Here is a 56,538-nt window from a genome sequence, read left to right on the forward strand (position 1 = left end):
GAGATACAATTCTATTTGATATTTAAGAAGAAGATACCAAACCATATTGGTATTTTCTCTTTATTTGTGTCTAAGAGCGTTTCCATACCAATTCATTTTGTTTTGTCTTAAATAGGTGAAACACACCCCGCCGACTGTCACCACTCCGCCTAGCAGAGAAATGAATGCGGGTATTTCACCTATCCACAACCAAGAAATAAGCAAGGCTAAAGCCGGTGTTGCATAAAGCGAAAGGGTTGCTTCTGATGAGCCGACGAGTGAAGTGACATATGCAAGGGCAAAGTAAGGCACGATTGTTGGCAGCAAACCTAAATAAACAATAGACAGTGTTGAGTTCATGGAAGCGTTTATCATCTCTCCGCCTAAGCCTGGCAGAAATATAAGCATAGGTATTGTTCCGCCCCAAATTGAAAATGTAACGAATCGGATAAAGCCATATTTTTTTATATAGCGGGGTTGAAAAACGAAATAAATACTCTCCGAAAAAGCGGCCAGCAGGATGAACAAAATGCCTTTCATTGAATAGGTATAGTCTCCAGACCCAAATGCAATCAATGACACACCCAATAAACTGATCATAGAGCCAATCCATTTCGTAAATCCAAAATGCTCTCTAAAAAACAGGCGGGATAACATGGCAGAAAAGATCGGTGCTGTGGTGACGAGTAAGCTTGCAACTCCAGCACTAACTGTTTTTTCACCAATATTCAGCAAAATGTGATAGAGTGCAAAACCTAAAAACCCTAACAGAAAAATGGCAGGAATGTCTTTCATGTCAGGCAAGCGCATCTGAGTCAAAACAGCAAAAAGCAATAATGCCATAGAGCCGATTAACAAACGAAATAAAGCAAGGTGTTCTGGTGTGTACCCTTCCAGACCTGCGCGAATTCCCGGAAAAGCTGATGCCCACAAACCGATCATCAGGCTGTTAGATATAATCATTTGAACTGTTTTCTTTCGCATATTTCTCACTCCTCTTTACAAAAACCAACCAGTTATTTAATGTGTTTCTATACTAATAAAGATTTGGTGATATGACTTCAACCAGTTAAACGAATTTTGACCCAACCAATTTAGTTGTAAGGAGACTGCTTTCATGAGCTTTCCAGAAGAAAAAAAGACGAAAAAGCTTCCTAAGTACAGACAAATCGTTCATTTTATTAAGGAGAAAATAGGAAATGGAGAGTGGCCAATTGGAAGCCAGATTCCAAGCCAGCGCACGCTTGCAAAAGACTTTCAGGTAAATCGAAGCACAGTGATTACGGCCTTAGAGGAATTAATGGCAGATGGGTTAATAGAAGGCAGAATGGGGAAAGGCACAGTTGTTATCAACAATACATGGACACTATTAGCTAAGAATTCTGCTCCTAATTGGGATCAATATGTAACCTCTGGAATTCAGCAGCCTAGCCAAAAAATCGTACAGGAGATAAACCAATCAGAATCAAATATGGATCTTATACAGCTCAGTAAAGGCGAACTTTCAACTGAGATTTTTCCTTTAACTGCTATGAAAGAGATGATGGGCAAGGTATCTCAAAACATGGAAGCATTCGGATATGAGGAACCAAAAGGATATTTTCCGTTGAGAGAGGCATTAAGCAACTATTTAAGAACCTTTGGCATCAATGCCTCATCTTCTTCCATTCTAATTGTTTCGGGAGCATTGCAAGCCCTGCAGCTGATATCGATGGGGCTTTTGCAAAGAGGATCAACCGTTTATCTTGATCAGCCATCTTACCTTTATTCATTACACGTATTTCAATCAGCTGGCATGAAACTGACTGGGATTCCTATGGATAATGAGGGACTTTTGCCGGGAAATCTTCATATCACAAGAGGGGAACGGGGAAGGGCTATATTATATACAAATCCTTGTTTTCATAATCCGACCGGTATTTTAATGTCGCAAAAGCGGCGGGAAGAAATCATTGCAGCTAGTGAGAATACACAGCTTCCCATTATTGAAGATGACATTTATCGCGAGTTATGGATAGATGAAATTCCGCCCTATCCTATTAAAACAATAGATAAAAATGGGCATGTGCTATACATAGGCAGTTTATCGAAAACATTAAGTCCGGGCTTGAGGATTGGGTGGATAGTCGGACCAGAACCGGTGATTGAACGTTTATCTGACATTAAAATGCAAACAGATTACGGATCCAGTTCATTATCCCAGAGAGTAGCGGCGGAGTGGTTTACATCCGGCCAATACCAGCAGCATTTAGAAAAGGTTAGACAGCAATTAAAGGTGAGAAGAGAATTGGCCTTGAGTGCATTAGAAACCCATTTGAAGGATGTTGCGACATGGAACATGCCAAAGGGAGGGTTCTTTGTCTGGATAAAAATATTGCCTTCAATATCAATGAAATTACTTTATACTAAAGCTTTATCAAAAGGGATTCTTCTCAATCTCGGCAGTATCTATGCTCAGGAAAAAGGGAATTATGTTCGCTTATCATATGCTTATGCATCCCTTGAAGACCTTCAAAAGGGGATTTATGAGTTGGGTTTAATGATAAAAGAATTGGCAAGTAAGTAACTTTTATATCCTTAAATGGATGTTTCACTAAAAAAGAGACCAAGCCTAATGATCGCTTGATCTGATAATAACAAGGGTTACTAGAATAGATCAAATCATGGCTCGGTCTTAAAAGGGTCATGTTTCTGAACGGAAGGTCTTTCCTATTTCTCTGCCTAAACCAAAATAATGTCTAAAATTATAGATCAGCGGACTCCATTTTGAAGGATTGATATGGTTTTCGTTCAATATGATACTCTCCTCGGCGTGAAAATGTAGTGCCTGTGTCTCTACAATCGCAAATGATGGCTCATATTCTGGGAACCGAATATGTTTGACTTCGGCTTCAATGTGAATAGGGCATTCTTTAATGCGTGTTGGTGAAACTGTTTTTGATTGTAAAGGTGTTAAGCCTGCTGACTCGTATTTTTCTTTTTTATATGTAAACCCGAGCTCTTTCTTCAAAGGCGGTATATTCTTTTTTCCGCTATAAGACGAAATTCTTTCAACGTTTTCCCATAATTCCGGGCCAGGCAAGTTTATGACGCATTCTTTGTGTCTTTCCAAATTTTCAATGGCTTTTCCTCCTAGCCCAACTCCAAGGACAATATAATTTCCAAGAGCCCAAGAAGAAGACATAGGACTGATATTAGTGGTTCCATCTTCATTCAATGTGGTAAGAAGAAATGTAGAGGTACCATAATACATGATGTTTGGTTTGATTTCTTTAAAATGAAGAGTATCTTGTTTTTCAATGTCCAACGTTTATTCCTCCTTGTCATCCTTATATTCATATTGTAAAGGTTTAACATTTCAACTATCATCGAAATATGAATGTAAGGAGGAAAATCATGAATCCTAATATCGCAAAAATCTCATCGTTGCTATCTGATCCCTCCCGTTCTTCCATTCTTCTCACCCTAATGGATGGAAGGATACATCCTGCGGGAGAGCTTGCATATCTCGCGAACATTAAACCTCAAACCGCAAGTTTTCACCTGAAAAAATTGCTTGAAGAAAAGCTGATCAGTGTAGAGAAGCATGGAAGACATCGGTATTACAGATTGTCTAACTCTGATACTGCAAACATGATTGAGCAATTGCTTCGTATTGCGCCTAAAGCCAAAGTCACATCTTTAAAAGATTCAAAAGAGAAAAGTGACTTGCATTTCGCCCGCACCTGTTATGATCATCTGGCAGGTTATGTGGGTGTGCAAATGACACATTCACTAGTTGAGCAGGGAATATTAAAAAAAGTCGATTTAAACTTTGAGGTGACTTCAGAGGGTTCTTTGTTCTTTTCGAAGTTAGGCATCAATGAAGAGCACCAACGACATAAGAGGAGAGCATTTGCCCGCTGCTGTTTGGATTGGAGTGAGCGGCAGCATCATATTGCAGGGGCGTTAGGAAACGCCTTATTGGTGCGCATGTTAGAAGAAGAATGGATCGTTCGTATGCCGAAAACGAGAGCGGTTAGGATGACACAAAGCGGGAAAACCGCATTTGAGAAATACTTCAAAGTGAATATTTAGGGAACTTTTTAATAAGAGAATGAGAAAGAAGGAGTAAGATTCGTTAAAATCTTACTCCTTCTCATTATCTCGAAGTTGCTTGATTACCCATTGCAATAGAGATGCGATTCCAACTGTTTATTTGATTGATGATGAGAACAAGGTCAACATATTGTTTTTCATCGTAATGTTCTCGCACTCGATGATACAGCTCATCAGGAACCCTTTTAGAGGGAATGAGCGTGATGTGTTCAGATAGTTCGAGCGCTGCTTTCTCTTCAGGTGAATAAAAATCACATTCATTCCAAGCATGTAAACAGTAAATTCGCTGTTCAGTTTCGCCCATTTTGCGGGCATCAGAAGTATGCATATCTAAGCAGAAAGCACAGCCGTTTATTTGAGAAACTCTGATTTTAATTAGCTCTCTCGTCGTTCGGTTAATTGAAGATTGTTTCGTGTATTTCTCCATATCCATCATCATCTTCATACCTTCAGGTGCAACATCATAGTAGGATACTCTTTGACTCATAAGGCAAGACTCCTTTCCTTAAGATACATAAATTGTATCCCGACATTGATCATTTTACCAATGTACAGTTCGTATGGCGTCTATTTCACTATCTTTTGGCAAGAAGCTGCTTTGAATAAAAGTAAGGATAGCCAACAATGATGAGTGGAGCTGCTAATGCAAGGAGTATCCATGAACCTGAGTGACTGTCTCTAATGACTCCAATGAATATACAAGTACCGATGAGAAAATATAAAAAAGCACCTAAAAACCAATACATATTCATTCCTCTTTTTCTTTACACGTTCTCTTTGATTGAGCATTTTTGTTTCTATGCTTGTCTGTTTTTTCGTTCACATTGCTTAATCGATCAAGGCACTGATTTTTTAACACTTTCTCAGTTCGGATTCCTTTTCTCTTTAATGATAAAATTGTGAGATCAATCGATTTCAATGATGATCATTCCTTCAATGAATAGTGAGTTCCTCATTATTTTAAATGTAAATTTGGAAAGATAAAACGTACATAAAGGCAGAATGCTTATGTACGTTTGGGCAATGCTCGTATGTTGGGAGCATCTAATGGTTCACTGCACCTTGGTATTGTTGTGTTCCTTCTCTTCCTATAAAATGATTGGATAAATGTATGTTGCACGTTCAATGAAATGGGTTCGATTTTCATTAGTCTCTGTTCAGTTAAACTGGTAAAGGAAGTGGATGAGGTTTGCAGATAAGGAATCCTATCAAAGAAAAATACTACCCGCATGATAGGCGGGCATTAAATATGCTTGCACTCAGAGTGCCGGGCCTGGCTTTTATTCTCATGATCTATGTTGCCTCTATCGTGCTGCAATTTCTTAATGGGAGCTGGTCCATTTTATTGCTTCATGTGTTTACGGTATTGACCGCCATCTTTGCTTTGATGCATTGGCATTCATATCGCTGGGTTAAGAAAAGGGTGATTCTGTACTTCGCATTACAAGGTTTGATCACTTTTACACTTGCTAATGTCATGTCAGGCTTCTTAGTGCTGATCATCATTGGCCTTTATGCATTTTTGATCGGACAGATTATAGGCATGGCAGACAGAAGAAAGACGTTCCTCATCCTTTATTTATTGCTTCTGCTGTCAATTAATGTACTATACCATATTCACAAAGGTGAATATTTGCATTTTCTTGTCATAGCCGTACCTATTATGATTGTGATTATCACATATGCCGCTACATTTTTTGCCCAAGTCGATGAAAAGATAAAAGCGCAGCTGACTCTTGAAAGGCTGGAGCTGGCTCATCAGCAGGTAGAACAGCTGACACTGCAAAACGAGAGACAGCGTATGGCCAGGGACTTACATGATACACTTGCTCAAGGGCTGGTTAGTTTAAACATGCAGCTGGATGCGATTCATGTTCATCTCGCCAAAGACAACACAGAGAGAGCAAAAGAAATCGTTCAACAATCTATGAATAGAGTGAAAAGCACATTAGCTGATGCACGTTCAGCGATTGACGATCTGCGCAGCAAATCAGAAGAAATCGGTTTTTTAAAAGAAAGAATTACCTCTTTAATGGATCATTTTCAGGAGTCAACAGGCACGGCTTGTTTTGTAGACTACAGGTTACATCAGGTGTTAGACGTTCGTACAGCTGAAAACTGTTATTACATCATTGGAGAATGCATAACGAATGCAGCAAAGCATGCCGAAGCAGAAACGATCTGGGTATCCATTTGGGATGATGAAAAAGGGAGACTGCATCTAACTGTCAAGGACAATGGCAAAGGATTTAATGTTGAGAAGGGAAAGAAAAAGAGAGGACATTATGGGCTTCTTGGTATACAAGAACGCGTCAGAGCAATGAATGGCCAATTCTATATAAAGAGTACAAAATCTATAGGAACACACATCGAGATTAACGTACCAATTCAGGGAGAGATGCAGGATGAATAAGGTTTTAGTCGTTGATGACCATCTTGTCGTGAGGGAAGGTCTGAAGCTTTTAATTGAAACGAATGATCACTACACCATCATAGGAGAGGCGGAAAATGGCAAAGCAGCAGTCCGCCTTGCAGATGAATTAAAACCAGATATCATTCTCATGGATTTGTATATGCCTGAGATGAGCGGGTTAGAAGCCATTAAACAAATAAAAGAAAAACACGACATCCCCATCATTATTTTGACTACGTATAATGAAGATCACTTAATGATCGAAGGAATTGAATTAGGGGCGAAAGGATATCTATTGAAGGATACGAGTTCAGAAACCCTTTTTCATACAATGGATGCAGCAATAAGAGGAAACGTGCTATTGCAGCCTGATATCTTAAAACGTCTGCAAGAAGTCCAATTGGAGCGGATGAAGAAGCAGAGCAGTGATACGCAGCTGACAGAAAAGGAAGTCATTGTTCTAAAAGCCATTGCTAAAGGTCTTAAAAGCAAAGCGATTGCCTTTGATTTGGGTGTCTCTGAGAGAACTGTAAAGTCTAGATTAACGTCCATTTACAATAAATTAGGCGCGAATTCAAGAACTGAGGCAGTGACGATTGCCATGCAAAGAGGCATTCTGACATTAGACGAATAACATCATATATTTGAAATTTGCCCAAACGTACATGCCCGAATGTACGTTTTTTTTATTTCATTGTCAACTACAATGAGAAAGCAAAGAATGTTATCAAGCAATGAGCTGAAAGGAGATTATCATGTCTAGAATGTTATATAAATTAGGAGGATGGGTTGCTCGCAATCGCATAAAAGTAATATGTGCGTGGATCGTTGTGTTAGTTGCTTCGGTAGGCCTTGCAATCACGTTAAAACCAAGTTTTTCTGAGGATATGTCCATACCTGACACACCTTCGGAAAAAGCGATGGATATCATTCAAAAAGAATTTCCTCACGGTCCTGATAAAGGGAGCATACGGGTGATTTTCGGAGCTGAAGATGGAGAGAAACTTACTGCAGAGTCAGCCAAAAAAGCAATCGAAAATACGTTCAAGGAAATCAATAAAGATGATTCTGTTGACTCGATTGCAAGTCCTTTTGTTACAGGAACAATCGCGAAAGATGGCACCGTTGCCTATGCTGATATCAAGTATAAATCTTCAGCAGATGATATAAAAGATTACTCTATCAAACACTTAAAAGACAGTTTGAAATTGGCTGATGACGAGGGATTACAAACTGAGCTAAGCGGAGATGTACCAGGAGCCGAGATGGAGATAGGCGGAGTGTCTGAAATTGTCGGCATTATTTTGGCCTTTGTCGTTTTAGCCATTACATTCGGCTCCTTATTAATAGCAGGTTTGCCGATTTTAACTGCACTGATTGGATTAGGTGTAAGTATTGGACTTGTTTTGATTGGGACACAAGTATTTGATATTGCTTCCGTTAGTCTTTCATTAGCCGGAATGATTGGCCTTGCTGTTGGGATTGATTATGCTTTATTTATTTTTACGAAGCACCGCCAGTTTTTAGGCGAAGGTATACAAAAAAATGAATCAATCGCGAGAGCTACAGGAACAGCTGGGAGTGCAGTTGTTTTTGCCGGACTTACTGTTATTGTCGCACTTTGCGGATTGACTGTCGTTGACATTCCTTTTATGTCTGCAATGGGACTGACAGCAGGGCTTAGTGTATTGTTAGCTGTCCTCGCTTCAATCACGCTTGTGCCTGCCGTTTTGTCGATAGCGGGGAAACGGATGGTTCCGAAATCAAACAAGAAAAAAGAAAAACAAAGCGCTGAAACAAATGTCTGGGGACGCTTTGTCACAAAAAATCCTATCATGCTAAGTGTATGCAGCATTCTCATTTTGCTTGTTATTAGTATCCCATCTATGCATTTGGAGCTGGGCTTGCCTGATGCAGGGATGAAAGCGAAGGATAATCCAGATCGCCGGGCTTATGATTTGCTTGCCGACGGTTTTGGAGAAGGATTTAATGGTCAGTTAACAATCGTAGCGGATGCCACAAGTGTAACAGAAAATAAGGCGGAAGCCTTCGCAGATGCAGTGAAAGAAATAAAGGAACTAGACCATGTAGCGAGTGTCACGCCTGCAATGCCTAATAAAGAAGGGAACTTTGCCATCATTACGGTAGTTCCTACAACAGGTCCAAATGATGCAGCAACGAAGGATTTGGTAAAGGATGTACGCAGCTTATCAGATAAAAATGGGGTAGATTTGCTCGTTACTGGATCGACTGCAGTGAATATTGATATTTCAGATCGCCTTAATGATGCGATACCGGTGTTTGCTGTACTCATTGTTGGTTTTGCGTTTGTATTGCTGACAATCGTATTCCGTTCGTTGCTTGTGCCTCTTGTTGCTGTTGCGGGTTTCATATTGACGATGACAGCCACTCTTGGAATCTGTGTATTTGTTTTACAAGACGGGAATCTCATCGACTTTTTCAAAATACCTGAAAAAGGGCCGATACTCGCGTTCTTGCCGATTTTATCTATTGGGATACTGTTTGGATTAGCCATGGATTATCAAGTATTCCTTGTAAGCAGAATGCGTGAAGAATATGTGAAAACAAAGAATCCAGTACAAGCGATTCAAGCTGGATTAAAACACAGCGGTCCTGTTGTCACCGCAGCCGGCCTGATCATGATATTCGTTTTTGCTGGATTTATCTTTGCTGGTGAAGCTTCTATTAAAGCCAACGGATTGGCTCTTTCCTTTGGTGTGCTCTTTGATGCATTTATTGTACGAATGACACTGATTCCAAGTGTAATGAAGCTGATGGGGAATGCAGCCTGGTATTTGCCAAAATGGCTAGACAAGATTATTCCGAATGTGGACATAGAAGGGCATCAACTCACGAAGGAAATACAGCCAGAAATAGATCATGAACAAAAGAAACAAATCATGTAATAGAAAAAGCAGATCATTTATGATCTGCTTTTTTTGCTTAACATTTATTCCCTGATCATGTTGTAGGCGATTCTATGGCCACTCAATGTGGTAGTATTTAGAAGGTGAAGCCGCCATTTTGTTTTTGCGCAGGTAGAGGACACCAAGCGGTATAGGGTGTGTTTAATCAAGTTAGCCGAGATAATGTTTCAATCTCTCTAAACCTATTCTCAACTCGTCTAATGATTCTGTTGAAGAAAGCGCAACACGCAAATACTTATGAGGAGTGGCAGAGCCGCTCAGAAAGCGATCGGAATGAAATGCACGGATTCCATGTTCCTTCAAATCTGTTTCCAGCTGTAACGCATCGGTATAATCATTGATGGAAAGCCACCGATAAAAACTGAGAGGATGTCCATTCAGCTCTTGTTCAGGAAAAAACTCTGCAAACATATCATTAGCTGACCGGGCAAGCTGTTTTTTTCGAGAAACAATATTGTGCGCTTTTCCTGATAAGATCAGCTCTGTTATCACCTCTGCATCAAAAGAAGACGTTTTTACATTAATATTGAACATCGCCTGATGGATTTTCTCGCGCAAGGCATCCCCATAGACCATATAGGCCACTCTTAACCCTGAACAGATTGACTTAGAGGTGCCGCAAATATATACGCTTTGTTCGGGAAGCAAGTTGAACATGGGCTCCTGATAATCAGAGATCAAGCCTGCGGTCATAAACGCATGAATATCGTCCTCAATCAATAGTAAACGGTGCTTGCGGATGACTGCCGCGATTTCTATTTTTCTAGCATTCGACATCATGACAGTAGTTGGGTTACAGCAAGAGGGCATCAGAAAAATGCCATGAATGTTGAGTTGAGTACATTGCTTTTCTAGTTCGTCCGGCAGCATTCCATACTCATCTCCGGGAATCGGCACTAGCTGAATGTGGTGCATTTTTGCAAGTTCAATAAAGTTTGAATACGTGTATAAGTCAGTGGCAATTCGATTCCCTGGCTCAAACAGCGCGGCCAATGAAATGGCCAGCGCATTTTGGGCACCGGAAACAATGGCGATATGGTCTTGGTCAGTTTGAATGCCAAACGATTTCATCCAGTTTAGCCCTGCTGTTTTTTGATGCAGAATGCCTGTTGGATCATTGTAATTGAGTAACTGTTCTACGTAATGTTTACTCGCAACCTGTTGAATGACCTCAGTTACAATTTGATTGGTTTCTTCAAAAGAGGCGATTAAACCGAGATCGATACAGTTGGTGATTTTATCTTTAGAAATCGTAATTGAACGAGCGGCACTAGGAGAAACAAAGGTTCCCTTTCCGGTGACCGCATAAATCAGTCCCTTCACCTCACACACTTTATAGGCTCGGGTAATTGTAGTGAAGTTTAAGTCAAGAAAGTCAGCCAATTCTCGCTGCGGAGGAAGCTTTGTACCCGGTGCTAAAAAACCGTTTTTGATATCGTGTTCAAGCAGTACAGCGATTGATTCATAAAAAGGCCGCTTTAATGCTTTTCTTTCAGGCTTCCAAGACATTGGATAATTGTCGAATGAATTGACTGGCATAATCCACCTCTATTGTCTAAATTCCCACAAATGGTTTCTGAGGAGTGCAGCAGGTTCTCTATTATTATACATAGGATAATTGTAATCCATACAATTATCTTGTTTGTTGTATGGATTTTATATGGTACTTTAATATAAAATGTTTCAAGGTGTGAATCTTATGACAAAAAGAAATCAAGTAGGGGCTGCATTTCGTTCGGCCTTCCCGTATACGATTCCGATTTTTGCCGGATTTTTATTTTTGGGAATTGCCTATGGAATCTTTATGCATTCTTTAGGGTTTAGTGCAATTTATCCGATCATCATGAGTTTTATTATATTTGCAGGATCGATGGAGTTTGTTGCCGCCCATTTTTTGCTGGGCGCGTTCAACCCGATGAATGCTCTTTTTTTGACGTTGATGGTAAATGCCCGGCATTTGTTTTATGGAATTTCCATGTTGGATAAGTACAGGGGGACTGGAAAGAAGAAACTTTATCTGATTTTCGGAATGTGCGATGAATCATTTTCTATCAATTATACCGCTAATGTTCCAGCGAATGTTGACAAGGGCTGGTTTATGTTTTTTGTGACGCTGCTTAATCATTTATATTGGGTCGCGGGAGCAGCGATAGGAGGTATTTTTGGATCGTATGTGAAGTTTAATACCGAAGGGCTTGAATTTGTGATGACCGCGCTCTTTATTGTGATCTTCATAGAACAGTGGATGAAAGAGAAAAAACACCACAGTGCTCTCGCAGGACTTGGGCTTTCTGCTGCCAGTCTTATCATTTTTGGAGGAAACCATTTTATTATTCCAGCTATGCTTGCCATTTTAGGGATACTTACTGTTCTAAGAAAACCATTAGAGAAAGCTGAGGTTTCCGTATGACGATGAGTATAACGCAGCAAATCATTACCGTTGCTATGGTCGTGCTTGGCACAATGCTGACACGGTTCCTCCCATTCATGATTTTCCCATCTGGCAAACCGACACCGAAATATGTACAATTTCTAGGGAGAGTGCTGCCATCAGCGGTAATCGGGCTTCTGGTTATTTATTGTTTTAAAGATGTGAGCCTACTTTCTGGAAGTCATGGCATCCCTGAATTGATTGGGGCAGCTGCCGTTGCACTGCTTCACTTTTGGAAGAAAAATATGCTTCTTTCCATAGCGGGGGGAACCGTTGTCTATATGGTTCTGGTACAATTGGTTTTTTGAACGAGTTGGTTTTGAACCGGCATCAAAGTCTGAACCCAGCTATGGGAGCCTATCGAAATGATCATGATTTTATTGAACTTGAACAACATATGTAAGACACAAGCTTATTATTTTGGAATCAACGCCGTGCCAATGCAAATAGCAGCTGCAATGTTTGCTGGTCATTTAAAAAAGTATTTACGGTAATCGGAGGATTTATCATGTCAAAGAAAGTTTCTTCTTCCTATATCATCATTATAGGATTAATGCTATTTGCATTGTTTTTTGGAGCAGGAAATCTCATTTTCCCGCCTATGCTTGGTCAAATGGCTGGAACAAATGTATGGATCGCCAATGCTGGCTTCTTAGTGACAGGAGTTGGCTTGCCATTGCTGGCAATGACAGCATTTGTTTTTTCAGGTAAACATAATCTACAATCGTTAGCCAGCCGTGTGCATCCAGTGTTTGGAATTGTGTTTACGACGATTCTCTATCTGGCAATCGGGCCTTTTTTCGCAATCCCGAGATCCGGGAACGTATCGTTTGAAATTGGAGTAAAACCTTTTTTATCAGATGATGCAGGCCCTGTTGCATTGATCATATTTACGATATTATTTTTCACAGTTGCATGTCTGTTATCACTCAACCCTACAAAAATTATTGATGTAGTCGGAAAATTTTTAACGCCAATTAAATTGACATTTATCGGATTGCTTGTAGTGGTAGCTGTTGTCCATCCAATCGGAACAATTCAAGCACCATCAAAAGGGTATACATCACATGTGTTTTTTAAAGGCTTTCAGGAAGGGTACCTGACTCTGGATGCCCTTGTAGCGTTTGTTTTTGGAATCATCATCGTGAATGCTATTAAAGAACAAGGTGCTGCCACCAAAAAACAGCTGGTGATCATTTGTGCAAAAGCAACTGCGATTGCTGCGACACTCCTAGCCCTTATCTATACGGCCCTTTCATATATGGGGGCCTCCAGCGTTGAAAAGCTGGGGCTTTTAGAAAATGGAGCCGAGGTTTTGGCTAAGGTTTCATCCTATTATTTTGGATCCTATGGTTCCATCATATTGGGCTTAATGATTACAGTAGCATGTCTGACAACAAGTGTCGGACTGATCACAGCGTGCTCTTCCTTTTTTCATGAATTATTTCCGCACATTTCGTATAAAAAAATAGCTGTAATGTTAGCAGTGTTTAGTACGCTTGTCTCAAATATAGGGTTAACACAGCTCATTAAGGTGTCCATGCCTGTCTTAATGACGATGTATCCAATCGCGATTTCCTTAATCTTTTTAACGTTTTTGCATTCTGTATTTAAAGGGAAGGCTGAAGTGTATCAGGGCAGTTTACTGTTCACGTTTATCATTAGCCTATTTGACGGTTTGAATGAAGCTGGGATAAAAATTGAAGTCGTAAATCGCATTTTCACTCAGATTCTTCCTATGTACAGCATAGGGCTGGGATGGCTCATTCCAGCTATTATAGGGGGAATAGGCGGCTATATACTGAGTATGTTCCGAACAAAAAGATCATGATAAGCGCATTTATAAAACGAATAAAGGCTTAATAGCGCCACTCATCTTCATAAATATTTTGGTTTCCCTGGTCAGGGTACTAAAGAGTTGAACAATTACTCAGATCTGCAGGTGGAATAAAGCTCTTGTCCGCCTGCTTAATTGGGGGGAAGAAGATGGCTGATCAAAGAGAAGCTTTGTGTATGAGATTAGCAGAAATAGATAAACATGAAATATCGATACTTCGTGAGTTCCAGTTAGAACGGGAGAAGATCTTTTCAAGCTTAAGAGCATTAGAACGGGCTAGTAAAGAAAAGAAGCTCCCATCTCAAGTCGCGCTCGAACAAACAGCAAATGATGTAAAGACATATCGTGTAACATCAAAACCAATCCAACAAAAAAAAAGAAGACAGGGCAGAGCTGAATCAAAAGCCTCTCGTGAAGCAGCATTACACATATTAAAGCAGCAGGATAAGCCAATGAGCAGTATTGAGCTGAAAAGAAAGATTGAGAAGGAAACTGGTGTGCACATCTCTAATATGACATCATTTATGAATACTTTAATGAAAATGCACCCAGAGGTGAAAAAACCTTATAGAGGACAATATAGAATGATTTGATTCTTGCGTGGTATTCGGTTTCTGATTTCCAAAGACTGAGCTTCATATTGTCTGATGCTGGGCGCATAACAAGGTATCCTTGCTATTACGAATGTAGAACGGTGACTAAGGTAGTGGCAGGGAATGTCATTTTCACATGATACCAAGGGTTGTGAATACCTTGGTATTTTTTTGTACGGTGTTGTGAAGTGAGCTGAGCTGCTGTCCGAAAACTGCCGCCTAGTCATTAGGGTTGGTTCATGTAGAAAAATAGAGCCCGATTAGAGAGACTCTATTATTGGAAAATATCCATACGGATACAATTCACTTCCTTATGAACCACTCACCATCTGTTTCACTGATAAAACATAGCGGTATTAGTGAATTCCGCTTTACTATCTGGAACACCCCCTTCCTTGAAGCCTGTGTTTGAAGCTCGACATTAAAAACGCAATCAAAATACATGAATCACGTAAATGACAATAGGCGGGATCAACAGGGACGGCAGCAGATTCAGCGTTTTAAACTTCTTAATTCCCAGAATGCTTAACCCTGAGCTGAGGATGAGTATGCCTCCTACAATTGTGATTTCGTTGATAAGGTCTGTATTGATTGCGCTCTCCATTACTTTAGCAAATAAATAGATGGAGCCCTGCCAGACAAATAATACAATGGCAGCCGCTGCGATTCCAAAACCAAAAGTCGAAGCAAGCACAATGGAGGTAATGCCATCTAACATCCCGTTTGTCAGGAGATACGTATAATTTTTATTTAGAGCCGCTTCAACAGGGCCCAATATTGACAGAGAACCTATACAAAATAATAAGATCGCAGTTGATAAACCCTCCGCTAAATTGCTTTTAGAGAATTTATTCACCAGCTTGTTGAATCGTAATTCCAGATTGATGCTTTGGCCAAGCAAACCTCCAAGGGCCAAACTCACGATAAAAAGAATGGGGTATTTACTATCAGGCAAATGCTGTGTAATCGCGTTGATCCCCAGCGCGACTGCAGCGAATCCCATTGCCTGCATCAGGATATCCTGGTATTCATCTTTAATGCCTTTTTTGAATAACCCGCCAATTATACTTCCTGCAATGATCATCACTGTGTTAAAAATGGTCCCAAACATAAGCTTTCTCCTCCAATAATGATTCCTGCATAAAAAATAAACCCTCAAGTTAGTAGAGAGTCAAGGGAGATTAAAAACATATTCATGAAATTTATTTGATGGGCAGCAGGATTTCAGTCACATAATTGTCTAGATTATTTGTAATCCCATAATCAATGAGTGTGATTTCGATTGAGTCTCCCGCTATCTCATAATGATGTTCGTTCATATATGCCAGTAACTGTTTGTAATATGGTTCGGCTTCTGGATGTGACCCTTTAAACCTGATTTGCAGATAGTCTCTTGGAGGAAAAATGATTTCGGATGAAGTTTCTTCATTTTCATCTTCAAGAATCATGAATATGCTGGAATATTTGTCGAACTGATTTGCTATTACATTTGCTGCTGAAATAGATAAACCGATCTTGCCTATAAATATATCCTCGTTCACATTCAGATGAGTTCTCAATTTGGCTAATGAATGTTCGATATCATGGCCGAGAATATACTCATGCTGTAAATAAGCCACACGTAATGCGGGAAGTTTGATTTTTGTAATGTGATGTAACGGCGTGTGGACGGCATCTTCTATTTGCATGATGCGGCGGGAGATCTTTTTTTCTATGCGTTCCAATTCTCTTTTTTTGCGATCAATTTCAGTTTGCTGGCTTTTCAGTAAATGAATCAGAGTGTTTGTATTTTGAGAATTATAAAAATCAAGAAGTTTATTGATTGGCAGGCCTAAAGCTCTCAAATACTTGATGGTATCCAACCGCTCGAACTGTTGGGTAGAATAATATCTATAGTTCGTATGCTCGTCTTTATATTCCGGTTTCAAAAGACCAATTTCATCATAGTACCTAAGCGCAGAGACTTTCACATTGAATAGCTTTGAAACTTCTCCAATCGAAAAAAATTCCTTCATTTTAACAACCTTTCTGTTCATATGATTTATACATTCACATTATATAGTAAGGCGCGATAATGTCCGAACAAATTGACATTATCGAGGATAAAAAACATTTTTGAACAAACGGCATAAAGAAAAAGCTCCTTTTAAAAAGGAGCTTTTTCATTCTTCAAAATAAGGATTCACATGGATGAGCACTTCTTCAACATCTGGAAACTGTCTTTTGATTTCATTTCGGATTTCGCGGGCAATATCGTGTCCCTGTTTAATCGTCAAATCATGGTCCAAAGATAGACGGACATCAAGCAATTTATAGTGGCCATGTTCTCTCGCGCGGATTCTATCGATTCGCTTTACTTGATCACATTGAAAAATAACAGCTTTATATTCCTCTATCAGCTCGGGAGCAACACTTTTCTCCATAAGAACATCAACAGACGGCCTGATTAATTCCATTGAAATCTTAAAAATAAGGTAAGCCACGATTGCACTGGCAATTGCATCGGCGTACAACAGATAGGACCATCCGCGGGTGTTTCCGATAATCGCCAATAGGACGCCGATAAAAGCGGCAAGAGAGGCAACGATATCGCCTTTATGATCGTATGCAATCGCTATAATCGCTTTGCTGTTCCATTTTTCCCCCTGCTTTATGGAATAACGATATAGGATCTCCTTAGCCACGTACGAAATCAGAGCTGCAAACAATGCGCTGTATTGTGGAACGCTTGGCCCTTCAACAAAGGACAGAATCGCTTCTATTAGGATATAAACGGATACGACCACTAAGATAATTCCTACAATCGCCTCACTAATGACTTCAGCTTTTCCATGCCCAAAAGGATGGTCTTGATCAGGCGGTTTATTGGAAATGCCGATCACTGCCAGGACAGCAATCGAAGCAACGACATCCGCTGCGGAATGGATTCCGTCTGCAAAAACAGCTTCACTATCGCCTATCAGCCCAAAAAAGACCTTTCCTGCCATTAAGATCAGATTGGCTATCAATGCAATCAAAGCAACCTTTTTGCTTATTTGTTCTCTTTCACTTGCCATTTTTTCCTCCTATAAAACTGCACAAAAAAATAGGAGTGCTTTTTATTCGCTCTCCGTATCCTTTCTTGTGTAATCACTTTGCTTATCATACCAATTCCATTTCGAGTGGGTCTATAGCAACGTTGTTTCCTGTTTACTAATAAATAAGGTGAAAGAAAAAAAGTTGGAGCCGGGCTAAAAGATCACACAGCAAACAAATAGGTTCTTATGTAACAAGCGTTGATGGTCAACTAAAATTCTGCTTCAGTGAAAAATTTCCACTTTATTTTTAAAAACCTGTTGACATTAGAACATCCGTATTTTATTATTATCTCATATTCAAGATATTTTAATTCAAGATAAAATGCTAACGATTCAAGCGTAAACCTGCGTGTTGCTGAATAATGCAAAGAATCTCAATCATTGTAAGTTCTTTTGTATTTTGTGCAATGTGATTTTTTATAAAGTAATATCTCGAATTCGAGATAAAAGGGGTGTGTCGTAAATGACTGAATTTTCACAGCTAGTCAAAGAAAGAAGATCTGCAAGCAACTTCCTTCCAGATCATCCAATCACGAAAGATGAACTTAATGAGATGTTTGAATTGGTTGCATTGGCTCCATCGGCTTTTAATTTGCAGCATACAAAATATGTGACGGTTCTAGACCCGGATGTAAAAGAAAAGCTGAAACAGGCCGCAAACGGACAATATAAAGTGTTTAGTTCATCTGCGGTTCTTTTGGTATTAGGGGATAAGCAGGCATATCAGCAAGCGGCTGACATCTATGAAGGATTAAAGGTGTTAGGGGTATTAAATAAGCAAGAGTATGATCACATGGTTCAAGACACCGTTTCGTTTTATGAAAACAGGGGAGAACAATTTAAGAGAGATGAGGCGATAAGGAATGCTTCACTTTCAGCGATGATGTTTATGCTGAGCGCTAAGGAAAAAGGCTGGGATACCTGCCCTATGATCGGCTTTGATGCGGAAGCCGTGAAACAGATTTTGAATATAGATGATCAATTTGAGGTTGTCATGATGATTACAATTGGGAAAGAAAAAACAGAGAGCAGAAGGCCGCGCGGCTATCGGAAGCCTGTAAATGAGTTTGTCGAGTATATCTAAATGAACGTTTAAAGGAGCGGATAAAAATGGCTAAAAAAACGATGGGAATCCATCATATTACAGCAATTGTCGGTCACCCTCAAGAAAACGCAGATTTCTACGCAGGAGTCCTGGGGCTTCGATTGGTCAAGCAAACGGTCAATTTTGATGATCCAGGCACGTATCATCTTTATTTTGGAAATGAAGGCGGGAAGCCGGGAACAATCATCACCTTCTTTCCGTGGGCGGGAGCCCGCCGAGGCATCATTGGAGATGGGCAAGTTGGCGTGACTTCTTATGTGGTGCCGAAGGGAGCTTTGGCTTTTTGGGAAAAGAGACTTGAAAAGTTCAACGTTCCATACACCAAAATCGAGCGTTTTGGAGAACAATATGTAGAATTTGATGATCCGCACGGCCTGCATGTAGAAATCGTGGAAAGAGAAGAAGGAGAAGCCAATACGTGGACGTTCGGAGATGTAACACCTGATGTTGCCATTAAAGGCTTTGGCGGTGCAACCCTGTTATCAGCGCAGCCTGATAAAACCGCTGAGCTATTAGAAAACATCATGGGGCTGGAACGAGTCGGCATGGAAGGAGACTTCGTTCGTTATCGTTCTGCCGGTGATATCGGAAATGTGATTGACCTTAAATTAACGCCTATTGGCCGCGGGCAAATGGGAGTCGGCACGGTGCATCACATCGCTTGGCGTGCTAGCGATGACGAAGATCAATTAGATTGGCAAAGATATATTGCTTCTCACGGATACGGTGTGACTCCTGTTCGGGATAGAAACTATTTTAATGCGATTTACTTCAGAGAACATGGGGAAATTCTGTTTGAAATCGCAACTGATCCGCCGGGCTTTGCACATGATGAATCACCAGAAACAATGGGTGGGAAATTGATGCTGCCTGTGCAGTATGAACCGCATCGAACACAAATTGAACAAGGGCTGCTGCCGTTTGAAGTGAGAGAGTTGGATTGATTTTAATGAATGCTGACGCATGATGAAAATAAAAGGCATATATTCAACAGATGATTGCTGGACGGTACTGGCGGCAAAGAGTCAGACTGGTGCCTTTCAGCATATCATGTTACATGAAAAATAAGGAGAGATAAAAATGGAAGATGCAGGACTATTGCTTATTCGTATTATGATTGGTGTGGTGTTTCTGTTTTATGGATCACAAAAATTATTCGGCTGGTTTGGCGGATACGGGATTAAAGGAACCGGACAATGGTTCGAGTCAATTGGGGTTAAACCAGGTAACGTCGCGGCCGCTTTATCAGGTCTTGGGGAATTAGTAAGCGGAATTCTATTTATTTTAGGTGTGTTCCTCCCGCTTGGAGCTGCTATCATCACGATCATTATGTTAGGTGCTATCGTAAAAGTCCATGGAGCGAAAGGATTTGCGAATGGCGCCGGCGGTTTTGAATATAACGTGGTGCTGATTGCAGTCTCCATCGGGGTTGCACTCATCGGTTCAGGGACTTACGCTTTGCATTTTTAATACGAAAGTATCTAAGAACAGTTACCGGCATGCGGTAACTGTTCTTTTGTTTTGCGATTTTCGGGCAAACGTGCAGGTACCCTGCAAAGCAAAAAAGCGGATATAATAAATATAAATGTGTATAGTGAATGATACGTATCGATGAGCTTGGTCATGAAAGACAGACCAATTTGAAGGAGTAAATGGATGAAAGAGATGACAGAATTACATTCATTAGATGCTATAGAGAATTTTATTAAACAGTATCAATTCAGTTTTATCTATATATCAAGGCCCGGCTGTACAGTATGTCACGCTGTTCTGCCGCAGCTCAGAATAGTCTTGGATCAGTTTCCAAACATCACATTGGGGCATATCAATGCTGACGATGTAGAAGAGGTCGCCGGCAGATTTTCAGTCTTCACCGTCCCTGTGCTTCTTTTGTTCATCGATGGGACTGAGTTTCTGAGAGAAGCCCGTTTTGTTCATTTTGAACAGCTCGAAGAAAGGCTGAAAAGGGTTTATCGGTTATATGAAGATGAATAAAGCTTTACGCTTTCCAAATGAAAAGGAGCTTTCTGAAATTGGGCTGGAGCAAATGAATCAATATGTTCTGCATTATAGAATGAGGATCAATCATGGGATATAAGTGATTGATCCATCAGCACATCAGTATTCCTCACTTCATCATATTTTCAGCAGCCATTCTGTGGAATATCATTGGGCTTGCATAGAAACATCACATCAAATCCAGCAAATCATTTCTAAACAAACCAATAAGTGAAGCAAAAAAGGGTGTTACAAGGTGTAGCATCCTTTTTGATTTTTTAGAAACAGTAATATTCAAATGACCATTTGACACTTTGTATACAATTAGCATCCATAATGTAGGAAAGGGGCTTTATTAATGGAGAGCAAAGATGTTAAGAAAGAAGGGCATCATCGTGGGGATCGTCACAAGGGCAGGAGGCGGTTCACAGCATCATGGACCAAAAACTTTTCGCCGCGGCAGGGCCATTGCCTTTTTAGAGATGATGCATTTGAAGCGCGCGACTATTAAGCAGCAGTTAGAACAGCCGGAATTCCAATCTATCCAGCAAATGCTTGTCGGCGAATTAAAAGCCATTGATATGGTGATCAACGAATTTATCCAGTTATTTGAAATACATGAAAGTGAAGCAAAGGATGTATCCGGAAAAGGTGAAGATACAGAGGCATCTTCAGAAAATGGAGAGAAAGGAAAGGAACCGAATGAAACAAATGAACAGTTATATTGATTCAGTGTTTTCTAATGAAGATGATCTTTTGGAAGAAGTGGTTTCGTCCATCAAAGAAAATGGTATGCCTTCTATATCTGTATCTCTTTCTGCTGGAAAGCTGCTCACCATGCTTGGGTCCATTTCAGGCGCCAAACATGTTCTGGAGATTGGGGCACTCGGGGGGGATAGCGGGATTTGCCTTGCCAGAGGATTCGGGAAAGAAGGAACCTTAACCTCTCTTGAATTAAAGAAGGAATATGCCGAGTTAGCGCACAGCAATCTAACAAAAGCCGGCTTTGGCGGTCAAGTCACATATATGACAGGTGCTGCGTTGCAAAGCCTTGAACAATTGGTCAAAAGTGATAAGCGATTTGATTTTTTCTTTATCGATGCTGACAAAGGGAATTATGAACAGTACTTGACACATTGCATTGAGCTTGCAAAGCCAGGTGCTGTCATTGTTGCAGATAATGTGCTTGCAGGTGGCAGTGTGGCAGATCAAAAGGCTGCACCCCGGCGCCATACAGAAGTCATGAGGACATTCAATAAAACAGTGGCTCAGCATCCTCAGCTGGAATCCCTGCTGATCCCAATCGGCGACGGAATGACTGTTTAAAAAGTAAAGAAATAAACGAAAAACACCTGAGTGATTTCCTGACAAAAGGTGAGATACAAAAGCTGGAGAGGCACTTTCATCAAAATGTTTAAAAATTGGCTAAAAGCTTTTGGATAAGCTCTTGAAGTGAGTTTATCACTTGTTGACTCGAATATTGACTATTGGTGGAGCTTGTTTGACTAAAAAGGTTATATTGAAAAACAATTCCCTTATTCGATCCACCAACACCGGATTCTGATTTAGACATCGTTAGCGGACTGATAGAAAATGCGCCGCCAGTATTCGAGACGCTGTTTCCAGAAATAGAATGAATATTTGGATGTTTGTCCATTATATTTCTCCTCTCTCTGTATGAACTGCTTATTAGTTTACGCAGCGTGAGGATCGATTGGTTAAACGAAACGATAAAAAATAACGGAAAAAATCGAAAAGACGTCCAAAACAGGCGTCTTTTTAATGCGGCTTATGAGGACTTGGTTTTACATTCTCATTGATTTTATCAATTCTAACCCTAACTGGCCGTTTGCTTCTAATGTCGCTTTTTTGACATCCGGTAGGTACTCTCTGAAGTCTCAGTTGCAATTTCAATCTGATCAGCTGTAAGCCTCATTCTTTTTAAGTTTTCTGTATGTACATGTCTATTATCAATAACGATTCTCGCTTTTCCAGTTAGCCTTCACTTGAAGCCATTACATAAAGAGAGCAATCGTAAAGATTGCAGCTGCGATCAGTGTTTTGATGAGGTTGTGTTCGATGATGGGCTGAACGATAATCGTTCCGATAGAAATCCCGACATTCTCAGCAAGATGACATCAGATATAATGAGAACAAAATCTTCCCAAGTAAAGTTCATACTACCACTTGACCAGTTTAATTTAGATTTCTTTGAAATCCGAAAGGGTGGTCATTCATTCGTATAAGAATACCGGGCGGGTTCATTTGAGGATCATATTCACAGTCTCTCAACCATGACTGATTGTTGATTAGATGATATAAATGTATCTTATTAAAGCCCTTTATCAAACGCGATGGTTTCGACTTGTCTTGGGTACGAAATGTGAAGAAGCCCGTTTAACAGCTGAAGCTGCAATAAATGGGATTCGGTGGCTTCAGGAAGCTGAATAGTGCGCTCAATTTCGCCGTAATACCGTTCACGCAGCACCTCCATTTCGGCGGGAAAAACAGGCGTGATCGTTCCTTTGATCAGCAGCTGGGTTTTAGATATTAAGCGGATCGTTAATTCCTCTTCATACACACCGGGGATTTCCACAATGATAAAATTATTCTCTTCATCTTGATAAAAGTCATAAACGAACGTATAAGTATCGGAATCAAAAAATTGTTCCGGGGCTTTATGCTTGAGCACATTTGTCCAAAAATCACTTTGCTTATATTCATTCGTAATCTCAAGCCATTTTCGTATTTTTTCGATATCCATATGACGTTCTCCTTATATTTGATTTGCAATTGGTGCAGAAAAATTTCCGATTTTGTCTTGGTCACTGACGTCAGTATCAAGATTTCCAGTGTTTAAAAGCGAAGAAGAAGGCGAAAAATCCCCTAAAGAAAAGTTTGCTCCAAAATACTTGCTGTTCGCTGTATGACTGTTATGCAAAGTTGGACCGATATCCACATTCCCGTTTTGCGTAACTCCATTAACCTTAATATTCGCGATATTAATTTGATATGGCATAAACGAAACCCCTTTAATCTAAGATTGGCGGCGGTACAATCGGAGGTGTATTAACATTGGATGTAGCAGAGCTGCCGATAGATGTCTGGTCATTAACATCAGGATCATTTAAGAAGTTTTCCATTACGGATTCTGTAGGTGATGTATCACCGAAAGAAGAGTTGATCCCTTGAGATTTATTATTGGCGGTATGGCTGTTATGCGCGGCTTCGCCTATTGTAATTGAACCATTGCCTGAAATGCTGTTGATCTTCAAATAATATAGATTGATTACTGTAGTCGGCATCCCATCACACCCTTCCATCATTCTGTACAGTACAGTATGCGCCGCTGCATCCAATTGTTCCTTGTATTGGGGATTCAATAAGCAGAAGAGAATGAGGCGGCCTGTATTAATGATATGAGGATAAAACGGGCGGCCAAGTCTGGATAAAAATGAAATTTATTGACATAAAATCCAACGGCATGAAATGATACTCGCAAATAACATTACTTTTGAGTATCTTTTTGTGGAGGATGATCCTAGTTGAAAAGCAAAAAAGGACGTAAAGGGGAAGAAAGCCGGAAACGATTACTTAACGCTGCTGCTAATGAATTTGCGATTTGGGGATTTCATGAAACGAAAGTAAGTGAAATTGTGAAAAGAGCGGGACTGACGCAGCCTTCCTTTTAACTGTACTTTCAAAGCAAAGAAGCGATCTTTGAGGAGTTAATCAACGATTTTCACTCCCGTGTCAGAAAGCTGACAGAGTCACTCCTCCTAGAAAACGGATTACACACGGAGGATGTGTCAAAACGGGTGCTGTCTGCTGTGGAAACTGTTTTTCAATGTCTGGCTGAGGACAATGATGTAACCAAGATCGGCTTTTTTCTCAACCCAGAGGCGAAACAAATGAAAAAAGACTTGGCGATGGCTTTGAAAGAAAACCTAGAAGCAGAACAGCGGCTTGGCTATTTTCACTCCGAGCTGGACATGGAAACGGTCGCTGAGTGTTTGATCGGCATGATCGAACATTTAACGGATTCCTTTTTGTTAACCGGAATAAAAGATCCGGCAAGCCTCGCCGCAGAGGTTGTAAATCTTTTAATATACGGGATGCTTCCAAAAGGGAGTGACGTAAGGTGATATCTATGATTATGAAAGTCAGTTTGGCAGCTTTTATGCTCGCGGGAGGCATCATAAAGGTGTTCCGCGTTCCCTTTCAAGTTGAGCATTGGCGGCATTATCAATATCCATTATGGTTTCTGACTGTTACTGGTATTCTTGAAATAGCCGGGGCACTTGCTATGACAGCGGGAATTTGGAATCGGTATGCAGCATTTGGAGCAGGCGTCCTGTTTGTCGTTCTCATGGCGGGAGCGGTTCATGCGCACATTGTTCGAGCGCATCAATCGCTTCTCATGACGATACCCGCAGCGATCTGTTTGATTGTTTCGATCATGATCATTATTAGAGAGTTCACGTAAGCTTTTCTCTTATATTTCCACAGTCTTTTATTTTGGTTTGCAGGAAATCTATTTCTCTTATCGAATGATAGAGAGTCAGAGGCTTAAACCAGCTTATTTTTTATTTGTACGCAGTGATTGTCCGGCATTGGCTGGACTTTTTTCATAAGGAGGAAACAGGATGACGTTAACCTTGGAAGACATGACTGTAGAAGAGTTCGAAGCATTTCGCGGGATGTCCGTGCAAAATTATGCGAAACAAAACATAAAATCGGGAACTTGGACAGAAAAAGAGGCGTTCGAAAAATCGGAGCAGGCATATGAAAACATGATTCCGGAGGGACGAAACAGCAGCAATCATTATTTTTGGAACATCACAAATGAACAAGGAGAAAGGATGGGGTGGCTCTGGCTGTATGCTGATCCGTTTCATCCGCAAAAGGAAGCGTTTATCTATTCCTTTGGATTGTATGAAGCCTTTCGCGGTAAAGGGCTGGCTCAATTGGCGCTTCAAACGCTGGATGAAAGAGCAAGAGAGCTTGGTGCGGAAAGACTTGCTCTTCATGTGTTTGCGCACAACGAGACAGCCGTCTATCTTTATCAGAAGATGGGCTATGCCATGACCAATATACGTATGCGGAAACCGCTGTGCTGATAAAAGCTGCTTACTTAAGCGGTTTCCCAAACACAATATGCCAATGTAGATGTTTAGAGTCCTGGTAAGCTCCTAAGTTGGTGATCACACGGCATGCGCCTTTTTCTTCCGTCACCATGGAAGCGACCTTTTGAATGACACCCATTAATTCAAGAAGCAAGCCATGGTCGTGCTCTTCCAGGGTGATCAATGAGGAGATATGTTTCTTAGGAACAGCCACAATATGAACTGGATAAAAAGGCTTTGTATGATAGTATGCCAATACGTTATCTGTCTCTAGTACCTTATTCACTTTCGTTTTGCCGCTAAAAACCTCATCACAGTAAAAGTCTTCAGTCATATGATCCATCCTCACTTTGTTTGTTTCATTTAATAATCTTCTGCATTTCTTCATCACCTCCCTTCTCTTGTGGGAAATTTCCATTTGAATGATCAAGGGCCGCACACCCTTGATATTTTTTTGCCTATGAACATGAATTATCGCAGGCTTGATCGACGGCTAAAGGAGAGGCCTGCTGTTAAAAACAGCAAAAAAAGATTGACCTGTAAAATGTAAGGGGTTACAATTGAAAACAATTAGGAAAGACTTTCCCTTTTTTAAATTAGTATTATAAATATTTTTAGGAATTACTTTTATTTTCTAATGATATATTGGGAAAGACTTTCTTTATTTTCGCAGAATGGGAGTGATAATCATGGGAAATGTACAGGTTGGGCTATTAGGTGCGGGACGGATGGGAGCTTTTCATGGAGAAAGTATTGCGTTCCGCGTGAAAGGGGCAGATTTGTATGCGATTGCAGATCCGGTTCCGGGGAATGCAGAAGCATTAGCAAAAAAGCTCGGCTCAAATATTAAAGCGTTTACAGATCCGTTAGACATGCTGGAGCACCCGGATATTGATGCGGTCATTATTGCTTCGCCGGCAAGGACGCATGCCGCAAACATTATTGCAGCGGCAAAGAAGGGGAAAGCTGTATTTTGTGAGAAACCGATGGCTGTCACGCTGGAAGAAGCGGATGAAGTCATCAGGGTAGTGAATGAAGAGTCTGTTCCGCTTCAGATCGGTTTTAACAGACGTTTCGCTAAAGGCTTTCGCAGTGCGTATGAGGAAATCCGCGCAGGAAAAATCGGCACGCCTCAGTTAATGCGTTCCATCACAAGAGACCCGGCACTCGGTGATCCGACACCAATTCCTCAATGGACGATCTTCTTAGAGACGCTGATTCATGACTTTGATACGTTACTCTACCTCAATCCAAATGCGAAGCCAATTGAAGTCTATGCCGCTGCTGATGCGCTTGTCAGACCTGATTTTAAAGACAAAGGTTTTTTGGATACTGCAGTTGTCACGATCAAATTTGATAACGGAGCGATCGCAACGGCGGAAGCGAACTTCCAGGCCGTTTATGGATATGATGTCCGCGGAGAAGTGTTCGGCTCTGAAGGCATGCTGACCATTGGAGATATCCGCCATACAAACATGACAAGGTATAACAAAGACGGAGTCAGCTACAACACAATTCGCTACGACCAGGATTTATTATTTGATGCTTATGTTGATGAATTGCAATCGTTTGTTGATGCCGTTCGAAATAATAATCCAACCTCAGTAACAGGTGAAGATGCGCGTGCAGCACTTGCCATTGCCGCAGCTTGTATAGAATCTTGCAAAATGAAGCAGCCTGTCACATTAAAAGACGGAGTGCCGCAAACGGTTTGAGTTTTTCATAGAAGAAGCGCCTTTTTAAAAAGAAATTCCTGTCGGCATTCGTTTATACTAGAGAGGATCTATTTTATAAAGGTGGCCTTCTTAATGAAAACAACCATTTATGATGTTGCGAAGGAAGCAAACGTTTCAATCTCTACAGTTTCAAAGGTTCTTAATCATACAGGCAATATAAGTGAAAAAACGAAAAAAAGAATTTGGAAAGTGATTGAGGAGCTTCAATATCAGCCAAGTGTTGTGACTTCAACGAGAAAAATGATGAAGACCATCGGGCTGCTCATTCCTGACATCGCTAATCCATTTATGGCCGAGCTGGCCAGAGCTGTGGAGGACAGCGGCCGTAAAAAGGACTTTAGTGTCATCATATGCAGTACGGACAACAATTCACTGAGAGAAGAAGAATATATCACCATGCTGAAGCAAAAACATGTAGACGGCATTATTGTGGCGACGGGTCTCAAGAACAGTCAGGCGATACGTGAACTGATTGAAAGCGACATGCCTGTTGTCATGCTATCGAGAGATATACCGCATCTGCCTGTAGACACTGTAGTGGCGGATGATTTTAAAGGGGGATATGAGGCAGCCGTCCATTTAGCCCAATTAGGGCATACAAACATAGCTGTCATAGCAGAAAAGATTAACAATACATCAATTAAAAATCGTGTCATCGGCTTTAAAGAAGGACTGCAGGTTTCAGGAATCCAAATCGATGAATCAGCCATTCTGGACTGTCCGTATGACTTGTCAGCCAGTAAAGACATCAGTTTAAAGCTGCTTCATCAGAAACATAGGCCGACGGCTGTCTTTGTGACAACTGAGTTGCTTGGTTTAGGGGTTTTGCAGGCTGCAAGGCAGCTTCACATTTCTATTCCTTCATCTCTTTCACTGGTTGGGTTTGATAACAGCATCCTGGCAAAGATCAGTGATCCTCAGTTAACGACAATCGCACAACCGACTGAAGAAATGGGAGAAAAGGCAATTGAACTGCTGATAGACGGCATGGCTCATTCAAAGCAAAAGAAAGCGGTACAGCGGGTGATGCTGTCTCCTTCATTAATCGTGCGGGATTCAACGGTCTCACTGTTATAACCCTTTTGGCATTGGGAGATCTTTCTCTAAAACGGAGGAATCTCCCTTGCTTAAACGTCAAATACAATAAGTTGGAGGTTTCTTGATGACATCCAAAAAGGCCTATATCAGTCTTATTTACTTTTTCGGGGCATTAGGAGGTTTGCTGTTCGGGTACGATACAGGTGTAATATCCGGTGCTCTGCTGTTTATAAGGGAAGACATGGAGCTGACTCCATTTTTAGAAGGATTAGTTGTCAGTGGAGTGCTGATTGGCGCTTTAGTTGGCGCAGCCTTTTGCGGAAGATTTTCCGATCGTTATGGCAGGAAAAAAACCATCATCTGGCTGGGTGTGCTTTTTACAATTGGAGCCATTGGAACAGGCCTGGCTCATAATATCGGAATATTATTACTATTCAGAATAGAACTGGGCATAGCGGTTGGAGGAGCCTCGGCAATTGTTCCTTTGTATTTGTCAGAAATGGCACCTGCCGCAATCAGAGGCAGAATCGCTTCATTGAATACACTGATGAATTCTTTCGGGATTCTCATGGCTTATATTGTGAACTTTGTTTTTTCATCTTCCGGCAGGTGGGATCTGATGCTCCTATTAGCAGTGATTCCCTCCTTCATTCTCATGGCCGGCATGTTTTTTATGCCTGAAAGCCCGCGATGGGTGTTGCAGAAAAGAAGTGAGGATGAAGCACGCCATATTTTGCTCCTGACGAGAGATCCGAAAACAATCGATGCTGAGATTCGCAGTATGAAAGAGATCAAGACGGAAGAGCGTGTTTCAATATCAATATTATTATCGCCGGCAATCAGGCCGATCTTATTTATCGGTATTGGGGTCGCCATCTTTCAGCAAGTGATAGGCACGAATACGATTATTTATTATACACCGACGATCTTAGAAAATGCGGGGTTCGGCGCTTCCAGTGCCATTGCAGGAACCATTGGCATCGGCATTATCAATGTCTTATTTACGATCCTCGGCTTGCTGCTGATTGATATGATAGGCCGAAGAAACCTCATGCTGATTGGCAATGTCGGAATGTCTTTGGCACTTGGTATTTTGGGGGTCAGTACGCTTTTCTTTCATGCACCCGGGTGGCTGCTGTTATCCTGCTTATGCTTGTTTATGGTAGCGTATTCAGCGAGCTGGGGAATGGTCGTTTGGGTTGTGCTGGCTGAAATTTTCCCGTTACACATCAGGGGGACGGCATTGGGGATCGCAAGTACTTGTCTGTGGCTGGCAAATATTGCGGTGTCGCTGTCCTTCCCGCTGCTTTTAGATCTGATTGGTACAGGTATTTTATTTCTCATGTACGGTGCCATTGGCGTCCTTGCCTTTCTCTTTGTCTATAAATTTGTGCCGGAGACAAAAGGCAAATCATTGGAACAGATTGAAGGAGAAATCATGTCAAAGAATACAGCTTCATCTTTCTAAAAGGGGGATTTCAATATGGGAAGAGAATATGGGTTATGCTTATGGACTTTCGGCAGCATTCCACTTGAACAAAAATGCCGGCTGGCTGCAGAAATCGGAGTAGACGGAGTTGAGGTCGAGGGGGATATTTCTCTGAATCCGAAAGAGCTTGCCGAAACACTGGCTGCTCATCATGTAAAGGTTTTATCGGTAACGCCAAGGAATGTGGATATTTCAAGCACGAATGAAGAGGTTCGGTCAAAGGCTGTACAATATTTCTTGGACTTACTGGACTGGGCTGTGGATTTAGGGGCTCCCCGTATCTGTCTTCACGGTGATGTCGGCAAAGTGAGAGGGAGCGGTGATGATGAGAGGGATTGGAGTTTATTGGTCGAAAGCTCTAAAAAGATTATGGCTAAAGCGGAGGAATTACAAATTCAGGTGGTATTCGAAGTATTGAACCGGTACGAAAATCATCAAGTGGTCACTGGCGAAGAAGCTCTACAATTCATACGTGATGTCGGCAGTTCCAAACTCGATGTTCTTCTCGATGCGTATCATATGAACATAGAAGAGGCTGATCCTGTGAAGGCCATTGAAATGACAGGGCAGAAACTCGGAGTCTATCACGTGGCTGATTCAAATCGCCAGGCCATCGGAAACGGCCATGCCAATCTGAAAGAGCAAATCGAAGCACTCCATTCTATCGGTTATAAAGGCCCGATTATTATGGAGATGGTGGCAGCCGGTCCTGACCCTTTTACTCCGGTAAAAGGAAATAGCTATCTGGAAGTGGTGACGGGGTACTTTAAGTCATCTCTAGAGACATTAAGGTCATGGGAAGGTTTGAAAATATAAAGAAAAAGGACAACATGTGTTGTTCTTTTTTTTGTCAATATTCTATGGAGCTACTCGCCTGTAACGACTAACCAAACTTATTTTCCTCCATTTAAATGAATCTGACTAATGTCAGTTTTGTGATTGGGAACCATTTAATAATAAACAATTATCATAAGTTTTATTTATATTAACAGTTTACAATCTGACTAAGGTCAGGTAAAGTGAGTGTGACCAAATAAATCGATGAACAAAAAAGGAGAAGAAACCTGATGGAGGTACAAGTAGAAAAAATACATACTGCAAAAATATGGTCCTTATCATTTATTTTTGTCACACTTTCAAATGCATTTTTATTTATGGTGTTTGAAATGTTATTGCCGACATTGCCATTGTTTGTAACTGCTATCGGAGGAGGGGCAAAGCAAGTCGGATTGGTTACAGGTATTTTTATGATATCTGCCATTGCCATACGTCCTTTTGCAGGGGTTTTGGCAAAACGATTTAATAAAAAATATTTACTTATATTTGGAATTGTTATCAGTGCCTGCTCAACCGGTGCATATTATTTGGCGTCAGATGTGAGCGTCCTATTGCTCATTCGCTTAATACATGGTGCCGGTTTTGGATTAGCAACGACTTATTTTGCCACGATTGCCGCGGAAATTATTCCGAAGGAGCGCCGAGGTGAGGGGATTGGATATTTTGGGGTAGGCGAAACGATTGCAGTTTCGGTTGGACCTATGATTGGTATCGCAGCACTGGAGCTTTATGATTTTGAGAGGCTTTTTCTTGGCGGGATGTCCATTCTTTTACTGGCTGTGCTTATGGCTGCACTTGTGCGGAGGCGGCCTGAAGCAAAAGACACGGCTGAAAAGGGAATGGTAAAGGTAAAGGTAAAGGTGTTAGAAAGACGTGTGCTGTTTCCTTCGTTTCTTATTTTATTAGTAGGCATTGCTGCATCTGGGATCATGTCCTTCTTTTCACTCTATGCGATCGAAAAGGGTTTCCGAAGTGTCGGAATGTTCTTCTTTCTGATTGCGGCAGCCAGTTTTTTTATACGTCTTATCTCCGGGAAAATATTTGACCGATTTGGAGCGGCAGCCATCCTTATCCCCGCATCAATATTTTCAATAGCAGGCCTTTCAATATTATATATTGCCCAAACCAATGCAATGTTTTTTACTGCGGCAATATGTTACGGTTTTGGGTTCGGCTCAATATTTCCGGCTATCCAGACATGGTGTATCAATCTTGTAGAAGAGCATGAACATGAGGATGCTATGGGGACATTCTTTAATTTTTTTGATATGGGTATTGGCGGAGGCTCGTTGTTATTAGGTGTGGTGGCAACGATCTATTCTTATCAGGAGCTTTATATCGCTTCCGTTTTGGTGTACCTGCTGTTTCTTTTATTATATATTTTATTTATCTGTTCCAAGAGAAAACGGAGAAATAATGTAGGGAGGGCAGAACAGTGACCCGTGAGAATATAAAACGCACAGCCGTTCGCCAATTTAATGAACTTGGCTACGAGGGAGTCAAAATGGCACATATTGCAAAAGAATTGGGAATTCGGAAACAATCTCTGTCCTACCATTTCTCGACAAAGAAGGATCTGCTGATGGAAGTATACCCCGAGATTGTTGAAGAAGAAGTAGCGTTTATCAATGATTTTTTTGAATCCCGAAAGCATTTGCCAGCCAAGAATCTTATATATGATTTTTTAAAAGAAACGCAGGTGCGCTTTCATGCTATGCCCAATGTAGCCTTTTTGCAGGCGATGTCGTTTAAGGCTCCTGCTGAAGTAAGTGACTTTATTTCAGCCCAGTACCTGATGTTTCTGCATGCTTTGAAAAGCCGGGTTGCACTTGTTTTTAAAGAATCGGACATCACCTGTCCGCCCGAGAAGTGTGCGATAGCCTTCATCACTCTTTTTGACGGTCTGAACATTCAGCTGGTATACGAGAATAAACAATCATTTGAGCGATCTTTAGAGATTTCCTTCGATATTTTTTGGCGAGGGCTGAAGGCGAAAACTTGAAAAATACCAAGGGCGAACAGCCCTTGGTATCCCTTACACGCTACTGATCCAGCTCTTTCATTCGTTTCGTAAGCTCATTGAAAGCCTGATCAAGCTCCTCGTACTCTTTATCATTCGGCGTCATAAAACTGAGCTTTCCCAGCACTTCTTGTCTTTCTGTTTCAAGCTTTAAACGAAGCTCTTCCCGGTCATTTCTTTCTGATGGAACGTCACTCAATTGCTTTTCGATGCCATTGTCCGAGATGACGAGTTTACTGTTTGTTGTTTTTTCGAGAAAGTATCGGTCATGTGAAACCGCCAGCAATGTGCCGCTATAGTGTGACAGTGTTTCTTCCAGTTGTTCGCGTGACGGCAGGTCGAGATGGTTTGTCGGCTCATCTAAAATCAGCACGTCTTTCTCCTCCAGAATATATGCCATCAGCTTGACCTTTACACGTTCACCCATACTCATATGCTTGATTGGCTCAGTCCATTGGGAAGCAGTAAAACCTAAGTGCCTCATCAGATTTTGAACGTGCCCTCTTGCTTTGTATGTTTCATTCTCAAATAACTCTTCCGGTGTTTGTTCTAAAGGTAAATCAAACACCTCCTGCGTTAAATAGCCGATATTTGCGGACGGCGACACCCACACACTTCCCTCAGCCGTTTCCTGTCCCAGAATGATTTTCAGTAATGTTGTTTTTCCGCTGCCATTGGGGCCTATGATCGCAACCTTTTCGCCGTGCTGAATTGTAAAATGTGCGTTTTTAAACAGGGTTCTTTCGCCAAAAGCCTTCGTTACATGCTGAACTTCTAAAAAACGTTTTCCTGTTTTTTTGGTTGTATCAATTGAAAAGCGGACAGTATATTCCGGCTCAACGGGTTCCGCCTTTACTTTTTCCAGTTCTTGTTCAAGCCGCTTCCGCTTAGATTTAACCTGGGCATCCGTACGCTTCGCTTTCACACGGTGATATTCTTTAAACCCTTCCTTTTTCGTCGATTGGGCGTGAGCTTTTTCCGACCATGAAGCAAGCTCATTCATTTGTGCTTCAATCCGTTCAACCATTTTTTGCTGCTTTTCATATTCACGCTGCTGGGCGAGTCTTTTCTTTTCTCGGTACTTCATATACCCAGAGTAATTTCCTTTGAATTCAATCAGGGTTTGAGCTTCAAGCGACCATATTTTTGTTGCAGCTTCGTCTAAAAAATAACGATCATGGGAAACAAGAATCACAGTGCCTCTATAACTTTTCAGCTGTTGAATGAGAAATTGCAAGCTTTCTTTATCAAGGTGGTTTGTCGGTTCATCTAATAGTAAAAGATCTGCATCCTCTGATAGTCCTTTCGCCAGCCGTGCTTTCAGTTTTTCACCGCCGCTTAACTGTTGGAAATCCCGGACGGGCACACGCCATTTCTCCAGTAATTTCTTTTCGGCAGGCGTCTGATCCGCAAAGCAATACGACGCGGTTTCCTGTTCAACCAACGTCATTTTTAAATCCTGCCGAAGGATTTGTCCCTGTGCAGGAGTTAAGTCATTGTGTATGAGGTGCAGCAGCGTAGATTTCCCAGCGCCATTTTTGCCGATAATCCCAATGATATCTCCCTGCTGAATACTGGCATTTACGTTTTTAAAAACAGTCATATCCTTCACTTCATAGCTGACATTTGTTAATGTTACGATCTCTTTCATTCATATCCCTCGCTTTAAAGGGAGAATAAAAAAATCCTCCCAAATGTGTTGGAAGGATTAGCCGCGCCGTTGCATGATCAAATAAGCTATTATTCATAAATAGCAATGTCGTATATATAGAAAATGGGCAGACTAATCCTATTTTTTCTGATTTGAAATATTGATTTCAAACGGTAAAAATAAGATTAGTTAATCATTGTCCACCCATCATCCCTTCTTGTTTTGATTACACACACTATAGCATAACTTCAAATTCAAAAGCAAAGGTCATTTGTCATTTCTTTTCATTAAAAAACTCCTGCTCTCATTTCTGAGGCAGGAGCTGCGAATCTTATTGATGCTTCGCTTTTCTCACTTTATAAATCACAATCAGCAAAATAAACCAAACCGGCGTGACAAATAAGGAAACACGAGTATCCTGAGCCAATGCCAGCACAACTAGGATAAACGCCAGGAACGCAAGAATCAGGTAATTTGTAAACGGATAAAGCGGAAGCTTAAACTTGTTTGTTTTTGCTAATTCAGGTCTTGTTTTACGGTATTTCATATGGCAGATGACTGTAATACCCCAGATATAGATAAAGCAGACGGTTGAAATGCTTGTGATCAGGGTGAATACGCCTTCTGGCATGATGTAGTTTAATGTAACACCGATTAAAATCACGATAGCTGAAAAGAACAACGCATTTCTAGGTACTTTACGCGGAGTCAGTTTTGCCATTGATTCAGGCGCATTGTTATCTTTCGCCAGAGAATAGACCATACGGCTTGTACTGAATACAGCGCTGTTGCATGCTGAAGCAGCGGATGTCAACACAACAAAGTTGATAATGCTTGCTGCCCCGACGATGCCAACTGCGACAAACACCTGTACGAATGGGCTTTCGCTGGGATTGATGACATTCCAAGGATAGATGCTCATAATCACGAGAAGAGCACCGATATAGAAAAGCAACACCCGGACAGGGATATTGTTGATCGCCTTAGGGATTACTTTTTCAGGGTTTTCTGTTTCACCGGCTGTCAGTCCGACCAGCTCAATGCCGACAAAGGCAAACACAACCATCTGGAACGATAGGATAAACCCGTGCATGCCATTCGGGAACATGCCTCCGTGGCTCCAGAGATTTGTGAAACTGGAGACCCCAGAGCTTGTGGAGAAACCTTTAAAAATCATTACAAGGCCAATGACGATCAGTGCCAAAATGGCAATGACTTTAATTAACGCAAACCAAAATTCTAATTCTCCAAAAAGCTTGACGGTTGCCAAGTTCATAATCAGTAATATAATCAGAGCGATTAAGCCGGGCACCCATTGCGGCACACCCGGGAGCCAATATTGAGTGTAGAGCCCGACGGCTGTCAGATCAGCCATTGCAATCGAAATCCAGCAGAACCAATAGGTCCAGCCGGTGATAAAAGCTGCCATATCGCCTAAATAGTCTTGTACAAAATCAACAAAAGAGTGATAGTTCAAATTCGATAACAGCAGTTCACCCAGAGATCTCATAATTAAAAAGCAAATGATCCCTGTGATCATGTAAGCAAATAGAATAGACGGTCCAGCAAAATGAATCGATTTTCCGGAGCCGAGAAATAAGCCCGTTCCAATGGCTCCGCCGATGGCGATGAGCTGGATGTGCCTGTTTTTCAAGCCTCTCTCCAATTTTTGCTGATTTATATTGTCTTTCGTCATGTCGTCTGTCACTTTGTGTGTTCCTCCATTGAAAAATTGTTTATTGAGTCAGCAATATATTTTTAATGATTATTATAACACTAAAATTTATATCTTTTTTACTATACAGGAAATATGAATAGAAATTTTAATGTTTTTGAACGACATCATAAAAAGCGGCTCACTTAGGAGCCGCTTTCTTTTATGCCATTTCTGTTTTTTTCATATACAGGTAGAGCCCATAATCTGTCGGAGCGGATGGGTAGCCTGTCTGCCGCAGCATTGCTGTGATATTGCCGCGGTGGTAAGTCCCGTGATTGACAACGTGGGGAACCAGCTCAGAAACAGTCGTTTTCATGATTCCGCCTGAGGGGTTTTGAATCTGAAGGGGCTTATTGAGCTGTTCTTTTTGCTGTAAAAATAATGTATAGCGCTCGGATAACGTCAGAAACAGGGCTTCCATTTCCTCCATTTCTTTTGCCTCTGTCTGTTCTTTGAGCTGTTCAGCTAATGCCAAAGCATCGGTCATGCTTTGGCCGGAAAACACTTCAATCCAGCCGAGATCAGAAAGATAAACATGAGACAACACATGGGATATCGACGGAAACACGCTTTGAATTTCTTGGCGATATACTTCTTTTGGAAGCTCTTTTAATCGGTTGAATATTTGCTGATTGGCCCAGACGTTATATTCATACAATTGTAATGAAAAATCTGACATGTTAAATTTCCCCTTTCGTGTTTCTAATGTCTATTATAAACGAACGAGCGTTCTTGATAAGGTGTTCGTAAATAAAATATGTTGACAGATATAGTTTAGGGGAATAAACTAATTGGCATTGATCATAAAGTTTAGAGGGGTAAACTATAATGAGGAGGGGAAGATGTTGAATGAACAAAAGCTATGTCAGGCAATAAACCTGTTTGTGGAAGTATTACTTGAAGGGACAGAGTTTGTGCATCATGAAATCAATCAGGATGTCTTCAAGCATATCTCAAGGGAACAGGCAGACCTGTTAAAAATTTTAAAAGTCAAGGGCCCAACCTCTCCTGGCAGCCTAGCCATGTATCAAAATGTACATAAAAGCGCGATTTCTAACAGACTGAAAAAGCTGCTCGATAAGGGATTGGTTGAATGGGATGACTGTCCGGCGAAAAGTGATAAGCGCTCTAAGCTTATTAACATCACAACCAGCGGTGAAACCATATTGGAAGAATTAGATTCTGCCATTTTTAACGCTCTCAAAGAGCTGATCGATGATATAGATGAGAAACACTTAAATTCTATCATAGAGATATTCACCATTCTAAAAAGCAAATTTAAAGGAGGAGATTCTGCAGAATGAGAGCAATCATCAAATTCAAGTGGGCAATTGCAGCGGTTATATTAGCACTTACCGTCGTTTTGAGTTTGTTTTCTCCGAACTTAACGGAGCTGGCCAATCAAAAGGGGCAGGCCCAGCTTCCTGCAGATGCTGTTTCAGAAAGAGCAAATGCCATTTTAAAACAAGCGGGAGAAGACAATAATTCGATCAGTATAGTCTTTACATTAGACCACGCTTTGAAGGAAGAAACAGAGGATCAGCTCCGGACAATGATCGATAAAGTCAAAAAGATCGACGGTGTAGAAGAAGTAACGTCTCCTCTGACAGCGGAAAAAGAAGTCAAAGACCAATTGATTTCAAAAGACAAGAAAACGGTTCTCATTCCTGTCACGATTACAGGTTCTGATAAAAAAGCGGAAAAAATCGCGGATGACATTTATACAATCGTTCCTGATGATGTGACGGCATATATTACGGGAGCCTCTCTTATCAATCAGGATTTCGCTCACAGCTCAGAGGAAGGGCTCAAGAAAACGGAAGTGATCACAGTCTGCTTGATCATTGGTTTACTGCTGATCGTGTTTCGATCTGTTGTGACGCCGTTTATCCCGATTGTGGTTGTCGGTTTCTCTTATCTGATCAGTCAATCCATACTGGGCATCCTTGTGTACAATGTTGATTTTCCTATCTCGACGTTTACGCAAACCTTCTTAGTCGCCATTCTGTTCGGGATCGGAACAGATTACTGCATTCTTCTTCTGACCCGATTCCGTGAAGAGTTAGCAAACGGGCATGACAAAAAAGAAGCGGCGCTTATCGCTTACCGTACAGGGGGAAAAACCTTATTTATCAGCGGATTTGCGGTATTGATCGGATTTTCCGCCTTAGGATTTGCGAAGTTTGCGATTTTCCAATCCGCAGTGGGAGTCGCAGTTGGTGTCGGAATTCTAATGATCATCCTCTACACATTGCTGCCATTATTTATGGTAACGCTGGGTGAAAAATTATTTTGGCCTTCTAAGAAAGTGCTGTCGCACAGTGACAACAAATTATGGGCGTTTCTCGGCAAGTATTCCGTTGTGCGTCCGTTTCTGTTTATTGCCATCACGGTGATTATCACGCTTCCGTTCATTTTGACCTATGATGACCAGATTTCATTTGATTCGACTGCAGAAATCAGCAGCGATTATAAATCAGTAAAAGCTCTCGAGGCCATCAAGGATGGATTCGGTGAAGGGAAAGCGTTCCCGATCAATGTTGTCGTGAAAGGAGACAAGGATCTCACAACAGCTGATACAATCCCTTATCTCGGAAATATCAGCAAAGCGATCGAGAAAGTCGAGCATGTTGACTCTGTCATGACCATCACGCAGCCGACTGGTGAAAAAATCAAAGATTTATATATTGATAAACAGCTAGGCTCGGTTTCAGACGGACTGGATAAGACGGTAAAAGGAATCACCGATGTCCAAAGCGGTTTAACGGATATAGAAAACGGGTTGAATCAAATGGCGGGACAAACCGGCTCAGCCTCAAATAGCAGGTCCGGCAGTTCACTGGGCGATGCGGCAGACGGATTGGGCAAAATCAATCAGCAGCTGCAGCTCGTGAGCAAACAGATTTCCCAAACCGGCAATACTGCGCAGACCGTCCAGCAGCTTACGGCAATCAGCGGACAGCTTGGACAGATTCAAACCGGACTTGAACAAGCGAACCAGCAGCTCTCAGGCCAGCAGGCACAAGCTGGAACGCTGACAGAAAGCCTGAAGAAGCTTGCCGGGGGCGTGAAGAGTGCTAATGATGGCCTGACGAAAATCTCTGACGGCATTACAGCTTCCAGTGATATGTTAGAGGACATGAGCAAAAGCTCAACCGTAAGGAATACAGGCATATTCATTCCTGATCAAGTAATGAAGGATAAAGACTTTAAGAAGTCAATTGACCAATATTCCTTTGCAGACGGCAAAGGCGTGCAATTAAGCGTCGTCCTGGACTCTAATCCTTATTCAGAACAAGCCATTACAACAATAAACCAAATCAAAAAAGCTGTAGCAAACGAAGTTGACGGCACGCCTCTCGAGGATGCACAAATCGTATACGGCGGGGTCACGAGTGTGAATGCAGACTTAAAAGAGCTGTCCACAACGGACTTCTCCAGAACAATGGTGATCATGATTATTGGCCTGTTTATCGTGTTAACGATTTTGTTCCGCTCAATGATCATGCCGATTTATATGATCGCGTCACTGCTGCTGACGTACTATACGTCGATATCCATAACAGAATTAATTTTTGTAAACGGCTTAGGAAACGCCGGCGTCAGCTGGGCAGTACCGTTCTTCAGCTTTGTCATCTTGATCGCGTTAGGCGTAGATTATTCGATCTTCCTGCTGGACCGATTTAAGGAAGAGGTGCACCTTGGCATTGCGCAAGGTGTCGTCAGATCAATGAGCAAAATGGGATCCGTCATTATTACAGCGGCCATTATTTTGGCCGGAACGTTCGCAGCGATGATGCCTTCAGGCGTCAATACGCTGATGCAGGTGGCAAGTGTCATTATTATCGGGCTGCTGCTTTACGGCCTTGTCATTCTTCCGCTCTTCATTCCGGCAATCATCATGACCTTTGGCGAAGGCAACTGGTGGCCGTTTGGCAGGAAGAAAATCAAAGAATAACAGAGAGAAGAGTGATGAATGATCATCACTCTTTTTTATGACTAAACGACAAAATAAATTTCAAGGATTAACTTCAGACGTGTTAACCAAAAAATAGGTCAGACGATCGTACGGCGGCTGTATTTAAAATAAAGAGCCCGGAACATATTCCTGGGCTCTTTGTTTTATTTCCATTCTGCAATTGTATCAATCGGCAGACGGTAGGAAGCATAGCCTTCGTCTGCTGCTTTTCCGATAGAAAGAAGCATGACCGGTACATAACGTTCTTTATCTAATCCGAACGTTTCAGCGATGTTTTCTTTATCGTATCCGCCGATCGGGTTTGTATCGTAGCCGTGTGCACGTGCAGTCAGCATCAGCTGCATGGAAACAAGACCTCCGTCAATCAGGATCGTTTCGCGGTTCACCTGTGCCGGAAGCTTTTCAAAATGAGCGGTCAGCGCGGCGATTTGTCTGTCTTTGACCTCCTGCGGCATGTAACCGAGTTCTACGGCTTTTGAATAGATTTCTTCTAAGTAGTCTGCATTGTTCATGTCTGCAAATACAGCAATGACGGCAGATGATGTTGTGACTTGAGTTTGGTTAAAGCTTGCAAGCGGTGCGAGCTTTTCTTTTCCTTCCGGGCTGTCAATGACGAGAAAACGCCATGGCTGCGCGTTGACAGAAGATGGAGCAGTTGTTGCTTCTTCTAAGATTTCTGTCATTTCTTCTTTGCTGATTTTCACTGTCGGATCATAGTTGCGAATAGAACGGCGGCCTTTCATAATCTCCATAAAATCGTTTGTTTTGATCATGTTGATACACTCCTCTTATGCTTCAATATTGTCTATGTTGTTCCGCATACGCGCCAGCACGTCAATGAGCAGGCGGCGCTCGTCTGCACTTACATTTGCGAGCATTTCCTTCATGAAACGCTCCTTTTCTTTCTTCGAAGACTCGATTCGCTCTCTTCCTTGGTCTGTTAACCGAACAAGGGTGATGCGGTTGTCTTCAGGCTTGCGCCGTCTAGATACCATGCCTTTGGCTTCCAGCTGTTTCAGGTGTCTAGTAACGGCGGCGCTATCAATATTTACTTTCTTTTGAAGGTCGCTTTGACTGATCTCATCTGCATGATAAAGCAATGTCAGCAATTCCAAACGAGATTGGCTGATGCCCGTGCATGCCTCGAACTTCACGCCAATCACCTTGTTCACGCCTTGCAGCTGATATAAAACCTCGGCTTCCTCTGAACAAAATGACGCCAAAACCCATCCCTTCCTTCTTGTCAAAACTATTAATTGATATATCAATGATTGACACGTCAACTAATATACAACGATTGATTTCATCTTGCAAGCCATTTGCATATTCGAAAAACCTCCCAGCGTATTTAACTGGGAGGTTGTTAGTCATCCTTGCGGCTCCGGATAGTACATCAGCAGAAAAAAACTGGCTGTTTCTTCAGATGAATTGATGTAGCTGTGCGGGGTTGCCCCTGTAAACTGCAAGGCGTCTCCAGAGGAGAGCGTATGCTCCTGACCCTGCAGAATGACTGTTAATTCGCCTTCTTTAATTAAAATATATTCTTCTCCTAAATGTGTTTTTGCTTCATGTATACATCCAGGTTTCAGATCAACAACGTAAATTTCAAACTTTGTTTCAGGATTGTAGGGGAAAAAAGGATAGACGCTGTAGTTTTCTTCATTATCTGTAACAGGTTCGATATCCTGCAGATTGATTTTTCTAACTTTCGGCTTGTCTTCTTTCAGAAATACAGAAAAGGATACTTGAAGCCCGTTTGCGATCTTCCATAGCGTGGTGACAGTCGGGGTTGATTTCCCTTTTTCGATTTGTCCGAGCATCGCTTTACTGACACCCGTTAATTCAGAAACTTGATCAAGAGTCAGGTTCCTATTTTTTCTAAGCTTGACTAGATTCATTGCGATAATGGCTTGGATATCATCCATACATGTATCTCCTTACGTCCATATTCGCTTTATTATAACATATGGAAGTCTGTTATCACATTTTGTTGTAAGTTATAGCATACGTGTGTATAATATGTTAGACGAGGAGGAGAACAGAATGATATCTGAAAAAGAAATGACTCATGCAAAAACTGACGAGCCAACATTCCTGCAGGGGTTTCAAGATTGTGTTCCGACGCTGGTCGGTTACATTAGTGTAGGCTTAGCTCTCGGAATCGTGGGGGTTGCGTCGCATTTAAGCGTGATGGAAATTGTGTTCATGTCAGGATTGGTTTTTGCAGGCGGCGCCCAGTTCATTATGTGTGCATTGTTAGCGGCGAACAGCCCGATGTCCGCCATTATTCTGACTACGTTTATTGTGAATTTACGGAATTTTCTATTAAGTGCCGCGCTCGCTCCTCATTTTTCAAAGTATTCACTGGCGAAAAATGTAGGAATCGGCATGATGGTCACAGATGAATCGTTTGGTGTCGCTTCAAATAAGATTGTCAAAAACGAGCCGATTAACGATCGCTGGATGTTCGGTTTAAATCTTACAGCATATGCGTGCTGGGTGCTGTCTTGTGCGGCGGGTGCTGTTTTTGGCAAGTGGATTACCCATCCGGAATCGTTCGGACTAGATTTTGCGGTGACGGCTATGTTTTTAGCGCTGCTGGTTCTTCAACTGGAACATGTTGTGCCGGCGAAGCTTAAACATTATGTATCTCTCATTATCTATATGGTGATTGCCATGATTGTTTTTTCTTTCTTTATGCCGTCTCATCTTGCGGTCATCATATCAACGTTCATCGTAGCCACAATCGGGGTGGTGACGGATAAATGAGTATCAATACATACATCTTGATGGTGATTATCGGCTGTGCGCTGGTCACAATGATTCCCCGCATCATTCCCTTTTTAGTTGTTCGGAATATTACTTTGCCGGAGCCCGTGCTCAAGTGGCTTTCCTATGTGCCGGTGTGTATATTGACAGCGCTTGTCGTAAAGGATTGTATGATTCAGTCTAATGATTCTCTTCAATTGAATTGGCCCGCAGCCGTCATCTTGATCCCGACTCTCTTGATTGCGATGAAAACAAAAAGTTTATCCATTACTGTGATCAGCGGTGTTCTTCTTATGGCGGGTTTGCGATTATGGGTATAGTACAACAGGAGCGGAACTCACTAGATCAGGGCAGAAGACCCTGATTTTTTTGTGTCTTTCGTTCAAGCTTTAAAGCTGCTTTCACAGGCTGAAAGTTATGATACAATATACAAATGTTTTACAGCTCCAATCCACCGCTGGAGTTGACATCGATTTTATATAAGGGACTAGGTTGAAGGGAAGGTTTGATAACATGCTGCACAATCCAACTGGAAAAGAACGCTTGGCATTGGCGTTTCTGCTCGGTATGCTTGCTATATTGGGCCCGCTTAATATAGATATGTATTTGCCAAGTTTTCCTGAAATCGCGGATGATTTATCAGCAAGTGCTTCACTTGTACAGTTAAGTTTAACAGCCTGTCTGGTCGGGCTTACGATCGGCCAGCTGATTGTCGGGCCGGTCAGTGACGCGCAGGGAAGACGGAAACCGCTATTAATCTGTATTTTTTTATTTGCATTATCTTCTCTGTTTTGTGCGCTGTCGCCCAATATTACAACATTAGTGGCTGCGCGTTTTTTACAGGGATTTACCGCTTCCGCAGGGCTTGTGCTGTCTCGCGCAATCGTCCGCGATGTGTTTACCGGAAGAGAGCTTTCTAAATTTTTCTCACTGTTAATGGTCATTACAGCCGTTGCGCCAATGGTTGCGCCAATGACAGGCGGTGCCATTTTACTTTTGCCGTTCGCAACGTGGCATACGATCTTTCACGTGCTAACGATCATCGGATTTTTACTTGTTCTTCTGATTGCATTGAGGTTAAAAGAAACGCTGCCGCCAGAAAAACGGATTCCAAGCTCAATCGGAACATCTGTTAAAACGATGGGCAGCCTGCTGAAGGATCGATCCTTTATGGGGTACGCGTTAACGGTCGGGTTTATTCATGGGGGAAGCTTTGCATATGTGTCCGGTACGCCTTTTGTATACCAGGATATCTATGGAGTGTCGCCTCAGGTGTTTAGTATTCTTTTCGGCATTAACGGCCTGGCAATTATATCGGGCAGCTTTATTATCGGGCGCTTTGGCGGAATCATTCATGAAAAGAGCTTGCTTCGCATGGCGGTCATTACGGCTATGATTGCGACTGCTGTGCTTTTGACCATGACCATGATTCACGGCCCTCTCGCTACATTAGTCATATCTATTTTCATTTACATGATTACGATCGGCATGGTTCTGACCAGCACGTTTACGCTTGCCATGGAGAGGCAGGGGCACCGTGCCGGAAGTGCAAGTGCGCTGCTCGGAATGCTCCCGCTGCTCCTCGGTTCGATCGTGTCGCCGCTTGTAGGCATTAACGAGACGACAGCCATTCCGATGGGAGCGATCATGTTTGTGACAGCGGTCATCGGCGCACTGGCGTTTTTTGGATTAACGAAAGAACGAGCAGAGCAAAACTCATAAAAAAACCTGACATGACGTCAGGTTTTTTTATTTTATTTAGAATAACAACAGCAGGCCCGCAATCGCAGGAGTCAAGAAGATGGCTGATTTTAAGACCACCTTTGGCATGAGGTTGGTGAATTTCGCGCCTACATAGGCACCGCACATTGTGCCGACAAGAACCTTGATCAGCAATACATAATCGACAAATCCTTCTGTGATATATCCGATGCCTCCTCCTATAGCGAGAGGGATGATCACAAGCATAGTCGTTCCGACAGAATGGCGGATGGACAGGTTCAGCATAATCATTAAACCGATTTGAATAAAAGGCGCCGACCCGATGCCGAATGTGCCGGAAAGAACGCCTGCTACAATTCCTAAGATGACCGCTCTCGTATACGTTGAAAGAGAGCTTTGATTTACTTGAGCCTTCTCTTTTAAAAGAAATAATCTGATTAAAATGAGAATCGCTGATAAAAATAACATTCCCGCCGTCAAATAATGAAGCAAATCAGCCGGAATGAAAGATGTCAGCTTGGCGCCGAAAAATGAGCCAACCGCAGCAAAGCATCCGACTATTAAGCCGATTTTCATTTGAATGTTGCCCTCGCGATAATGGCTGTATGCCCCTGATAAGCTTGTAAAAGCCATGCCAGCGAGGGAAGTACCTAAAGCCGTATGAATCGGTACATGGAATAGAAGAGTTAAAAGGGCAATGACAAAGCCTGCTCCTCCGGCACCAATAAAGCCTAAAATAATTCCGAGAAGAAACATAACAAGAATAATGAGCATATTTTTTCCTCCATTGAAAAAATCTAAAAAAGTAATAGTGCGCTATTCTGGCGGAGGTATAGTGTCCTATTGACGATGAAAAACATGCCGGTTTTTCAGTTGCCAGTAGTCCGTCGACCGTCGTTCAGCAAACTTATCGTACCTCAGATTCTGAGATCTGACAAGGCAGTTTGTTGCTTCCCATTACCATCTGTTATATGATTTTGATGAAGAAAAGCCCTTGAATATATTCAAAAGAGGTATTATATATGGACGATTTTAAATTAGACAAACCGACTCCTTACTACCTGCAATTTTATAACCAGTTGAAAAAAATGATCTTCAACGGGACTTTTAAGCCGGGGGAACGGATAAACGAAACACAGCTGGCGAAAAGCTTTGGCGTCAGCCGCTCTCCGATAAGGGAAGCCATGCGACTGCTCGAGAAAGACGGTTTGTTAAAAGCAGATGACCGAAATGGATTTTCTATCACGTCGTTAACGGCAAAAGATGTAGATGAGATTTATAAAATCAGAATTCCGCTGGAGCAGCTGGCAGTCGAGTTAGTCATAGACGAAGCGGATGAGAAAGAGCTTGTCATGCTTGAAAAACAGCTTGAAGAAACAGAAAAAGCCATTCACAACGGAATGGAAGATACGGAAATCATCCATTTAAACCAAAAGTTTCATGAGCTGCTTGTTGATTTTAGCCATAACAGACATTTGAAAAATTTGCTTGAGCATGTAAATGATCTGATTCACTTTTGCAGAATCCTTAATTATACTGGCGACCACCGTGCAGAAACGATACTGAGTGAGCACCGCAACATATTGGAAGAAGTGAAAAAGAAAAACAAGGAAGCAGCCAAACAGTATGTGATGGCTCATTTCAATCATGACTGTGAGCATTTGAAGCGAGTGCTTGAAGAAGGAAAAGAGAATTGATTTGCGTGATACAGTACCAAGGGGAGCTGCTCCTTGGTTTTTTTGTTTTCACAAACATATAAAATGGCTCCCGTTAATAACATTTTATGATGGATTTATTAACGAATAATGGGGGTTAAACATGTTTATCCATATCGTCCGGCCTGGTGATTCTTTGTTTTCCATAGGCAGAAGTTACGGTGCTTCTGTTGATCAAATCCGGGGTGTGAATGGGTTAGATGAAACGAATATCGTGCCGGGGCAGGCTCTTCTTATCCCTCTTTATGTATATACAGTCCAGCCGGGAGACACGCTGACCGCCATTGCGGCAAAAGCGTTTGTTCCCTTAGAGCGACTGCGGGCCGCAAACCCTGGCATCAGTCCAAATGCATTACAAGCGGGAGCAAAAATAACGATTCCTTCTATCTCAAATTACATTGCGGGAACGTTAAGTTTTTACGTCCTCCGAAACCCTGACCTTGATCGGGAATTAATCAATGATTATGCACCATACTCGTCTTCGATTTCAATTTTCGAATACCATATTGCACCTAACGGCGACATTGCAAACCAACTGAATGATGCGGCCGCTATTGAGACAACATGGCAAAGACGAGTGACGCCGCTTGCCACCATAACAAACCTTACATCAGAAGGCTTCAGTACAGAACTCGTTCACCAAGTCTTGAACAATCCGACAGCAAGAACCAATCTAGTTAACAATATTTATTACTTAGTCTCCACAAGGGGATATGGTGGTGTCACAATCGATTTTGAACAGGTGAGCGCCGCGGATCGTGATCTTTTCACTGGGTTTTTACGTCAGCTGAGAGATCGTCTTCAGGCGGGAGGGTATGTGCTGACGATAGCTGTTCCGGCAAAAACAAGCGATAATATCCCATGGCTGAGAGGCTACGATTACGGAGGAATAGGAGCGGTTGTCAATTATATGTTTATCATGGCTTATGATTGGCATCATGCCGGAAGTGAGCCGGGCCCTGTAGCACCGATTACTGAGATCAGGAGAACCATTGAGTTTGCGATTGCGCAGGTGCCGAGCAGAAAAATCATTATCGGAGTTCCGCTCTACGGGTACGACTGGATCATCCCATACCAGCCAGGCACAGTTGCTTCAGCTATTTCAAATCAAAACGCAATCAAAACAGCGATGAGGTACCAAACCCCGATACAATATTCAGCAGAATATCAATCACCGTTTTTCCGGTACAGTGATCAGCAGGGGCGAACGCATGAGGTATGGTTTGAAGATGTCAGGAGCATGAGCCGGAAGATGCAGATCGTCCGCGAATACAGGTTGCAGGCTATAGGCGCTTGGCAGTTAACCTTGGGCTTCACGCCAGGCCCATGGCTTCTGCGGAAATTTTTTACGATCAGAAAGGTATAAAAAAAGGCACCAGGGCTCGGTGTCTTTTTTTGCTTCAGTCTAGAGGAGCAGAATAGTTCAATCATTTGTCCCTTGCGTGGGATTACGTCTCCATTTTACGATTAGTAGTAGTCTGATCAAACAAAGATTCAGAATACGATGTGAGAGGGAGTTGTCTAAATGAAGACAGTATTGATTTTAAATTTTCCTGCGGAAGGCCATGTGAATCCTACCTTAGGCATCACAAAAGCGTTTTCTGATAAGGGATATGACGTCCATTATATTTCCACTGAAAAATACAAAAAACGATTAGAAGCGGCGGGAGCAACTGTCCATCTTCACCGGGATCTGCTGCGAACAACACCTATTCATGTCGGTTCGCCCAATGGCATTCTTGATTTCTTGAAAATCCATATCAAAACCTCGCTGGATATTTTACAAATTGTGAAAGACTTATCTAAGAGCATTCAATTTGATTTTGTGTATTATGATAAATTCGGCGCGGGGGAATTGGTGAGGGATTACTTAGATATTCCAGGGGTTGCTTCATCAGCGTCCTTCCTGTTTGGCGAAGAGCATCTGAAAATCCTGCCGCTGCATCCTGAGTCTGGAGCCCCGCTTGAGTTGGATCAAGAGTGCGAAGACCTTTTGGCAAAAATGAAAGAAACGTACGGTGTTGCCCCGAAAAACCTGGTTCAATTCATGAACAATAAAGGGGAATTGAATGTAGTGTATACAAGCCGTTATTTTCAGCCTGAAAGCGATCGTTTCGGGGATGAATGTCTGTTTATCGGCCCCAGCTTTCCAAAGAGAGCGGAAAAATCAGATTTCCCGATTGAACAGTTAAAAGATGAAAAGGTCATTTATATTTCAATGGGGACTGTTCTGGACAATACGGAGGAATTTTTCAACCTTTGTATTGATGCATTTTCTGGCTTTAACGGAAAAGTCGTCATCGCTGCCGGAGAAAAAGCGGACCTGACCAAATTAAAGAAGGCGCCGGAAAACTTTATCATCGCCCCATATGTCCCTCAGCTGGAAGTGCTGGAGCATGCCGATGTGTTCATTACACACGGCGGAATGAACAGCGTAAATGAAGGCATTCATTTCAATGTGCCTCTGGTTGTCATGCCTCATGACAAGGATCAGCCGATGGTGGCGCAGCGTCTCTCTGAACTCCATGCAGGCTATGTCATTTCTAAAGATGAAGTCGATGTACAAAAATTAAAACAGGGCGTAGATGAGGTTTTGCATCACGATCAATATACGGAAGGTATTAAAAAAATCAATCAAAGCTTCCAAGAGTCTATGAATATGGATGAAGTGATGGAGCGGATTGATGAATTCATTCGTCAAAAAAACAAATAAGCAAAGAACTCCCGTATCTGGTACGGGAGTTCTTCATTTAAAACTTGATTTTGATTTTTTGAGCATCACTGATTTTCTTATGGTTGTGGTCAAAGACGTCACTTGTTGTGATTTCGATCCACTTGATCTCTTTTTCTTTCTTCTTATCATCAGCATCTTCGTCATGTGCATGGCCGCTTGATGCGTTCACAATAAAGCCGAGATTTCCGGACTTTTCGGCTCCGCCTTCCAATTCGCCATTTAACTCTTCAAGATAAATGTCTTTGTTCCAATCAAAGGTTTCCCCTGTATTTGTTTTCATCAAGGCAATCGGCGCAACATTTACTTTCTTAGAAGATGTGTTCTTAATGTCAACGAAGACCTTAACGAAATCAAACTCTTCATCATGTGTTAACACATGAAAATAATCAATCATGCTGTAATCCGGACGCAAATGGATCAGCTTCATTTCTTTTACTGTTAACTCCACGTCGCCAATCTGATAGGTTTGATTCACTTGCTTGATATCCTTTAAAACGGCTTTTCCCTTGTCATCAGAAAACGTTTGGCCAACCTTCAGCAATGACCGGTCATCAGTTACTTGGGAATTAGGCTGATACTCATCTATACTGTCTTTTAGAGATGATGTGCTTTGCGGTGTGGCTTTTACCGCTTGCTCTCCGCCCGCACTTTGTTTTTCTGTATTGGCGTTCGATGAGCAGCCCGCAAGCACGATGGCAAAAACAAAAATTGAAAGAATTCTTTTCATGATGATTCCTCCATTAAAAAGAGATCCCGTTACTTCATACAAGCAACGGGACACCTTGTATTCTTTTACTTATCGTTAATCTTAATGTTGTATTGTAAAGCCTTGAAGACATTTTTAGCGATTTGTGTATTATCGATTTGGCCGGCAAATGTCTCACTAGACGGTCCGTACGCATAGACGGGAACATCTTCACCAGTATGTCCGCCTGTCGTCCATCCAGTGTGAGAGCGTTTATTGAAAATCTCCTCGATCGCATTATCGATTTCAAGCACTTCTTTCGATTTTGCGGCTTTTTTAACAGATTGGATTTCTGATTCAGTTAAAGCCAATTTCTTTTGGTCAATATACGTTTTTAATGTTTTTTCAACATCTGCGCCGTCAGCGATTTTTTCTGCCATAAAGTCAGGTGTGCGTTTTGCGGCTTTAATTGGTTCACTGAACCAGTTGTAGATGCCGTCTGCACCGATGGAGTATCCGCCGGTCGAGTGGTCAGCCGTTGCCACAACCAATGTGTGCTTGTCCTTTTTGGCGAAATCAAGAGCCGCCTTATAAGCTTGTTCGAAGTCCTCCATTTCACTCATGGCGCCGACGATATCATTGTCATGCCCCGCCCAGTCAATCTGGCTGCCTTCCACCATGAGGAAGAATCCGTCTTTATCCTTGCTTAATTTTTTAATCGCTGTGTTTGTCATATCTTTTAATGAAGGAATATCCTTCGTGCGGTCAATCTTTTTAGGCAGGCCGCCGTCAGCGAATAGGCCGAGAACTTGGCTGTCTTTATTTTTCAGCATGTCCTTGCGGTTATCCACATAGCTGTATCCCGCTTTTTTGAATTCCTTGATCAAATTGCGGTCCTTGCGGTCAAAATTGCTTTTTCCTCCACCTAGAAGGACATCAATTTTGTGCTTGCCGTTGACCATTTCATCAAAATAATCATCGGCAATCGAGTTCATATTTTTTCGGCTGTGATCGTGTGAACCGAAAGAGGCCGGAGTGGCGTGTGTAATTTCTGAAGTGGCCACAAGTCCTGTTGATTTTCCTTTCTCTTTCGCCGCTTCAAGTACTGTTTTGGCTTCTGAACCATCGTTATCCACAGCAATCGCATTGTTATATGTTTTGATCCCGGCTGACATAGCCGTTGCTGCAGATGCAGAATCTGTTACGTTTTGTTCTGGATCTTCAGGATAAGTCGTCTGCTGGCCGACAAGGTATTGATCAAAAGCGGTAGGCTCTACAAACTTTGTCTTTTTATTATCTTTTAAATAGCGATGAGCAGACGTATAGGACACACCCATACCATCACCAATCAGAACGATAACATTCTTAATTTCGTCTTGATTCCCCTTTTTCTTTTCCTGGGCGCTGGCTTCAGGCACACTGCCGCTGGCTAAGCTGCTGAACGCAATAGATGATAAAACCGCGATAGGCAGTAATTTCTTCGGGAATTTTTTCAACTGGATAACCTCCTAAAAATAGATGAATCTCAATGACAACCCCATTATATTTTTAAACTGTTAAGCTAGTGTTAATCGATTTTAAAGATTGGATTTACAAGAATAAGAGGATGACGGAAAATTGAGGAAAAGGGAGTGGGTTAAGTGAGATGATTTGTGAATCAGGCCGGCTGAGTGATTATGTTTGTGAGTCGAAAGAAGTTGATTATTCCCATCCCATGATAAAGGAGAAGGCAGCTGAACTTTTTCATTCATCTCAAACAGAAATGGACAAAGCGAAAATTGCTTTTGAGTTCGTAAGGGATGAAATATCACATTCATGGGATATTCAAAGCAAACGAGTTACTTGTCATGCTTCAGATGTTCTGAGATTCAAAGAGGGGATTTGCTATGCCAAATCAAATCTTTTCGCTGCCTTACTGCGCGGAGAAGGAATTCCAACAGGATTCTGTTATCAAAGATTAATGCTGTTCGATACGCCGGACAAAGGTTATTGCATTCATGCTTTAAACGCTGTATATCTTTCTTCTGTTAGAAAATGGGTAAGGCTGGATGTCCGAGGGAATAAGGAGGGGATCAATGCACAATTTTCGATTCATAAAGAGAGACTGGCTTTTCAGGTCAATGAGAGAATGGGTGAACAAGATAAGCCGATGATTTATACAAATCCCCATTCAAAAACAGTAGCTGTATTAAATGGACATACAGACGCTTTAAAGATGTATCTATATCATTTACCGGATCACTTGTAAGCAGAAAGCAGGGACCTCTATGAGAATCCCTGCTTTTAATCAAATAAGGTCTTTTCATTAAGGGTAAACTGACTTGCGGAATAATGATTACCTTGCTTCCATTTCACTTCAATCGTAATATCATGGCCTTCAAGCTTATGTTCATCTAATCGCTCTAAAAAAGAAACGGACTCCTCTTTTGCGCTTCCATCGCGAGAAGTGCCGCCGGAATAATCTCGTATGGGGATTTCTGTATCAGAGCTCAGTAGAACCTCATCATCTTTTTTTACAATCAGTGATTCCACATAAGTGCTGTCTGCTTTATCTGTATCACCGATCCAATAAAGATTGCCGCTGTATTCATTCGGTGCATCTTCATTTTTTGTGAAAACAGCTTCCCAATTCCGATCTTTGCTTTCTCCCTGCCAGTTCGGATACTCCAATCGCACATAATGAATCAGCTGATAGGAAAAAAAGATCAAGCAGAAAGCCAATAATAGGGAAGCCGTGAAAATAAGAGGATATTTATAATGACTGGACATAAAAAACTCCTATTCGTTTAATCAATTACCTTTGAAAAAAGAATTTTATCCCGAATCAAAATGCCGTTTTCAGCTTTCTCGGGAATCTCCGGCTTGAGTCGCCTCGCTTCTTCAACTGCATTCGGAAACAATGCGGCGAATTGATAGCCTCTCTTTTGATAAAACGCCATCGCATGTACATTATCATTCGTTGTGATAAGCCTTGCATGTTTAGCAGTCTCTTCAACCTGCTATAGGAAAGCTGTGCCGATTCCTTTCTTTTCAATGATACTATCTAATGAAATGATTTCACAATCTTTTCCATGTATCGCGTATGTGATTTCGCCACCCTCATCTACAGCGGCATAGCCATCTAATTCATCACATCGAAAAATGCCGCTGGAAATCACCATCTCGGGTGACTCTCAATGCTTGGCAAAAAAATCGGTTATCGTATGTTTCGACAACTCACTGCTTGAGATAATCCTCATCCTCCTTTTAGAAAATGTGTAATATCATATATAACAATAACTAAAAAGATGTTGAGGTGACGGCATGGAAATCAACGATGTCATTTATGGGCAGCACCATATAGACAAGGTGCTGGAAGAGCTTATCAAGAGCGCGCCGGTGCAAAGATTAAAAGGAATCTACCAAGGCGGAGCAAGCTTTTTAGTCAATCGAAAGTGGGATGTGACCCGGTATGAGCACTCTATCGGCGTGATGCTCCTCATCAAAAAGCTGGGAGGAACGATAGAAGAGCAGATAGCAGGCCTGCTCCACGATGTGTCACACACAGCTTTTTCCCATGTAATCGATGTTGTCTTTGAAAATGAAGCGGAAGACTACCATGAAAATATCTTTCAACAAGTCATTGTTCACTCTGAGATTCCGGGAATTTTAGAAAAACACGGTTATGATGCCGAAGAACTTTTATCAGACGATACGAGATGGACATTGCTGGAACAGCCCGCACCAGAGCTCTGTGCCGATCGGACAGACTATACGCTGCGGGACATGTACCGATATGGGCATATTAGTCTGAACGAAGCACAAACCTTTTTGGATCACCTCATTGTGAGAAACGGAAGGATGTTTCCGGATGGAATCGAAGCTGCCGAATGGTTTGTCCGGGTGTATTACATGGAGGTGATAGATTTCTTTTTGAATCCCGTGAATGTATATGGGTATGAATATTTAGCGCAAACGTTGAAGGCTGCGTTACAGCATAATGTCATATCCGCAGAAGATCTGCTGAAAACGGATCAAGAGGTACTCGACATCTTGCACGCATCAAAAAATAAAGAAGTACTGAGCTTGCTTAAACATATTCATCCCCGCATCCAAGTAAAAGAAGATAACATCCAGTACGATTTCCATCAAAAGAAGAAAATGCGCCTCATCGATCCATCCATTTTTCATCATGACGAATGGGTCAAAGCATCAGCTGTATCCGAAAACGTCAGAAAAATGGGAGTGGCCGCTTATCAAAAAGCAAAAAAAGGTGTGTATATAAAAGTGTTACATCACTAATTGCCGCGTAACAGCGGCTTTTTTTATGTTTGACTATGCCAACCAAGGGGAATAGGACAAACTGTGGGAACGTTTTATGAGAATATCAGCGTATTTACATACCATTCGGGGGTATAGTATTATCGAAGAGCATGTTTGCTTGCAGATATGCGATTTTATTGTCTGTGGGCAAAAATCACAGTAAAAAATGAACCAAAGGAGAATGAACATGAAAATTACTAAAAAAGCACTGGGAATTCTGATGTTATCTCTTATTTTTGTTTTATCAGCTTGCGGCAATAACAATAGCACAAAAGAAAACACTGATGAAAATCATTCAGATTCGTCATCACATGAAGAAATGGAGCATTCCGGATCAGCTGACGTACCAGAGGGATTACAGGAATCTAAACATCCGAAATATAAAGTAGGAAGCCAAGTGGTCATCAATGCATCTCATATGAAAGGCATGAAAGGTGCCGAGGCTACAGTGACAGGAGCCTATGACACAACGGCGTATGTTGTCTCGTACACTCCGACAAACGGAGGGCAGCGCGTAGATCATCATAAATGGGTAATCCAAGAAGAAATCAAAGATGCGGGAGATAAAACATTAAACCCCGGAGATCAGGTGATCTTAGAGGCTTCTCATATGAAAGGCATGAAGGGAGCAACAGCCGAGATTGACTCCGCCGAAAAAACAACCGTATACATGGTTGACTATACATCGACAACGAGCGGTGAAAAAGTGAAAAACCACAAATGGGTGACCGAAGACGAGCTTTCAGCTAAATAATAAAAAATCCTCCTTTTACAAGGAGGATTTTTTTACTGTCTGAACAGGCCTTGTTAACGAAATTAAGGCAAACAGGACAGCGATAATGACAATCGATCCGCCGCACCATGCCGTTGAGACAACAGTACCCGTCTGATCCAAAACAACACCGCCAATGGCTGAGCCAAGGGCAATTCCGACTTGGAGGGCAGATGTATTAAAGCTTTGCTGAATGTCAGACGAATCTGGTGCAATTTCAATTAAATAGCTTTGTTGAGCCGGGGCGAGGCTCCAGCTCAGAAGACCCCAAATCACCATGACAGGCAAAAAGAAAATCATAGACGATGTAGACAGCGGCAGTAAGAACATAATGATGGCAAAGGAACCGGTCACCAGCAAAATGCTCTTAAAGGAACCAAGCCGGTCAGAAAGCGCTCCTCCGAAAGGGCCTCCGCATACAGCAGATATCCCGAAGAGGAAATAACAAATGCTGACCCAGAAAGAGCTCAGGTGAAGAGTCTCTTCTAAAAACGGCGCAAAGTAAGCGTATAGCGTGTAGTGGCCAGCTAATGTAAACATCGTGACGAGGTGTGAACTCGCGATTTTCAGATTGCCAATCGTCTTGAGTTGTTCCCGGAAAGGAATCATTTTCTCCGCCGGTATTCGTTCAAAGAAGATTGAAATAATCAGCATGGAGACCAGCGCCAACAGGCCGATGCCAAGGAACAAAATGCGCCATCCGAAGGAGTTGCTGATTAAGATTCCGAGCGGCACGCCTAATGCGATAGCGGAGCTGAATCCCATAAAAATAATTCCGATTGCGCGGGCTCTGTATTCAGGCGCTACAATTTTCGGGGCAATCGTTAAAGAGAGCACAACAATCAGCCCTGTACTCATTGCTGCTAATACCCTAGATACCATCAGTGTTGCAAAATTAGGGCTGAAATAGGCGACAAGATTGCTTAGGAAGAAAACAAATAAGGCAATTAAATATAAACGCTTCCGCTCAATCTTCGCAGTCAATGCCAAAAGCAGCGGCCCTGACACTGCATATCCCAGCGCAAACACACTGATCAGCTGCCCAGCTGAGACAATGGAAATGTCTAAATCATTTGCGATCTGAGGAAGAATTCCTCCCACAATTAACTCAACCAATCCGACTGCAATCGTAGAAGCTGCAAGCAGGAAAACTTTAAAATTCATAACAAACTCCTTTACTTAAAAATTTTGACAAATAAAAAAATCCTGATTACAAAAAATGTCATAAACAATTTTTGTAATCAGGATTTTACGGTTCCTGGTAGACACCCTCAAACCATATTATTGAGGTTATACAAGTGATAATAGCTATTTAATTGATTCGTTTCTGTTGATGAGTGTATCACATTATGAATGAATCTTCCATAGAAAAATTTACAAATCGATGAACCGGACAAGTAAATGATTATATTTATTTTTTAAAAGTATAGACATTTAAAAAATAATGACTATAATAACAATTGTAAGCGTTTTAATCACAAGGGGGGATAGCAGTTGAAAAAAATATTACTGGCGTGCAGTTCAGGGATGTCTACCAGTTTATTGGTGACAAAAATGAAGGAATACGCACAATCCATCGGAGAGGAAGCGGAGATTTGGGCAGTCGGCCAAGATAAGGCGAAAGAAGATATGAGAAAAGCGGATGCCGTTTTGATCGGCCCGCAAATGAGCTTTCTGAAAAGCGAACTCCAAAAAGAGGCGGATCAATACAACATTCGGGTTGAAGTCATTGACATGATGGCCTACGGAATGGCAGATGGCAAAAAA

59 protein-coding genes, 3 pseudogenes and 1 riboswitch (1 of these 63 only partly in view) are annotated in these 56,538 nt (G+C 41.8%); of the genes and pseudogenes, 36 read left to right on the forward strand and 26 right to left on the reverse strand.

What is annotated here, in order from left to right; translation table 11 throughout:
• Positions 1-60: 60 nt before the first annotated feature.
• Positions 61-963, reverse strand: coding sequence for a DMT family transporter (locus tag RAC86_RS03870; protein ID WP_061186276.1), 903 nt, complete (start codon positions 961-963; stop codon positions 61-63).
• A 133-nt stretch (positions 964-1,096) separates the two neighbouring features.
• On the opposite strand from RAC86_RS03870, the gene RAC86_RS03875 reads away from it, so the two are divergent.
• On the forward strand, positions 1,097-2,545 hold the full coding sequence (locus RAC86_RS03875) for an aminotransferase-like domain-containing protein (protein WP_061186277.1): 1,449 nt from the start codon (positions 1,097-1,099) through the stop codon (positions 2,543-2,545).
• A gap of 117 nt (positions 2,546-2,662) precedes the next feature.
• Here RAC86_RS03875 and RAC86_RS03880 read toward each other — a convergent pair whose 3' ends face one another.
• Positions 2,663-3,286, reverse strand: coding sequence for a flavin reductase family protein (locus RAC86_RS03880; RefSeq protein WP_014112801.1), 624 nt, complete (start codon positions 3,284-3,286; stop codon positions 2,663-2,665).
• Between the two features lie 89 nt (positions 3,287-3,375).
• On the opposite strand from RAC86_RS03880, the gene RAC86_RS03885 reads away from it, so the two are divergent.
• Positions 3,376-4,056 (forward strand): ArsR/SmtB family transcription factor, encoded by a 681-nt coding sequence (locus RAC86_RS03885; protein WP_072183089.1) that lies wholly within the window; start codon positions 3,376-3,378, stop codon positions 4,054-4,056.
• Positions 4,057-4,120: 64 nt separating this feature from the next.
• Here RAC86_RS03885 and RAC86_RS03890 read toward each other — a convergent pair whose 3' ends face one another.
• The 3 genes from RAC86_RS03890 to RAC86_RS03900 all read right to left on the reverse strand — a co-directional run bounded on the left by RAC86_RS03890 (position 4,121) and on the right by RAC86_RS03900 (position 4,996).
• Positions 4,121-4,564 carry a carboxymuconolactone decarboxylase family protein gene (locus RAC86_RS03890; RefSeq protein ID WP_014112803.1) on the reverse strand — a complete coding sequence of 148 codons (444 nt, stop codon included), beginning with the start codon at positions 4,562-4,564 and terminating at the stop codon, positions 4,121-4,123.
• A gap of 88 nt (positions 4,565-4,652) precedes the next feature.
• Entirely contained in the window at positions 4,653-4,829 is a 177-nt protein-coding gene (locus RAC86_RS03895) for a hypothetical protein (RefSeq protein ID WP_072565799.1), read from the reverse strand.
• Positions 4,826-4,996 (reverse strand): hypothetical protein, encoded by a 171-nt coding sequence (locus RAC86_RS03900; RefSeq protein ID WP_003225298.1) that lies wholly within the window; start codon positions 4,994-4,996, stop codon positions 4,826-4,828. The genes RAC86_RS03895 and RAC86_RS03900 overlap by 4 nt, the downstream gene beginning before the upstream one ends.
• A 270-nt stretch (positions 4,997-5,266) precedes the next feature.
• Between RAC86_RS03900 and ydfH the strand changes: the two genes are divergently transcribed.
• The 3 genes from ydfH to RAC86_RS03915 all read left to right on the forward strand — a co-directional run bounded on the left by ydfH (position 5,267) and on the right by RAC86_RS03915 (position 9,417).
• Positions 5,267-6,490, forward strand: a complete 1,224-nt coding sequence (gene ydfH / locus RAC86_RS03905) for a two-component system sensor histidine kinase YdfH (protein WP_072565800.1) — start codon at positions 5,267-5,269, stop codon at positions 6,488-6,490.
• Positions 6,483-7,124, forward strand: a complete 642-nt coding sequence (gene ydfI / locus RAC86_RS03910) for a two-component system response regulator YdfI (RefSeq protein ID WP_014112807.1) — start codon at positions 6,483-6,485, stop codon at positions 7,122-7,124. The genes ydfH and ydfI overlap by 8 nt, the downstream gene beginning before the upstream one ends.
• A 121-nt stretch (positions 7,125-7,245) precedes the next feature.
• Positions 7,246-9,417 (forward strand): MMPL family transporter, encoded by a 2,172-nt coding sequence (locus RAC86_RS03915; protein WP_072565801.1) that lies wholly within the window; start codon positions 7,246-7,248, stop codon positions 9,415-9,417.
• 171 nt (positions 9,418-9,588) lie between these two features.
• Here the strand turns inward: RAC86_RS03915 and RAC86_RS03920 are convergent, their stop codons facing one another.
• Positions 9,589-10,977: an aminotransferase-like domain-containing protein gene (locus tag RAC86_RS03920; protein WP_072565802.1), complete on the reverse strand. Its 1,389-nt coding sequence runs from the start codon at positions 10,975-10,977 to the stop codon at positions 9,589-9,591.
• A gap of 139 nt (positions 10,978-11,116) precedes the next feature.
• On the opposite strand from RAC86_RS03920, the gene azlC reads away from it, so the two are divergent.
• From azlC to RAC86_RS03940, 4 genes are all read left to right on the forward strand, one after another.
• The gene (azlC, locus tag RAC86_RS03925; protein ID WP_079288435.1) at positions 11,117-11,848 is read left to right on the forward strand and encodes an azaleucine resistance protein AzlC; all 732 of its coding nucleotides are present in this window, start codon (positions 11,117-11,119) and stop codon (positions 11,846-11,848) included.
• Positions 11,845-12,177 (forward strand): branched-chain amino acid transporter permease, encoded by a 333-nt coding sequence (locus tag RAC86_RS03930; RefSeq protein ID WP_072565804.1) that lies wholly within the window; start codon positions 11,845-11,847, stop codon positions 12,175-12,177. The genes azlC and RAC86_RS03930 overlap by 4 nt, the downstream gene beginning before the upstream one ends.
• A gap of 200 nt (positions 12,178-12,377) precedes the next feature.
• The gene (gene brnQ / locus RAC86_RS03935; protein WP_072565805.1) at positions 12,378-13,700 is read left to right on the forward strand and encodes a branched-chain amino acid transport system II carrier protein; all 1,323 of its coding nucleotides are present in this window, start codon (positions 12,378-12,380) and stop codon (positions 13,698-13,700) included.
• Between the two features lie 155 nt (positions 13,701-13,855).
• Positions 13,856-14,299, forward strand: a complete 444-nt coding sequence (locus tag RAC86_RS03940) for a Rok-like winged helix domain-containing protein (protein WP_072565806.1) — start codon at positions 13,856-13,858, stop codon at positions 14,297-14,299.
• A gap of 433 nt (positions 14,300-14,732) precedes the next feature.
• Here RAC86_RS03940 and RAC86_RS03945 read toward each other — a convergent pair whose 3' ends face one another.
• From RAC86_RS03945 to mneP, 3 genes are all read right to left on the reverse strand, one after another.
• Positions 14,733-15,410: a DUF554 domain-containing protein gene (locus RAC86_RS03945; RefSeq protein WP_072565807.1), complete on the reverse strand. Its 678-nt coding sequence runs from the start codon at positions 15,408-15,410 to the stop codon at positions 14,733-14,735.
• Between the two features lie 91 nt (positions 15,411-15,501).
• Positions 15,502-16,314: a MerR family transcriptional regulator gene (locus RAC86_RS03950; protein ID WP_072565808.1), complete on the reverse strand. Its 813-nt coding sequence runs from the start codon at positions 16,312-16,314 to the stop codon at positions 15,502-15,504.
• Positions 16,315-16,461: 147 nt separating this feature from the next.
• Entirely contained in the window at positions 16,462-17,355 is an 894-nt protein-coding gene (gene mneP, locus RAC86_RS03955; protein WP_072565809.1) for a manganese transporter MneP, read from the reverse strand.
• Between the two features lie 484 nt (positions 17,356-17,839).
• On the opposite strand from mneP, the gene RAC86_RS03960 reads away from it, so the two are divergent.
• The 6 genes and pseudogenes from RAC86_RS03960 (at position 17,840) to RAC86_RS03985 (ending at position 21,805) form a co-directional block, all read left to right on the forward strand.
• Entirely contained in the window at positions 17,840-18,460 is a 621-nt protein-coding gene (locus RAC86_RS03960; RefSeq protein WP_072565810.1) for a nitroreductase family protein, read from the forward strand.
• 26 nt (positions 18,461-18,486) lie between these two features.
• Positions 18,487-19,425: a ring-cleaving dioxygenase gene (locus RAC86_RS03965; RefSeq protein ID WP_072565811.1), complete on the forward strand. Its 939-nt coding sequence runs from the start codon at positions 18,487-18,489 to the stop codon at positions 19,423-19,425.
• 136 nt (positions 19,426-19,561) lie between these two features.
• A complete protein-coding gene (locus tag RAC86_RS03970; RefSeq protein ID WP_072565812.1) occupies positions 19,562-19,951 on the forward strand; it encodes a DoxX family protein in 390 nt (129 codons plus the stop codon).
• A 186-nt stretch (positions 19,952-20,137) separates the two neighbouring features.
• On the forward strand, positions 20,138-20,476 hold the full coding sequence (locus RAC86_RS03975; RefSeq protein WP_072565813.1) for a thioredoxin family protein: 339 nt from the start codon (positions 20,138-20,140) through the stop codon (positions 20,474-20,476).
• A gap of 361 nt (positions 20,477-20,837) precedes the next feature.
• Positions 20,838-21,207: pseudogene (locus tag RAC86_RS03980) on the forward strand (hypothetical protein).
• Positions 21,182-21,805, forward strand: a complete 624-nt coding sequence (locus RAC86_RS03985) for an O-methyltransferase (RefSeq protein WP_072565815.1) — start codon at positions 21,182-21,184, stop codon at positions 21,803-21,805. Before RAC86_RS03980 ends, RAC86_RS03985 begins: the two are co-directional and overlap by 26 nt.
• Positions 21,806-21,893: 88 nt before the next feature.
• Here the strand turns inward: RAC86_RS03985 and RAC86_RS03990 are convergent, their stop codons facing one another.
• The 4 genes from RAC86_RS03990 to RAC86_RS04005 all read right to left on the reverse strand — a co-directional run bounded on the left by RAC86_RS03990 (position 21,894) and on the right by RAC86_RS04005 (position 23,784).
• Positions 21,894-22,136 carry a spore germination protein gene (locus RAC86_RS03990; protein WP_072565816.1) on the reverse strand — a complete coding sequence of 81 codons (243 nt, stop codon included), beginning with the start codon at positions 22,134-22,136 and terminating at the stop codon, positions 21,894-21,896.
• A 675-nt stretch (positions 22,137-22,811) separates the two neighbouring features.
• Positions 22,812-23,243, reverse strand: a complete 432-nt coding sequence (gene cotP / locus RAC86_RS03995; protein ID WP_072565817.1) for a spore coat protein CotP — start codon at positions 23,241-23,243, stop codon at positions 22,812-22,814.
• Positions 23,244-23,255: 12 nt separating this feature from the next.
• A complete protein-coding gene (locus RAC86_RS04000; protein WP_014112826.1) occupies positions 23,256-23,498 on the reverse strand; it encodes a spore germination protein in 243 nt (80 codons plus the stop codon).
• A gap of 13 nt (positions 23,499-23,511) precedes the next feature.
• Positions 23,512-23,784: a spore germination protein gene (locus RAC86_RS04005; protein WP_041520868.1), complete on the reverse strand. Its 273-nt coding sequence runs from the start codon at positions 23,782-23,784 to the stop codon at positions 23,512-23,514.
• Between the two features lie 240 nt (positions 23,785-24,024).
• Between RAC86_RS04005 and RAC86_RS04010 the strand changes: the two are divergent.
• From RAC86_RS04010 to RAC86_RS04020, 3 genes and pseudogenes are all read left to right on the forward strand, one after another.
• A pseudogene (locus RAC86_RS04010) lies at positions 24,025-24,624 on the forward strand (TetR/AcrR family transcriptional regulator).
• Positions 24,621-24,965 carry a DoxX family protein gene (locus RAC86_RS04015; protein WP_072183076.1) on the forward strand — a complete coding sequence of 115 codons (345 nt, stop codon included), beginning with the start codon at positions 24,621-24,623 and terminating at the stop codon, positions 24,963-24,965. The pseudogene RAC86_RS04010 and the gene RAC86_RS04015 overlap by 4 nt, the downstream one beginning before the upstream one ends.
• A gap of 160 nt (positions 24,966-25,125) precedes the next feature.
• Positions 25,126-25,599, forward strand: a complete 474-nt coding sequence (locus tag RAC86_RS04020) for a GNAT family N-acetyltransferase (RefSeq protein ID WP_072565818.1) — start codon at positions 25,126-25,128, stop codon at positions 25,597-25,599.
• Positions 25,600-25,609: 10 nt separating this feature from the next.
• Here RAC86_RS04020 and RAC86_RS04025 read toward each other — a convergent pair whose 3' ends face one another.
• Complete coding sequence (locus RAC86_RS04025; RefSeq protein ID WP_061186293.1) at positions 25,610-25,993, reverse strand: HIT domain-containing protein; 384 nt, start codon at positions 25,991-25,993, stop codon at positions 25,610-25,612.
• A 301-nt stretch (positions 25,994-26,294) separates the two neighbouring features.
• On the opposite strand from RAC86_RS04025, the gene RAC86_RS04030 reads away from it, so the two are divergent.
• From RAC86_RS04030 to RAC86_RS04055, 6 genes are all read left to right on the forward strand, one after another.
• A complete protein-coding gene (locus RAC86_RS04030; protein ID WP_072565819.1) occupies positions 26,295-27,320 on the forward strand; it encodes a Gfo/Idh/MocA family oxidoreductase in 1,026 nt (341 codons plus the stop codon).
• A gap of 93 nt (positions 27,321-27,413) precedes the next feature.
• On the forward strand, positions 27,414-28,418 hold the full coding sequence (locus RAC86_RS04035) for a LacI family DNA-binding transcriptional regulator (protein ID WP_072565820.1): 1,005 nt from the start codon (positions 27,414-27,416) through the stop codon (positions 28,416-28,418).
• An 85-nt stretch (positions 28,419-28,503) separates the two neighbouring features.
• On the forward strand, positions 28,504-29,847 hold the full coding sequence (locus RAC86_RS04040; protein ID WP_014112833.1) for a sugar porter family MFS transporter: 1,344 nt from the start codon (positions 28,504-28,506) through the stop codon (positions 29,845-29,847).
• A gap of 15 nt (positions 29,848-29,862) precedes the next feature.
• On the forward strand, positions 29,863-30,684 hold the full coding sequence (locus RAC86_RS04045) for a sugar phosphate isomerase/epimerase family protein (RefSeq protein WP_072183072.1): 822 nt from the start codon (positions 29,863-29,865) through the stop codon (positions 30,682-30,684).
• Positions 30,685-30,935: 251 nt separating this feature from the next.
• The gene (locus tag RAC86_RS04050; protein WP_072565821.1) at positions 30,936-32,144 is read left to right on the forward strand and encodes an MFS transporter; all 1,209 of its coding nucleotides are present in this window, start codon (positions 30,936-30,938) and stop codon (positions 32,142-32,144) included.
• Positions 32,141-32,707 carry a TetR/AcrR family transcriptional regulator gene (locus RAC86_RS04055; protein ID WP_014112836.1) on the forward strand — a complete coding sequence of 189 codons (567 nt, stop codon included), beginning with the start codon at positions 32,141-32,143 and terminating at the stop codon, positions 32,705-32,707. The genes RAC86_RS04050 and RAC86_RS04055 overlap by 4 nt, the downstream gene beginning before the upstream one ends.
• A gap of 40 nt (positions 32,708-32,747) precedes the next feature.
• Here the strand turns inward: RAC86_RS04055 and vmlR are convergent, their stop codons facing one another.
• From vmlR to dinB, 3 genes are all read right to left on the reverse strand, one after another.
• The gene (gene vmlR / locus RAC86_RS04060; RefSeq protein ID WP_072565822.1) at positions 32,748-34,376 is read right to left on the reverse strand and encodes an ABC-F type ribosomal protection protein VmlR; all 1,629 of its coding nucleotides are present in this window, start codon (positions 34,374-34,376) and stop codon (positions 32,748-32,750) included.
• Between the two features lie 331 nt (positions 34,377-34,707).
• Positions 34,708-36,084, reverse strand: a complete 1,377-nt coding sequence (locus RAC86_RS04065) for an amino acid permease (RefSeq protein WP_003225371.1) — start codon at positions 36,082-36,084, stop codon at positions 34,708-34,710.
• Positions 36,085-36,253: 169 nt separating this feature from the next.
• Complete coding sequence (dinB, locus tag RAC86_RS04070; protein ID WP_014112839.1) at positions 36,254-36,772, reverse strand: damage-inducible protein DinB; 519 nt, start codon at positions 36,770-36,772, stop codon at positions 36,254-36,256.
• A 166-nt stretch (positions 36,773-36,938) separates the two neighbouring features.
• Here dinB and RAC86_RS04075 point away from each other — a divergent pair, with 166 nt between their 5' ends.
• Together RAC86_RS04075 and RAC86_RS04080 are read left to right on the forward strand one after the other, a co-directional pair.
• A complete protein-coding gene (locus RAC86_RS04075; protein ID WP_041521136.1) occupies positions 36,939-37,397 on the forward strand; it encodes a MarR family transcriptional regulator in 459 nt (152 codons plus the stop codon).
• The gene (locus tag RAC86_RS04080) at positions 37,394-40,051 is read left to right on the forward strand and encodes an MMPL family transporter (RefSeq protein ID WP_072565823.1); all 2,658 of its coding nucleotides are present in this window, start codon (positions 37,394-37,396) and stop codon (positions 40,049-40,051) included. Before RAC86_RS04075 ends, RAC86_RS04080 begins: the two co-directional genes overlap by 4 nt.
• Before the next feature lie 164 nt (positions 40,052-40,215).
• On the opposite strand, the gene RAC86_RS04085 is transcribed toward RAC86_RS04080, so the two are convergent.
• The 3 genes from RAC86_RS04085 to RAC86_RS04095 all read right to left on the reverse strand — a co-directional run bounded on the left by RAC86_RS04085 (position 40,216) and on the right by RAC86_RS04095 (position 41,997).
• Positions 40,216-40,845, reverse strand: a complete 630-nt coding sequence (locus RAC86_RS04085; RefSeq protein WP_014112842.1) for a nitroreductase family protein — start codon at positions 40,843-40,845, stop codon at positions 40,216-40,218.
• Positions 40,846-40,860: 15 nt separating this feature from the next.
• Positions 40,861-41,355 carry a MarR family transcriptional regulator gene (locus tag RAC86_RS04090; protein ID WP_072565824.1) on the reverse strand — a complete coding sequence of 165 codons (495 nt, stop codon included), beginning with the start codon at positions 41,353-41,355 and terminating at the stop codon, positions 40,861-40,863.
• 84 nt (positions 41,356-41,439) lie between these two features.
• On the reverse strand, positions 41,440-41,997 hold the full coding sequence (locus RAC86_RS04095; protein WP_072565825.1) for a helix-turn-helix domain-containing protein: 558 nt from the start codon (positions 41,995-41,997) through the stop codon (positions 41,440-41,442).
• Between the two features lie 118 nt (positions 41,998-42,115).
• Here RAC86_RS04095 and RAC86_RS04100 point away from each other — a divergent pair, with 118 nt between their 5' ends.
• The 3 genes from RAC86_RS04100 to RAC86_RS04110 all read left to right on the forward strand — a co-directional run bounded on the left by RAC86_RS04100 (position 42,116) and on the right by RAC86_RS04110 (position 44,563).
• Complete coding sequence (locus RAC86_RS04100) at positions 42,116-42,841, forward strand: AzlC family ABC transporter permease (RefSeq protein ID WP_072183066.1); 726 nt, start codon at positions 42,116-42,118, stop codon at positions 42,839-42,841.
• Entirely contained in the window at positions 42,838-43,161 is a 324-nt protein-coding gene (locus RAC86_RS04105) for an AzlD domain-containing protein (RefSeq protein ID WP_014112846.1), read from the forward strand. The genes RAC86_RS04100 and RAC86_RS04105 overlap by 4 nt, the downstream gene beginning before the upstream one ends.
• Before the next feature lie 193 nt (positions 43,162-43,354).
• Positions 43,355-44,563: a Bcr/CflA family efflux MFS transporter gene (locus tag RAC86_RS04110; RefSeq protein ID WP_014112848.1), complete on the forward strand. Its 1,209-nt coding sequence runs from the start codon at positions 43,355-43,357 to the stop codon at positions 44,561-44,563.
• A gap of 36 nt (positions 44,564-44,599) precedes the next feature.
• Here RAC86_RS04110 and RAC86_RS04115 read toward each other — a convergent pair whose 3' ends face one another.
• Positions 44,600-45,337: a sulfite exporter TauE/SafE family protein gene (locus RAC86_RS04115; RefSeq protein ID WP_072565826.1), complete on the reverse strand. Its 738-nt coding sequence runs from the start codon at positions 45,335-45,337 to the stop codon at positions 44,600-44,602.
• 248 nt (positions 45,338-45,585) lie between these two features.
• Between RAC86_RS04115 and RAC86_RS04120 the strand changes: the two genes are divergently transcribed.
• The 3 genes from RAC86_RS04120 to RAC86_RS04130 all read left to right on the forward strand — a co-directional run bounded on the left by RAC86_RS04120 (position 45,586) and on the right by RAC86_RS04130 (position 48,991).
• A complete protein-coding gene (locus RAC86_RS04120) occupies positions 45,586-46,260 on the forward strand; it encodes a GntR family transcriptional regulator (protein WP_041520871.1) in 675 nt (224 codons plus the stop codon).
• Between the two features lie 121 nt (positions 46,261-46,381).
• Positions 46,382-47,644, forward strand: coding sequence for a glycoside hydrolase family 18 protein (locus tag RAC86_RS04125; protein WP_014112853.1), 1,263 nt, complete (start codon positions 46,382-46,384; stop codon positions 47,642-47,644).
• A 159-nt stretch (positions 47,645-47,803) separates the two neighbouring features.
• A complete protein-coding gene (locus RAC86_RS04130) occupies positions 47,804-48,991 on the forward strand; it encodes a macrolide family glycosyltransferase (protein ID WP_072565827.1) in 1,188 nt (395 codons plus the stop codon).
• Positions 48,992-49,028: 37 nt separating this feature from the next.
• Here RAC86_RS04130 and RAC86_RS04135 read toward each other — a convergent pair whose 3' ends face one another.
• Together RAC86_RS04135 and phoB are read right to left on the reverse strand one after the other, a co-directional pair.
• On the reverse strand, positions 49,029-49,739 hold the full coding sequence (locus RAC86_RS04135) for a membrane lipoprotein lipid attachment site-containing protein (protein ID WP_072565828.1): 711 nt from the start codon (positions 49,737-49,739) through the stop codon (positions 49,029-49,031).
• Positions 49,740-49,804: 65 nt separating this feature from the next.
• Entirely contained in the window at positions 49,805-51,193 is a 1,389-nt protein-coding gene (gene phoB, locus RAC86_RS04140; protein WP_072565829.1) for an alkaline phosphatase family protein, read from the reverse strand.
• Positions 51,194-51,342: 149 nt separating this feature from the next.
• On the opposite strand from phoB, the gene RAC86_RS04145 reads away from it, so the two are divergent.
• Positions 51,343-51,945, forward strand: coding sequence for a transglutaminase-like domain-containing protein (locus tag RAC86_RS04145; protein WP_072565830.1), 603 nt, complete (start codon positions 51,343-51,345; stop codon positions 51,943-51,945).
• Between the two features lie 35 nt (positions 51,946-51,980).
• Here RAC86_RS04145 and RAC86_RS04150 read toward each other — a convergent pair whose 3' ends face one another.
• Both RAC86_RS04150 and RAC86_RS04155 read right to left on the reverse strand, forming a co-directional pair.
• Positions 51,981-52,466 (reverse strand): DUF4944 domain-containing protein, encoded by a 486-nt coding sequence (locus tag RAC86_RS04150; RefSeq protein ID WP_072565831.1) that lies wholly within the window; start codon positions 52,464-52,466, stop codon positions 51,981-51,983.
• A gap of 17 nt (positions 52,467-52,483) precedes the next feature.
• Positions 52,484-52,936 (reverse strand): annotated as a pseudogene (locus tag RAC86_RS04155) (GNAT family N-acetyltransferase).
• Between the two features lie 64 nt (positions 52,937-53,000).
• On the opposite strand from RAC86_RS04155, the gene RAC86_RS04160 reads away from it, so the two are divergent.
• Positions 53,001-53,978 carry an HD domain-containing protein gene (locus RAC86_RS04160; RefSeq protein WP_072565832.1) on the forward strand — a complete coding sequence of 326 codons (978 nt, stop codon included), beginning with the start codon at positions 53,001-53,003 and terminating at the stop codon, positions 53,976-53,978.
• Positions 53,979-54,186: 208 nt separating this feature from the next.
• Positions 54,187-54,753, forward strand: a complete 567-nt coding sequence (locus RAC86_RS04165; protein ID WP_072565833.1) for a YdhK family protein — start codon at positions 54,187-54,189, stop codon at positions 54,751-54,753.
• Between the two features lie 15 nt (positions 54,754-54,768).
• On the opposite strand, the gene pbuE is transcribed toward RAC86_RS04165, so the two are convergent.
• Complete coding sequence (gene pbuE / locus RAC86_RS04170; RefSeq protein WP_072565834.1) at positions 54,769-55,935, reverse strand: purine transporter PbuE; 1,167 nt, start codon at positions 55,933-55,935, stop codon at positions 54,769-54,771.
• Between the two features lie 54 nt (positions 55,936-55,989).
• Positions 55,990-56,089: riboswitch (purine riboswitch) on the reverse strand.
• A gap of 176 nt (positions 56,090-56,265) precedes the next feature.
• On the opposite strand from pbuE, the gene RAC86_RS04175 reads away from it, so the two are divergent.
• Positions 56,266-56,538: the 5' portion of a PTS sugar transporter subunit IIB gene (locus tag RAC86_RS04175; protein WP_014112863.1), read on the forward strand. Its footprint extends 39 nt past the window's final position; 273 of the gene's 312 nt are visible here — the first part of the coding sequence; its start codon is at positions 56,266-56,268; its stop codon lies off the right edge, out of view.

It is taken from the genome of Bacillus sp. LR_5 (genome assembly GCF_042709275.1).

What these genes read in the sequence shown, in the direction of transcription:
- RAC86_RS03870 (WP_061186276.1), bottom strand. Translation starts at nt 963, where the DNA reads ATGCGAAAGAAAACAGTTCAAATGATTATATCTAACAGCCTGATGATC.
- RAC86_RS03875 (WP_061186277.1), top strand. Translation starts at nt 1,097, where the DNA reads ATGAGCTTTCCAGAAGAAAAAAAGACGAAAAAGCTTCCTAAGTACAGA.
- RAC86_RS03885 (WP_072183089.1), top strand. Translation starts at nt 3,376, where the DNA reads ATGAATCCTAATATCGCAAAAATCTCATCGTTGCTATCTGATCCCTCC.
- RAC86_RS03890 (WP_014112803.1), bottom strand. Translation starts at nt 4,564, where the DNA reads ATGAGTCAAAGAGTATCCTACTATGATGTTGCACCTGAAGGTATGAAG.
- RAC86_RS03895 (WP_072565799.1), bottom strand. Translation starts at nt 4,829, where the DNA reads ATGAATATGTATTGGTTTTTAGGTGCTTTTTTATATTTTCTCATCGGT.
- ydfI (WP_014112807.1), top strand. Translation starts at nt 6,483, where the DNA reads ATGAATAAGGTTTTAGTCGTTGATGACCATCTTGTCGTGAGGGAAGGT.
- RAC86_RS03915 (WP_072565801.1), top strand. Translation starts at nt 7,246, where the DNA reads ATGTCTAGAATGTTATATAAATTAGGAGGATGGGTTGCTCGCAATCGC.
- RAC86_RS03920 (WP_072565802.1), bottom strand. Translation starts at nt 10,977, where the DNA reads ATGCCAGTCAATTCATTCGACAATTATCCAATGTCTTGGAAGCCTGAA.
- azlC (WP_079288435.1), top strand. Translation starts at nt 11,117, where the DNA reads ATGTTTCAAGGTGTGAATCTTATGACAAAAAGAAATCAAGTAGGGGCT.
- RAC86_RS03930 (WP_072565804.1), top strand. Translation starts at nt 11,845, where the DNA reads ATGACGATGAGTATAACGCAGCAAATCATTACCGTTGCTATGGTCGTG.
- brnQ (WP_072565805.1), top strand. Translation starts at nt 12,378, where the DNA reads ATGTCAAAGAAAGTTTCTTCTTCCTATATCATCATTATAGGATTAATG.
- RAC86_RS03940 (WP_072565806.1), top strand. Translation starts at nt 13,856, where the DNA reads ATGGCTGATCAAAGAGAAGCTTTGTGTATGAGATTAGCAGAAATAGAT.
- RAC86_RS03945 (WP_072565807.1), bottom strand. Translation starts at nt 15,410, where the DNA reads ATGTTTGGGACCATTTTTAACACAGTGATGATCATTGCAGGAAGTATA.
- RAC86_RS03950 (WP_072565808.1), bottom strand. Translation starts at nt 16,314, where the DNA reads ATGAAGGAATTTTTTTCGATTGGAGAAGTTTCAAAGCTATTCAATGTG.
- mneP (WP_072565809.1), bottom strand. Translation starts at nt 17,355, where the DNA reads ATGGCAAGTGAAAGAGAACAAATAAGCAAAAAGGTTGCTTTGATTGCA.
- RAC86_RS03960 (WP_072565810.1), top strand. Translation starts at nt 17,840, where the DNA reads ATGACTGAATTTTCACAGCTAGTCAAAGAAAGAAGATCTGCAAGCAAC.
- RAC86_RS03965 (WP_072565811.1), top strand. Translation starts at nt 18,487, where the DNA reads ATGGCTAAAAAAACGATGGGAATCCATCATATTACAGCAATTGTCGGT.
- RAC86_RS03970 (WP_072565812.1), top strand. Translation starts at nt 19,562, where the DNA reads ATGGAAGATGCAGGACTATTGCTTATTCGTATTATGATTGGTGTGGTG.
- RAC86_RS03975 (WP_072565813.1), top strand. Translation starts at nt 20,138, where the DNA reads ATGAAAGAGATGACAGAATTACATTCATTAGATGCTATAGAGAATTTT.
- RAC86_RS03985 (WP_072565815.1), top strand. Translation starts at nt 21,182, where the DNA reads ATGAAACAAATGAACAGTTATATTGATTCAGTGTTTTCTAATGAAGAT.
- RAC86_RS03990 (WP_072565816.1), bottom strand. Translation starts at nt 22,136, where the DNA reads ATGGACAAACATCCAAATATTCATTCTATTTCTGGAAACAGCGTCTCG.
- cotP (WP_072565817.1), bottom strand. Translation starts at nt 23,243, where the DNA reads ATGGATATCGAAAAAATACGAAAATGGCTTGAGATTACGAATGAATAT.
- RAC86_RS04000 (WP_014112826.1), bottom strand. Translation starts at nt 23,498, where the DNA reads ATGCCATATCAAATTAATATCGCGAATATTAAGGTTAATGGAGTTACG.
- RAC86_RS04005 (WP_041520868.1), bottom strand. Translation starts at nt 23,784, where the DNA reads ATGCCGACTACAGTAATCAATCTATATTATTTGAAGATCAACAGCATT.
- RAC86_RS04020 (WP_072565818.1), top strand. Translation starts at nt 25,126, where the DNA reads ATGACGTTAACCTTGGAAGACATGACTGTAGAAGAGTTCGAAGCATTT.
- RAC86_RS04025 (WP_061186293.1), bottom strand. Translation starts at nt 25,993, where the DNA reads ATGAAGAAATGCAGAAGATTATTAAATGAAACAAACAAAGTGAGGATG.
- RAC86_RS04030 (WP_072565819.1), top strand. Translation starts at nt 26,295, where the DNA reads ATGGGAAATGTACAGGTTGGGCTATTAGGTGCGGGACGGATGGGAGCT.
- RAC86_RS04035 (WP_072565820.1), top strand. Translation starts at nt 27,414, where the DNA reads ATGAAAACAACCATTTATGATGTTGCGAAGGAAGCAAACGTTTCAATC.
- RAC86_RS04040 (WP_014112833.1), top strand. Translation starts at nt 28,504, where the DNA reads ATGACATCCAAAAAGGCCTATATCAGTCTTATTTACTTTTTCGGGGCA.
- RAC86_RS04045 (WP_072183072.1), top strand. Translation starts at nt 29,863, where the DNA reads ATGGGAAGAGAATATGGGTTATGCTTATGGACTTTCGGCAGCATTCCA.
- RAC86_RS04050 (WP_072565821.1), top strand. Translation starts at nt 30,936, where the DNA reads ATGGAGGTACAAGTAGAAAAAATACATACTGCAAAAATATGGTCCTTA.
- vmlR (WP_072565822.1), bottom strand. Translation starts at nt 34,376, where the DNA reads ATGAAAGAGATCGTAACATTAACAAATGTCAGCTATGAAGTGAAGGAT.
- dinB (WP_014112839.1), bottom strand. Translation starts at nt 36,772, where the DNA reads ATGTCAGATTTTTCATTACAATTGTATGAATATAACGTCTGGGCCAAT.
- RAC86_RS04080 (WP_072565823.1), top strand. Translation starts at nt 37,394, where the DNA reads ATGAGAGCAATCATCAAATTCAAGTGGGCAATTGCAGCGGTTATATTA.
- RAC86_RS04085 (WP_014112842.1), bottom strand. Translation starts at nt 40,845, where the DNA reads ATGATCAAAACAAACGATTTTATGGAGATTATGAAAGGCCGCCGTTCT.
- RAC86_RS04095 (WP_072565825.1), bottom strand. Translation starts at nt 41,997, where the DNA reads ATGGATGATATCCAAGCCATTATCGCAATGAATCTAGTCAAGCTTAGA.
- RAC86_RS04100 (WP_072183066.1), top strand. Translation starts at nt 42,116, where the DNA reads ATGATATCTGAAAAAGAAATGACTCATGCAAAAACTGACGAGCCAACA.
- RAC86_RS04105 (WP_014112846.1), top strand. Translation starts at nt 42,838, where the DNA reads ATGAGTATCAATACATACATCTTGATGGTGATTATCGGCTGTGCGCTG.
- RAC86_RS04110 (WP_014112848.1), top strand. Translation starts at nt 43,355, where the DNA reads ATGCTGCACAATCCAACTGGAAAAGAACGCTTGGCATTGGCGTTTCTG.
- RAC86_RS04115 (WP_072565826.1), bottom strand. Translation starts at nt 45,337, where the DNA reads ATGCTCATTATTCTTGTTATGTTTCTTCTCGGAATTATTTTAGGCTTT.
- RAC86_RS04120 (WP_041520871.1), top strand. Translation starts at nt 45,586, where the DNA reads ATGGACGATTTTAAATTAGACAAACCGACTCCTTACTACCTGCAATTT.
- RAC86_RS04125 (WP_014112853.1), top strand. Translation starts at nt 46,382, where the DNA reads ATGTTTATCCATATCGTCCGGCCTGGTGATTCTTTGTTTTCCATAGGC.
- RAC86_RS04130 (WP_072565827.1), top strand. Translation starts at nt 47,804, where the DNA reads ATGAAGACAGTATTGATTTTAAATTTTCCTGCGGAAGGCCATGTGAAT.
- RAC86_RS04135 (WP_072565828.1), bottom strand. Translation starts at nt 49,739, where the DNA reads ATGAAAAGAATTCTTTCAATTTTTGTTTTTGCCATCGTGCTTGCGGGC.
- RAC86_RS04145 (WP_072565830.1), top strand. Translation starts at nt 51,343, where the DNA reads ATGATTTGTGAATCAGGCCGGCTGAGTGATTATGTTTGTGAGTCGAAA.
- RAC86_RS04150 (WP_072565831.1), bottom strand. Translation starts at nt 52,466, where the DNA reads ATGTCCAGTCATTATAAATATCCTCTTATTTTCACGGCTTCCCTATTA.
- RAC86_RS04160 (WP_072565832.1), top strand. Translation starts at nt 53,001, where the DNA reads ATGGAAATCAACGATGTCATTTATGGGCAGCACCATATAGACAAGGTG.
- RAC86_RS04165 (WP_072565833.1), top strand. Translation starts at nt 54,187, where the DNA reads ATGAAAATTACTAAAAAAGCACTGGGAATTCTGATGTTATCTCTTATT.
- pbuE (WP_072565834.1), bottom strand. Translation starts at nt 55,935, where the DNA reads ATGAATTTTAAAGTTTTCCTGCTTGCAGCTTCTACGATTGCAGTCGGA.